This is a genomic window from Lysinibacillus canaveralius, assembly GCF_047301505.1.
Lineage (GTDB): Bacteria > Bacillota > Bacilli > Bacillales_A > Planococcaceae > Lysinibacillus_B.
The window spans coordinates 3,782,501-3,840,171 of record NZ_CP154840.1 but is presented as its reverse complement, the minus strand read 5'-3'; the positions used below and the strand labels follow the sequence as shown (position 1 = coordinate 3,840,171).

The 57,671-nt window shown below is 41.0% G+C and carries 54 protein-coding genes and 1 riboswitch (2 of these 55 running past the window's edge); of the genes, 34 read left to right on the top strand and 20 right to left on the bottom strand.

The features are described 5' to 3' along the window. Window positions 1–81: riboswitch (TPP riboswitch) on the top strand (it extends 29 nt beyond the left edge of the window). Between the two features lie 81 nt (window positions 82–162). Next, window positions 163–717 carry an energy-coupled thiamine transporter ThiT gene (gene thiT, locus AA0Y26_RS19465; protein ID WP_413363666.1) on the top strand — a complete coding sequence of 185 codons (555 nt, stop codon included), beginning with the start codon at window positions 163–165 and terminating at the stop codon, window positions 715–717. 107 nt (window positions 718–824) lie between these two features. Beyond that, a complete protein-coding gene (gene map / locus AA0Y26_RS19460) occupies window positions 825–1,577 on the top strand; it encodes a type I methionyl aminopeptidase (RefSeq protein ID WP_413363665.1) in 753 nt (250 codons plus the stop codon). 346 nt (window positions 1,578–1,923) lie between these two features. On the opposite strand, the gene AA0Y26_RS19455 is transcribed toward map, so the two are convergent. Next, complete coding sequence (locus AA0Y26_RS19455; protein WP_413363664.1) at window positions 1,924–2,652, bottom strand: hypothetical protein; 729 nt, start codon at window positions 2,650–2,652, stop codon at window positions 1,924–1,926. Window positions 2,653–2,765: 113 nt separating this feature from the next. Between AA0Y26_RS19455 and AA0Y26_RS19450 the strand changes: the two genes are divergently transcribed. The 3 genes from AA0Y26_RS19450 to AA0Y26_RS19440 all read left to right on the top strand — a co-directional run bounded on the left by AA0Y26_RS19450 (window position 2,766) and on the right by AA0Y26_RS19440 (window position 6,133). Then, on the top strand, window positions 2,766–3,650 hold the full coding sequence (locus AA0Y26_RS19450; protein WP_413363663.1) for a polyphosphate kinase 2 family protein: 885 nt from the start codon (window positions 2,766–2,768) through the stop codon (window positions 3,648–3,650). Window positions 3,651–3,765: 115 nt separating this feature from the next. After that, window positions 3,766–5,556, top strand: coding sequence for a M3 family oligoendopeptidase (locus AA0Y26_RS19445; RefSeq protein WP_413363662.1), 1,791 nt, complete (start codon window positions 3,766–3,768; stop codon window positions 5,554–5,556). Further along, window positions 5,516–6,133 (top strand): GNAT family N-acetyltransferase, encoded by a 618-nt coding sequence (locus tag AA0Y26_RS19440; protein ID WP_413363661.1) that lies wholly within the window; start codon window positions 5,516–5,518, stop codon window positions 6,131–6,133. The genes AA0Y26_RS19445 and AA0Y26_RS19440 overlap by 41 nt, the downstream gene beginning before the upstream one ends. A 112-nt stretch (window positions 6,134–6,245) precedes the next feature. Here the strand turns inward: AA0Y26_RS19440 and AA0Y26_RS19435 are convergent, their stop codons facing one another. The 3 genes from AA0Y26_RS19435 to AA0Y26_RS19425 all read right to left on the bottom strand — a co-directional run bounded on the left by AA0Y26_RS19435 (window position 6,246) and on the right by AA0Y26_RS19425 (window position 8,646). After that, on the bottom strand, window positions 6,246–6,812 hold the full coding sequence (locus AA0Y26_RS19435) for a beta-class carbonic anhydrase (protein ID WP_413363660.1): 567 nt from the start codon (window positions 6,810–6,812) through the stop codon (window positions 6,246–6,248). 227 nt (window positions 6,813–7,039) lie between these two features. Beyond that, the gene (locus AA0Y26_RS19430) at window positions 7,040–7,195 is read right to left on the bottom strand and encodes a hypothetical protein (RefSeq protein WP_413363659.1); all 156 of its coding nucleotides are present in this window, start codon (window positions 7,193–7,195) and stop codon (window positions 7,040–7,042) included. Between the two features lie 215 nt (window positions 7,196–7,410). Next, a complete protein-coding gene (locus AA0Y26_RS19425) occupies window positions 7,411–8,646 on the bottom strand; it encodes an aminopeptidase (RefSeq protein WP_413363658.1) in 1,236 nt (411 codons plus the stop codon). 193 nt (window positions 8,647–8,839) lie between these two features. Between AA0Y26_RS19425 and motA the strand changes: the two genes are divergently transcribed. The 4 genes from motA (at window position 8,840) to AA0Y26_RS19405 (ending at window position 12,645) form a co-directional block, all read left to right on the top strand. Further along, the gene (gene motA / locus AA0Y26_RS19420; RefSeq protein ID WP_413363657.1) at window positions 8,840–9,640 is read left to right on the top strand and encodes a flagellar motor stator protein MotA; all 801 of its coding nucleotides are present in this window, start codon (window positions 8,840–8,842) and stop codon (window positions 9,638–9,640) included. Continuing rightward, on the top strand, window positions 9,624–10,436 hold the full coding sequence (gene motB, locus AA0Y26_RS19415) for a flagellar motor protein MotB (RefSeq protein WP_413363656.1): 813 nt from the start codon (window positions 9,624–9,626) through the stop codon (window positions 10,434–10,436). Before motA ends, motB begins: the two co-directional genes overlap by 17 nt. Before the next feature lie 212 nt (window positions 10,437–10,648). Next, window positions 10,649–11,737, top strand: a complete 1,089-nt coding sequence (locus tag AA0Y26_RS19410; protein ID WP_413363655.1) for a carbohydrate kinase — start codon at window positions 10,649–10,651, stop codon at window positions 11,735–11,737. Beyond that, the gene (locus AA0Y26_RS19405) at window positions 11,737–12,645 is read left to right on the top strand and encodes a pseudouridine-5'-phosphate glycosidase (protein ID WP_413363654.1); all 909 of its coding nucleotides are present in this window, start codon (window positions 11,737–11,739) and stop codon (window positions 12,643–12,645) included. Before AA0Y26_RS19410 ends, AA0Y26_RS19405 begins: the two co-directional genes overlap by 1 nt. 94 nt (window positions 12,646–12,739) lie before the next feature. Here the strand turns inward: AA0Y26_RS19405 and AA0Y26_RS19400 are convergent, their stop codons facing one another. Next, window positions 12,740–12,961, bottom strand: coding sequence for a DUF1128 domain-containing protein (locus AA0Y26_RS19400; RefSeq protein ID WP_413363653.1), 222 nt, complete (start codon window positions 12,959–12,961; stop codon window positions 12,740–12,742). A 122-nt stretch (window positions 12,962–13,083) separates the two neighbouring features. On the opposite strand from AA0Y26_RS19400, the gene AA0Y26_RS19395 reads away from it, so the two are divergent. The 3 genes from AA0Y26_RS19395 (at window position 13,084) to AA0Y26_RS19385 (ending at window position 15,196) form a co-directional block, all read left to right on the top strand. Further along, the gene (locus tag AA0Y26_RS19395) at window positions 13,084–13,785 is read left to right on the top strand and encodes an SDR family NAD(P)-dependent oxidoreductase (RefSeq protein WP_413363652.1); all 702 of its coding nucleotides are present in this window, start codon (window positions 13,084–13,086) and stop codon (window positions 13,783–13,785) included. A gap of 110 nt (window positions 13,786–13,895) precedes the next feature. Beyond that, window positions 13,896–14,225, top strand: coding sequence for a YtxH domain-containing protein (locus tag AA0Y26_RS19390; protein ID WP_413363651.1), 330 nt, complete (start codon window positions 13,896–13,898; stop codon window positions 14,223–14,225). A 32-nt stretch (window positions 14,226–14,257) separates the two neighbouring features. Then, the gene (locus AA0Y26_RS19385) at window positions 14,258–15,196 is read left to right on the top strand and encodes a YihY/virulence factor BrkB family protein (RefSeq protein WP_413363650.1); all 939 of its coding nucleotides are present in this window, start codon (window positions 14,258–14,260) and stop codon (window positions 15,194–15,196) included. A gap of 540 nt (window positions 15,197–15,736) precedes the next feature. Here AA0Y26_RS19385 and AA0Y26_RS19380 read toward each other — a convergent pair. After that, window positions 15,737–17,638 carry a heavy metal translocating P-type ATPase gene (locus tag AA0Y26_RS19380; protein WP_413363649.1) on the bottom strand — a complete coding sequence of 634 codons (1,902 nt, stop codon included), beginning with the start codon at window positions 17,636–17,638 and terminating at the stop codon, window positions 15,737–15,739. A gap of 194 nt (window positions 17,639–17,832) precedes the next feature. Then, on the bottom strand, window positions 17,833–19,380 hold the full coding sequence (locus AA0Y26_RS19375; RefSeq protein ID WP_413363648.1) for a fumarate hydratase: 1,548 nt from the start codon (window positions 19,378–19,380) through the stop codon (window positions 17,833–17,835). Between the two features lie 231 nt (window positions 19,381–19,611). Here AA0Y26_RS19375 and AA0Y26_RS19370 point away from each other — a divergent pair, with 231 nt between their 5' ends. Further along, window positions 19,612–20,385, top strand: coding sequence for a YwqG family protein (locus AA0Y26_RS19370; RefSeq protein WP_413363647.1), 774 nt, complete (start codon window positions 19,612–19,614; stop codon window positions 20,383–20,385). 186 nt (window positions 20,386–20,571) lie between these two features. Here AA0Y26_RS19370 and AA0Y26_RS19365 read toward each other — a convergent pair whose 3' ends face one another. Further along, complete coding sequence (locus AA0Y26_RS19365; RefSeq protein ID WP_413363646.1) at window positions 20,572–20,766, bottom strand: SE1561 family protein; 195 nt, start codon at window positions 20,764–20,766, stop codon at window positions 20,572–20,574. A 426-nt stretch (window positions 20,767–21,192) separates the two neighbouring features. Between AA0Y26_RS19365 and AA0Y26_RS19360 the strand changes: the two genes are divergently transcribed. Beyond that, window positions 21,193–22,371: an MFS transporter gene (locus AA0Y26_RS19360; RefSeq protein ID WP_413363645.1), complete on the top strand. Its 1,179-nt coding sequence runs from the start codon at window positions 21,193–21,195 to the stop codon at window positions 22,369–22,371. Between the two features lie 160 nt (window positions 22,372–22,531). On the opposite strand, the gene AA0Y26_RS19355 is transcribed toward AA0Y26_RS19360, so the two are convergent. Together AA0Y26_RS19355 and AA0Y26_RS19350 are read right to left on the bottom strand one after the other, a co-directional pair. Beyond that, window positions 22,532–23,371, bottom strand: coding sequence for a DegV family protein (locus AA0Y26_RS19355; protein ID WP_413363644.1), 840 nt, complete (start codon window positions 23,369–23,371; stop codon window positions 22,532–22,534). A 342-nt stretch (window positions 23,372–23,713) separates the two neighbouring features. Further along, window positions 23,714–24,559, bottom strand: coding sequence for a DegV family protein (locus tag AA0Y26_RS19350; protein WP_413363643.1), 846 nt, complete (start codon window positions 24,557–24,559; stop codon window positions 23,714–23,716). Between the two features lie 215 nt (window positions 24,560–24,774). Between AA0Y26_RS19350 and AA0Y26_RS19345 the strand changes: the two genes are divergently transcribed. Then, window positions 24,775–25,770, top strand: a complete 996-nt coding sequence (locus AA0Y26_RS19345) for a M23 family metallopeptidase (protein ID WP_413363642.1) — start codon at window positions 24,775–24,777, stop codon at window positions 25,768–25,770. A gap of 102 nt (window positions 25,771–25,872) precedes the next feature. Here AA0Y26_RS19345 and AA0Y26_RS19340 read toward each other — a convergent pair whose 3' ends face one another. From AA0Y26_RS19340 to AA0Y26_RS19330, 3 genes are all read right to left on the bottom strand, one after another. Next, window positions 25,873–27,264: a hypothetical protein gene (locus AA0Y26_RS19340; protein WP_413363641.1), complete on the bottom strand. Its 1,392-nt coding sequence runs from the start codon at window positions 27,262–27,264 to the stop codon at window positions 25,873–25,875. A 1,716-nt stretch (window positions 27,265–28,980) separates the two neighbouring features. After that, the gene (locus tag AA0Y26_RS19335) at window positions 28,981–30,189 is read right to left on the bottom strand and encodes a PP2C family protein-serine/threonine phosphatase (RefSeq protein WP_413363640.1); all 1,209 of its coding nucleotides are present in this window, start codon (window positions 30,187–30,189) and stop codon (window positions 28,981–28,983) included. Further along, complete coding sequence (locus tag AA0Y26_RS19330) at window positions 30,190–31,032, bottom strand: alpha/beta fold hydrolase (RefSeq protein WP_413363639.1); 843 nt, start codon at window positions 31,030–31,032, stop codon at window positions 30,190–30,192. A 1,196-nt stretch (window positions 31,033–32,228) separates the two neighbouring features. Here AA0Y26_RS19330 and hpaB point away from each other — a divergent pair. Together hpaB and AA0Y26_RS19320 are read left to right on the top strand one after the other, a co-directional pair. Then, entirely contained in the window at window positions 32,229–33,683 is a 1,455-nt protein-coding gene (hpaB, locus tag AA0Y26_RS19325) for a 4-hydroxyphenylacetate 3-monooxygenase, oxygenase component (RefSeq protein ID WP_413363638.1), read from the top strand. A gap of 184 nt (window positions 33,684–33,867) precedes the next feature. After that, window positions 33,868–34,113, top strand: coding sequence for a hypothetical protein (locus AA0Y26_RS19320; protein ID WP_413363637.1), 246 nt, complete (start codon window positions 33,868–33,870; stop codon window positions 34,111–34,113). A gap of 78 nt (window positions 34,114–34,191) precedes the next feature. On the opposite strand, the gene rlmD is transcribed toward AA0Y26_RS19320, so the two are convergent. From rlmD to AA0Y26_RS19305, 3 genes are all read right to left on the bottom strand, one after another. After that, on the bottom strand, window positions 34,192–35,571 hold the full coding sequence (gene rlmD / locus AA0Y26_RS19315; protein ID WP_413363636.1) for a 23S rRNA (uracil(1939)-C(5))-methyltransferase RlmD: 1,380 nt from the start codon (window positions 35,569–35,571) through the stop codon (window positions 34,192–34,194). A gap of 102 nt (window positions 35,572–35,673) precedes the next feature. Further along, entirely contained in the window at window positions 35,674–36,435 is a 762-nt protein-coding gene (locus AA0Y26_RS19310; protein WP_413368319.1) for a polysaccharide deacetylase family protein, read from the bottom strand. A 213-nt stretch (window positions 36,436–36,648) separates the two neighbouring features. Further along, window positions 36,649–37,545, bottom strand: coding sequence for a TIGR01777 family oxidoreductase (locus AA0Y26_RS19305; RefSeq protein WP_413363635.1), 897 nt, complete (start codon window positions 37,543–37,545; stop codon window positions 36,649–36,651). Window positions 37,546–37,640: 95 nt separating this feature from the next. Here AA0Y26_RS19305 and recX point away from each other — a divergent pair, with 95 nt between their 5' ends. From recX to AA0Y26_RS19290, 3 genes are read left to right on the top strand one after another with little or no spacing between them, the layout of a single operon-like run. Continuing rightward, window positions 37,641–38,447 carry a recombination regulator RecX gene (recX, locus tag AA0Y26_RS19300; RefSeq protein WP_413363634.1) on the top strand — a complete coding sequence of 269 codons (807 nt, stop codon included), beginning with the start codon at window positions 37,641–37,643 and terminating at the stop codon, window positions 38,445–38,447. Further along, window positions 38,444–38,773 carry a YfhH family protein gene (locus tag AA0Y26_RS19295; RefSeq protein WP_413363633.1) on the top strand — a complete coding sequence of 110 codons (330 nt, stop codon included), beginning with the start codon at window positions 38,444–38,446 and terminating at the stop codon, window positions 38,771–38,773. Before recX ends, AA0Y26_RS19295 begins: the two co-directional genes overlap by 4 nt. A 1-nt stretch (window position 38,774) precedes the next feature. Further along, a complete protein-coding gene (locus tag AA0Y26_RS19290; RefSeq protein ID WP_413363632.1) occupies window positions 38,775–39,044 on the top strand; it encodes a YfhJ family protein in 270 nt (89 codons plus the stop codon). 271 nt (window positions 39,045–39,315) lie between these two features. On the opposite strand, the gene AA0Y26_RS19285 is transcribed toward AA0Y26_RS19290, so the two are convergent. Beyond that, the gene (locus tag AA0Y26_RS19285; RefSeq protein ID WP_413363631.1) at window positions 39,316–40,302 is read right to left on the bottom strand and encodes a metal-dependent hydrolase; all 987 of its coding nucleotides are present in this window, start codon (window positions 40,300–40,302) and stop codon (window positions 39,316–39,318) included. A gap of 126 nt (window positions 40,303–40,428) precedes the next feature. On the opposite strand from AA0Y26_RS19285, the gene mutY reads away from it, so the two are divergent. From mutY to AA0Y26_RS19235, 10 genes are all read left to right on the top strand, one after another. Further along, window positions 40,429–41,469 (top strand): A/G-specific adenine glycosylase, encoded by a 1,041-nt coding sequence (gene mutY / locus AA0Y26_RS19280; protein WP_413363630.1) that lies wholly within the window; start codon window positions 40,429–40,431, stop codon window positions 41,467–41,469. A gap of 50 nt (window positions 41,470–41,519) precedes the next feature. After that, window positions 41,520–41,750, top strand: a complete 231-nt coding sequence (locus tag AA0Y26_RS19275) for a hypothetical protein (RefSeq protein WP_413363629.1) — start codon at window positions 41,520–41,522, stop codon at window positions 41,748–41,750. Window positions 41,751–42,039: 289 nt separating this feature from the next. Further along, complete coding sequence (locus AA0Y26_RS19270; RefSeq protein ID WP_413363628.1) at window positions 42,040–42,588, top strand: DUF402 domain-containing protein; 549 nt, start codon at window positions 42,040–42,042, stop codon at window positions 42,586–42,588. A gap of 326 nt (window positions 42,589–42,914) precedes the next feature. Further along, window positions 42,915–44,639, top strand: coding sequence for an ABC transporter ATP-binding protein (locus tag AA0Y26_RS19265; RefSeq protein WP_413363627.1), 1,725 nt, complete (start codon window positions 42,915–42,917; stop codon window positions 44,637–44,639). A gap of 188 nt (window positions 44,640–44,827) precedes the next feature. Then, entirely contained in the window at window positions 44,828–45,844 is a 1,017-nt protein-coding gene (locus tag AA0Y26_RS19260; protein ID WP_413363626.1) for an ABC transporter ATP-binding protein, read from the top strand. Then, window positions 45,819–46,799: an ABC transporter ATP-binding protein gene (locus AA0Y26_RS19255; protein ID WP_413363625.1), complete on the top strand. Its 981-nt coding sequence runs from the start codon at window positions 45,819–45,821 to the stop codon at window positions 46,797–46,799. Before AA0Y26_RS19260 ends, AA0Y26_RS19255 begins: the two co-directional genes overlap by 26 nt. A 33-nt stretch (window positions 46,800–46,832) precedes the next feature. Continuing rightward, window positions 46,833–48,443, top strand: a complete 1,611-nt coding sequence (locus AA0Y26_RS19250; RefSeq protein ID WP_413363624.1) for an ABC transporter substrate-binding protein — start codon at window positions 46,833–46,835, stop codon at window positions 48,441–48,443. A gap of 135 nt (window positions 48,444–48,578) precedes the next feature. Then, window positions 48,579–49,583: an ABC transporter permease gene (locus AA0Y26_RS19245; RefSeq protein ID WP_413363623.1), complete on the top strand. Its 1,005-nt coding sequence runs from the start codon at window positions 48,579–48,581 to the stop codon at window positions 49,581–49,583. Between the two features lie 12 nt (window positions 49,584–49,595). Continuing rightward, on the top strand, window positions 49,596–50,486 hold the full coding sequence (locus AA0Y26_RS19240; protein WP_413363622.1) for an ABC transporter permease: 891 nt from the start codon (window positions 49,596–49,598) through the stop codon (window positions 50,484–50,486). Window positions 50,487–50,686: 200 nt separating this feature from the next. After that, window positions 50,687–51,412, top strand: a complete 726-nt coding sequence (locus AA0Y26_RS19235) for a 3-ketoacyl-ACP reductase (RefSeq protein ID WP_413363621.1) — start codon at window positions 50,687–50,689, stop codon at window positions 51,410–51,412. Between the two features lie 157 nt (window positions 51,413–51,569). On the opposite strand, the gene AA0Y26_RS19230 is transcribed toward AA0Y26_RS19235, so the two are convergent. Both AA0Y26_RS19230 and AA0Y26_RS19225 read right to left on the bottom strand, forming a co-directional pair. Continuing rightward, window positions 51,570–52,661, bottom strand: coding sequence for an FUSC family protein (locus tag AA0Y26_RS19230; protein WP_413363620.1), 1,092 nt, complete (start codon window positions 52,659–52,661; stop codon window positions 51,570–51,572). Between the two features lie 60 nt (window positions 52,662–52,721). Continuing rightward, window positions 52,722–54,008 (bottom strand): glutamate-1-semialdehyde 2,1-aminomutase, encoded by a 1,287-nt coding sequence (locus tag AA0Y26_RS19225; protein WP_413363619.1) that lies wholly within the window; start codon window positions 54,006–54,008, stop codon window positions 52,722–52,724. A 118-nt stretch (window positions 54,009–54,126) separates the two neighbouring features. On the opposite strand from AA0Y26_RS19225, the gene bcp reads away from it, so the two are divergent. From bcp to perR, 3 genes are all read left to right on the top strand, one after another. After that, window positions 54,127–54,588 (top strand): thioredoxin-dependent thiol peroxidase, encoded by a 462-nt coding sequence (gene bcp, locus AA0Y26_RS19220; protein WP_413363618.1) that lies wholly within the window; start codon window positions 54,127–54,129, stop codon window positions 54,586–54,588. Between the two features lie 2 nt (window positions 54,589–54,590). Then, entirely contained in the window at window positions 54,591–55,535 is a 945-nt protein-coding gene (locus AA0Y26_RS19215; RefSeq protein WP_413363617.1) for a D-2-hydroxyacid dehydrogenase, read from the top strand. 182 nt (window positions 55,536–55,717) lie between these two features. Continuing rightward, window positions 55,718–56,173, top strand: a complete 456-nt coding sequence (perR, locus tag AA0Y26_RS19210; RefSeq protein WP_413363616.1) for a peroxide-responsive transcriptional repressor PerR — start codon at window positions 55,718–55,720, stop codon at window positions 56,171–56,173. Window positions 56,174–56,338: 165 nt separating this feature from the next. Here perR and AA0Y26_RS19205 read toward each other — a convergent pair whose 3' ends face one another. Next, window positions 56,339–56,686, bottom strand: a complete 348-nt coding sequence (locus AA0Y26_RS19205) for a YgzB family protein (RefSeq protein ID WP_413363615.1) — start codon at window positions 56,684–56,686, stop codon at window positions 56,339–56,341. Between the two features lie 137 nt (window positions 56,687–56,823). On the opposite strand from AA0Y26_RS19205, the gene AA0Y26_RS19200 reads away from it, so the two are divergent. After that, a protein-coding gene (locus AA0Y26_RS19200) for a nucleotidyltransferase-like protein (protein ID WP_413363614.1) crosses the window boundary here: on the top strand, window positions 56,824–57,671 show its 5' portion. 46 nt of this gene lie beyond the right edge of the window; 848 of the gene's 894 nt are visible here — the first part of the coding sequence; its start codon is at window positions 56,824–56,826; its stop codon lies off the right edge, out of view.

Here is a 57,671-nt window from a genome sequence, read left to right as displayed (position 1 = left end):
GCTGAGATTGTGCACGGAATCTGCACTGACTCTTAGAACCTGTAAGTTAAAGCTTGCGTAGGGATGTGGATGGAAACCGACTTCAAACGACGTCAGGCTCTGTCCTGAGGTCGTTTTTTCTATTCCACCTTCTTGTGTTCTACATCTAAGGGGGACATTAGAATGGATAAAAAGAGATTATTAATGCTTGTGGAGATTGCTGTCTTCGCAGGAGTAGGCGTTATTTTGGATACCCTTACTATCAGTATGCCGCAGGGAGGATCGGTCAGCTTCGTTATGGTGCCGATTGTATTAATGGCCATTCGCTGGGGACTGGGAGCTGGTCTGACAACGGGATTACTTATTGGTATATTGCAAATGATGTTTGCTCCAAAAATCTACCATTGGGTACAGGGACTTCTCGATTATGGTCTTGCTTTCACGGTTGTTGGACTAGCCGCAGTTGTAAGAAAACCGTTGCTTGAAGCAGCACGCAATTCAGTGAAGTCAAGAATTATTCTCTATATTACGCTTGGTACAGTTATTGGAGGGCTTCTTCGTTATGCTGCACATACAGTTGCAGGGGCAGTCTTTTTTGCTGAATATGCAGGAGACCAAAATGAATGGATTTACTCTATTATTTATAACGGCACATACATGATTCCAGCTATTATCCTAACAGCAATAGTTGCGAGCCTATTATTTACCGCTGCACCGAAATTGTTGAAGCAAGGCTAGGCAGTTACAGCTTTCTATACAATTGGTCGAGAAACTCTGCTGTGTCACGCTCAAGTTCATATGATATAGTAAGAAGGGACATTTTTAATCAAGAGAGGAATTTGAGCATGATTGTTAAAACACAGGAAGAGCTAGATGCATTTAAAAAAATCGGCCGGATCGTTGCTGAAATTCGTGAAGCAATGAAAGCTGCGACAAAGCCGGGTGTTACAACACGCGAGCTTGACGAAATTGCAGGCCGCATGTTTGAGGAGGCAGAAGCTGTATCAGGTCCTAAGGGCGAATATGACTTCCCAGGCTATACATGTATTTCAGTAAACCATGAAGTGGCGCACGGGATTCCAGGTGATAAAGTGATCCAAGAGGGCGATCTCGTAAACATCGATGTATCCGGATCATGGAATGGCTATTTTGCAGATACGGGTATTTCCTTTGTTGTAGGTGAAGGCTTTGAGGATAAAGAAAAGCTTTGTGCGGTAGCGAAGTCTTCATTTGAACGTGCAATGACAAAAGTCAAAGCAGGCTCCAAGCTGAATCAAATCGGGAAAGCGGTTGAGCGCGAGGCACGTGATCATGGTCTAACAGTTATTATGAACCTGACAGGACACGGCTTAGGACGTTCTCTGCATGAATCGCCAGATCACATTTTAAACTATTATGATGCATGGGATACAACAATTATGAAAGAGGGCATGGTGCTGGCAGTCGAGCCATTCATTTCAGCAAAGGCAGAACATATTGTAGAAGCCGGCGATGGCTGGACATTTATTACGCCAGATAAATCATTGGTTGCTCAGATCGAACATTCTATTATCGTGACAAAAGATAAACCAATTATCCTTACTTCTTTAGAGGATTAACGGGGAGCTGTGGACAATAAGTCCACAGCTTCAGCCTGTTGAAAAACGCTTTCATCCATCGTTGCTTGCCTCGCTCGTCCGCTCATGAACTTAGGTTCTATTCGCGTCTTCGCTCATCAGCGCGCCTTGCCTGGCAAGCGTTTTCAAGACAAGCTGAATAAAATGTTACTTTATGTATAACTAGCTGAAGAAACGTGAAAACAAAGTCCAAAAATGACTTTGTTTTCACTTTGGAGCTGTGGACAATAAGTCCACAGCTTTTAATTTTTTCAGCGAGCTAGTAGAAAAGAAAGGCCGCATCTTGTTGCCAGAGTTATTCTGACAGCAGGATACGACCAAAACTTATCTACTCTTTTTTCCTTTTCTTCTCCATAAAAACAATACCTACGACCATAACGCCACATAAAAATAGGGCAGCGGCTGAGACAAAAAGCTCCTCAAAGCCATTTGCCACCATGATTCCTATATAGCCAAATATAAAAATAGCCGGTGTAACCCGATCGAAATGGTGGTAACGTAAATGAAGGGCGAAAGCTGCTCCTCCAGTGAGCAAAATCACAGCCCATAATGCGTTACTTAGCCCAAAGCCATGCCACTCATAATATAATTGAATATAGCTAAAAATGATAAAAATAAAGAATAAGTTCCAGCCAAGCCACGTTGCAATGGGAATGCGTAACAAAATATGTTCCTTATGAAACGGATATGTTAGGTACAAACCGAATAAAGAAAGGAGCTGTAGTGCCAGCAGAATAATGGAAGCCATATAGTGTTCATAATGCCACATATGGAAAAAGGCGATTTGGAGACCGCAGGCAATAACGAATAAAATGACTTGCAACCTAGTTATAGCCAAAATGGTTTGGCGATTTTGATAGGCCTGCCAAACGTATACAAGAAGGCCGGCATATAAAATAATGGAAAATAAATAGACAAAGCCAGCCGGTGAGAAGATAAGCGGTAGCCGTTCTATTGCATTGATAGCTGTAACGCCATTAATGCCGATCCACAACGCAGTCATGGAGTAGGCGATCAACGCGAGTGATGTCATAGCGAGGGTGATGATACGCCCCATAACTTCCTCTCCTTTCGTTAAAATTATATACAATTCAAGGGGATGCAACAAGAAATACCATTACTATCCATTATGGTTTACAATAAAAATATCAATGTTCAAGGAGTGATTCTGTGAAAAAACTAAAAAATTTAGATCTATCTGTAGAATTGGATAAAAAATTATATAAGAAAAAATTGAACGTCCTACAATATGAAATGTTAAACGCCCAGCAGTTTTTATTCAACAATAAAATAGGATTAATATTAGTTTTCGAAGGAATGGATGCCGCGGGAAAAGGGGGAGCCATCAAGCGCCTGACAGAACGCATTGATCCACGCGGATATGTCGTCCATCCCATTTCAGCACCACAGCCTCATGAACAGCGCTATCACTATATGCACCGCTTCTGGCGTAAGCTCCCTCAGCATGGGCAGATGTCTATCTTCGACCGCTCCTGGTATGGCAGAGTCTTGGTAGAGCGGCTGGAAGGGTTTGCGACAGAAGAGGAGTGGAAGCGAGCATACGATGAAATTAACGATTTTGAAAGTCTTCTAACTGCAGGTCATTATATTGTCTTAAAGTTCTGGATTCATATTGATAAGGATGAACAGCTGAAACGTTTTAATGAACGGGCAAACGATCCTTATAAGGCATGGAAATTGACGAACGAAGACTGGCGCAACCGTGAAAAATTCGATGAGTATGTGACGGCTGCTGATGAAATGTTTGCGAAGACGGATTCAGATGTGGCTCCGTGGATTCTGGTTGCAGGAAACAATAAATATCATGCACGTATACAAGTGCTGGAGGAGACACTCGCACAGATTAAAAGAGAAGCAAAGCGCAGAGGGCTTGAGATTCAAAATGTATTTGAGCAAGAGGAAAAGAAGGCGATTGGGGAACTTGAACAGGCAGAAAAAGAAGTCGCAGCAGATCTTGAAATGAAGGATAAAACAACTTCAAACCGAAAATCAAAAGCACAGCGAAAAAATAAATCGAAAAAGAAGCGGAAATAGCCTATAATAGAAAATATATTTCGGGAATCGGACTAAATAGCAAACTACGCTCATTAGTCTGAATTTTCCTTTATTTAAGAAAACAATGATTATGAGAGATTGAGGAGGAGTAAAGATGAGAACAATGTATCCAGAGGTATGGGATCTAGATGTATTTTTTGAGGGAGGCAGTGAATCTCCTGCGTTCCAGCAATTTATTGATGCTTTACCACCGCAGGTAGAGGCGCTAATCGCTCAAACAAAAGCATTGACGACAGAGGTGTCGGCGAGTGAACTTCGTCATACAATCGACCAGCTAAAAGAAGTTATGGAGCAGATTATGCATGCAGGCGGTATGCTTTCTTGTTTAACAGCGCAAAATACAAAAGACGTGAAGGCATTGCAATTGCAGGGACAATTAAGCGCCATTTCGGCGAGCTATTCTCCAGCAGTCCTTCGATTACAGCAATTGCTTGCGGAGATGGAAGAAGCGCGCTTTGAAGAACTGCTTACTTTACCGGAACTAAGCGAATTCGCATTTATCCTTTCGGAATGGCGGGAACAAGCGAAACAAAAGCTGTCTGAGGAAGAAGAGGCGCTCATTTCTGCTTTAAGCGTAGATGGTTATTCTTCATGGGGTCAGCTCTACAATATGTTCATTGGGGATATTAAGGTAGAGGTCGATGTTGAGGGTGAAAAGAAACTGCTATCTGTGGGACAGGCAAATAATTTAAGCTCTCACCCGAATGAAACGGTACGAAAGAATGCGTTCGAAGCGTTGGAAAAAATCTTCACAGAAAAGGAAGAGTTTTTCGCAAAGACGTTAAATCACCTTGCAGGATTCCGCCTGACAACATACAAGAAGCGCGGCTGGGATGAAGTGTTGCAGGAACCGCTTCAAATCAACAGAATGAAGCAAGAAACGCTTGATGCAATGTGGAAAGCTATTTCAGATAACAAGGCTCCGTTTGTAAAGTTTTTGGAAGCAAAGGCGAATATGCTTGGGAAAGAAAAGATGGACTGGTTTAACTTTGATGCACCTGTCACTGCCTCGACAGCAAAAGTTTCGTACCAGGAGGGAGCAGAATTCATTCTAAAGCATTTTGGTAAATTTGGACCTGAGCTGGAAAGCTTTGCGCGTAAAGCCTTTGAAGAGGGCTGGATTGAAGCAGAAGATCGTGATGATAAACGTCCGGGAGGTTTCTGCACAGGTCTGCCGCTTGCACAGCAATCACGTATTTTCATGACATACTCAGGTACAATGTCAAATGTTTCGACACTAGCACATGAGCTTGGACATGCATTCCATACATATGCATTACGTCCAATGAATGCATTAAACCGCCGCTATGCAATGAATGTAGCGGAAACAGCTTCTACTTTTGCAGAGATGATCGTAGCGGATGCAGCAGTAAATGAAGCTTCATCCAAGGAAGAAAAAATTGCGCTGCTGGAAGATAAAATCCAACGGTCTGTTGCGTTCTTTATGAATATTCATGCCCGCTTCCTATTCGAAACTCGTTTTTACGAAGAGCGAAAGCAAGGGATTGTATCCACAAAGCGCTTAAATGAACTGATGGAAGAAGCACAGCGTGAAGCATTTGCGGGGGCGCTAGGTGAGACGCATCCACACTTCTGGGCATCTAAAATGCACTTCTATATTACGGGGGTACCTTTCTATAACTTCCCGTATACATTTGGCTATCTATTTTCACTAAGCATTTATGCAAAGGCCAAAGAAGAAGGCACTGCATTTGAAGAAAAGTATATGGCACTGCTTCGTGATACAGCGATTATGACAGTAGAAGACCTAGCAATGAAGCATCTGGGAGAAGATATTACAAAATGTGATTTTTGGGAGAAGGGCATTGCGCTCTGTGTGAAAGATGTTGAAGAGTTTGTTCAGCTTATTTCGAAAGAAGGGTGATCGGGTAGTGAGGCTTGACGGAGAAAAATGCTACTTGCAGACGTTCTCGGAATCGGATGCGAAGAATCTCGCAACGCTTCTATTGAACAACAAACACTTTTGGTCGACGTATGAGCCTATACACCGGGATGATTTCTATACTGAAGAAGCGCAATATAAAAAGATTCTGGAAGGAATACAACTGCTTGCATTGAACCGGGAGTTTTCCTTTGGAATATATGAAAAAAATTCAGATCAATTAGTTGGTCACATTTCTCTTTATGCTATTAAGCGCATGCCGTATTCGAGTGCTTTTGTAGGGTATTCGATGGATGAAAACTTTGTAGGCAGGGGTATGGCTACAGAGGCAGTAAAGCTCGTTGTAGATTTTGCGTTTACATCGATCAAACTGCATCGGGTAGAAGCCTATATAGCACCTGCAAACATTCCTTCCATCCGTGTAGTTGAAAAAGCAGCTTTTGTGAGAGAAGGCTTGATGAGGAAGCTTTTATATATTAATGGGGAATGGGTAGACCATTATATGTACGCAATTTTGCAGGAAGATTATATAAACAAAAAAAATAACGGCGCCGGATAAAACCGGTGCCGTTTTTTATAATCAAATTAGCAAGAAATAATGCCTTATTTTAAAGGTGGTATTTCAATAAAATCTACTCGCATTCTTACGTATAGGTAAGGCTTGCAGCTTTTTACTGATCTTGATTGCCATCCGTGATGAGATCAAGTCGTCCAGTACCTGGATCAATGATAAGGCCATGAACCGGGACTCCTTTTGGCATAAGAGGATGCGTACGCACAAGGTCTACGCTTTTCAGGACGCTTGTTTTTACATCCCCAAAGCCGCGCAGCCATTCACGTAAATCAACAGCAGAATAAGTGATTGTATCAATTGTCTCTTGTTTGATGCCGCGCTCAATCATATGACCAAGCATAACATCCGGGTCGACAGCGCTCATTCCGCAATCATAATGCCCAATGATATATACTTCATCTGCTTGCAGCTCATAAACAGCTACTAGTAAACTCCTCATAATGCCGCCAAATGGATGGTTTACAATTGCACCCGCACTTTTGACAATTTTCATATCACCGTTGCGCAAATTCATCGCTTTCGGCAGTAGTTCTACCAGTCTTGTGTCCATGCAAGATAGGACAACAACGCGCTTATCCGGAAACTTTGTTGTAATGAATGGTTCGTATTTTTTCTCTTCTACGAACGAATGATTGAAATCGAGAATATCGTGTAATAAAGACATAGATGAATCTCCTTTCTTTTACTACTATTATTGTAGTGTAAAAGTAAGAGAATTCAAACAACAATGTCACAAAACGGTTGAAATATTGTAAAAATAGCGCCACAGTTTAATGAGAAAGGAAATCTCCGCAGCAGGACAGAAACCTCGTCCGAGTGTTTATACTAACTGAACATTGTCTATGGAGAAAATAAAAAACAGCTACGGCGTCCGTAGCTGTTTTAGAAAACTTATTTGTGAGCGTTGGATTTCGAATCAATACGCACTGAATCGTGTGAATGTAATCCCACACGTAAATAGTGGATAAAGAACATTAAGCAAATAAGAATTACGACAGAGAATCCTAATACTGTTGTATAGTACTCTGGAAGATTTGGATAATGCATTGTCGAATAACCCCTTCCTGAAAATAAGATAATCCTTACAACCAATTATACCTTAAATAAATGGGCAATTGATAGGTTTATTTAAGGAAAATACATAATTGTGACGAGATAATGAAGGGGATAATAAGGAAGACATCCTAATTCATCCACCATTATCATTGTAAATTCGCTGCTCTTGACATCTAGTTTGTAAGAAAAAATAGTTTTACTTCAGATTAAAAGGCCCAATTTCCTTTTCGGAAGACAGGTTCACGCTGTCCGTCTTCTGTAATGCCATCAATATTCATCTCAGCAGAACCCACCATAAAGTCTACATGTGTAATACTTTGATTTAGCCCGTTTTCCATTAATTCCTCAGGTGACATCGTTTTTCCACCTTCTAAGCAAAATGCATAAGCGCTGCCGATTGCTAAGTGGTTCGATGCATTTTCATCAAATAATGTATTAAAGAACAGAAGGCCTGAGTTAGAAATTGGTGAGTCGTGCGGAACAAGTGCTACTTCTCCTAAATAGTGAGAGCCTTCATCTGTCGCTACAAGGTTTTTCAATACTTCTACACCCTGTTTTGCTTCTACCTTTACAATACGTCCTTTTTCAAATGTAATTTTGAAGTCATCAATAATGTTTCCGCCATAGCTTAACGGCTTTGTACTAGAAACATAGCCATTGACGCCGTCTTTATGAGGGACTGTAAAGACCTCTTCTGTAGGCAGGTTCGCCATAAATTCATCACCGCGTTCATTAATGCTGCCTGCACCGCACCATAAATGACCTTTTGGCAGGTCAATTGTTAAATCCGTACCTGGTGCTGTGTAGTGGAGTTTTGCATATTTCTTTTTGTTTAGATAGTCCACTTTCTCGTGAAGAGCATCATTGTGCTCGGTCCAAGCTTGCACCGGATTTTCCAGGTCTGCACGTGTCGCTTTAAAAATAGCATCCCATAAGGCGCCCATTTGTTCTTCTTCAGGCAGTTCCGGGAATACTTTTGAAGCCCAGCCCTTTGAAGGAGCAGCGATGACAGTCCAGGAAATTTTATCAGATTGCACGTACTGGCGATATTTGTTTAATGCCGTTCCAGCTGCTTTCTGGAAAGCAGCAATACGTTTTGGGTCGATGCCTTTTAAAAGATCAGGGTCCTGAGAAACGATGCTCATGAACGCAGCCCCTTGTTCTGCCAGCCACTCGCGCTCCTGTACCTTCCAAGGAGGGAAGAAATCAAATGAATCTTCGGGTGCCAATTGATAGCGGGAACGTCCCACTTGATCATCAGAAAAATCAACGAAGACTTGTTTAGCGCCTTCTTCATAGGCAATCTTTGTTACGAGACGAACAAAATCTACTGCATCTGTAGACGCAGCAATGTAAAGGTATTGATCTTTTTGAATATTTACCCCTACTTTTACAGCTAATTCAGCATATTTTGATAAATTATTAGAAAAGATTGAGTCCATTTTTATCACTCCTCCATATGGATTATAGCGTTAATTATACAGATGATTCAATATAATCAAAAATTATAATGTTATGAATATAAAAATCTTTGTGACGAAAAATGAGTAACATTTATATTAAATTGAATCCAATTGTTAATAAAAAACAGATAAAGTCGAAATAAAAGTAGAACGAGTCATTGGAGGTACTATCATGGATATTTCATCATTATTAGGAATTATACTGGCGGGCGTATCACTGCTTGTAGGGATGTTTCTCAAAGGGGTTGGACCTGCGACCCTTATCAATCCCGCCGCAATTTTCATCATTATTTTCGGTACAATTTCAGCGGTTGTCATCGCGTTCCCGATGAAGGAACTGAAGCGTGTACCAAAACTGTTTGGCAAGCTTTTTAAGGAAACAAAGCTCGCGGATGATATTGAAATTATTAAAATGTTTTCACAGTGGGCCGATTTGGCACGACGTGAAGGGTTACTTGCACTTGAGAGCAAAGCAGCCGAAATTCAAGATCCATTTTTGAAAAATGGCTTAACTCTTGCGATTGATGGACAAAACGCAGATTATATTCGCGATGTGCTTACAGAGGAAGTACATGCTATGGAAGATCGTCATGCGAGCGGTGCACAAATCTTTTCACAGGCAGGTACATATGCGCCTACGCTTGGGGTACTTGGTGCCGTAGTAGGCTTAATTGCAGCGTTAAAGGATATGTCGGATATCGACAAACTTGGTCACGCAATTTCTGCTGCCTTCGTTGCAACGCTGCTCGGTATCTTTACGGGATATGTGCTGTGGCATCCTTTCGCCAACAAACTAAAGCGAAAGTCATCGGTAGAGGTAAAGCAAAAAATGATGATGATCGAAGGAATTCTTTCTGTATTGGAAGGAGAGGCACCACGAGTAATCGAGCAAAAATTAGCCTCTTACTTAACGATGGAAGAACGTAAGAAAATCACAGAAGGCGGGGCGGATGGCCTTGGCAAAGAAGAGTAGACATAAAAAACACGAAGAGCACATAGATGAATCATGGCTAGTACCGTATGCCGACGTATTGACGCTTTTATTAGCACTGTTTATCGTGTTGTTTGCTTCAAGTACGGTGGATCAGGAAAAGCTTGATAGAATGTCACAAGTTTTTAATCAAGTGTTCGATGGAGGCACGGGCGTAATGGAACATACTTCGCCTGTTGCAAATCCAGATGGCTCTGTCGATCAATTAGAAAAGTCAGCCTCCCGCTATGAGGAGGATCAAGCCCAGCTTCAGGAAACAAAAGAGAAGGTTGAGGAATTGATTGCAGTCAACGAGCTGGAGGATCAATTCCAGACAACGATGACGGATGAAGGGCTGCTGATTACAATTCGGGACAGCGTGCTATTTGATCCAGGAAGCGCGGATATTAAACCTCAATATGCAGAAATCGGGGATGAATTAGCGGAAATTTTAGCATTTGACCCAGCACGGAATGTTATTATTACCGGTCACACAGATAATGTCCCAATGAATACAGCAAAGTTTGGATCAAACTGGGAGCTGTCGGTCATGCGTGCTGTGAATTTCTTGAAAATCATTGTGGATTCTAATCCAACTCTGGACTCTAAATACTTTAGTGTTAAAGGCTTTGGAGAGTATAGCCCGATTGCTTCAAATGATACACCGGAGGGGCGCTCACAAAACCGCCGTGTTGAAGTGCTTATTCAGCCGCGTATAGCAGAGGATGGAACAGATTTACCAGTGGGAACGGATCATCCAATTACGACTGAAGTAGATAATGGAACGAATAATAATTAATAAACAGCCGAACTGCCGAGAAAGTGAAAACTTCTCGGCAGTTCTTTTTTTCTTAAACAGGGGTTACTACGAGTAGTCCTTCTTTGGACACCTTATCAACCTGCCAATAATTTTGGCAAAAAGAAGCTCTTTTAAAAATTTTTAGAAGACTCTTTACATTTACGTAAACAAAGGTTTATAATTTAAACAAATGTTTGGAAGAGGTGAATGCCTTGAACGAAAAGGAGCAGCTTGTATTGGGGCTGATTAGGGAAAACCCCTACCTATCCCAACAGGAAATGGCAGAGAAAGTAGGATTATCACGTCCAGCCCTTGCCAATATCATTTCCTCGCTCACAAGAAGAGGAGAGGTTATAGGCCGTGCCTATATACTTCCGGAGAAGAAGGCTATCGTAGCCATTGGAGGAGCGAATGTCGACCGAAAGTTTCATATCGAAGGGACAGTCCGGCTAGAGACTTCCAATCCTGCAAATGTTACAACAAGTGTTGGAGGGGTAGCCCGCAATATTGCTGAAAATTTAGGGAGACTCGGGAACGAAGTCAAGCTCCTCACGATGATGGGAGCAGATCATGATGGAGAGAAGATTAAAAAACATTCCGAGAAATTTATCTCGTTTGAAATGACAGAGATTTTGCCGGATAAATCGACCGGTTCTTACTCTGCGGTGCTTACACATGATGGTGAACTTGTTATTGCGATGGCCGATATGGAGATTTATAAAGAGCTGGTACCATCCATGCTTACAAAGTATGAAGCAAGAATCGTAGATGCACGATGCATCATTATTGATTTAAACGCACCACGGGAAACAGTGGAGTATATAGTGAATCTTGCACGCACAAGAGACATACCGCTTGCGGTTATCCCTGTATCTTCCCCGAAAATGAATCATATGCCGGATAGTTTACAGGGATTGACGTATTTTATTAGCAATAAAGATGAAGTAGAGACCTATTTACAGCGCAGCCTGAAAACTGAAGAGGATTACGAAAATGCTGTATCTGAATTCCTTGAAAAGGGCGTTGATCATGTTGTCATAACCCTGGGGGGCGCAGGGGTAATAACAGGCCATAAAGGGAAAATAAAGCGTTTGAAGGCCTTACCTATCGATTGCATAGTGGATGTTACAGGAGCCGGTGATGCTTTTGTGAGTGCCTTTCTGCACGCCATGCTGCAAGATGAGCCATTCCTTGAAGCTGTAAAGTTTGGTCTTTACAATGCATCGCAGACATTGCAGTGCGAGACAACAGTAAGAGAAGATTTATCAATAAACGAACTAGTTATATGGAGGGAATCATAATGGAAGCATATTTATCCTATTCACAAGAAGTAATGGAAGCGAAAGAGAAAGGTTTACCGATTGTTGCACTTGAATCAACAATTATTTCACACGGTATGCCGTATCCGCAAAACGTACAAACTGCAAGAGAAGTAGAGCAAATCATCCGTGAAAATGGAGCTGTTCCAGCGACTATTGCTATTATTGATGGAAAAATCAAAATTGGATTGTCAGACGAAGAATTAGAGATGTTCGGCAATGCACAAGGTGTAGCAAAAGCTTCAAGACGAGACTTAGGGTATTTACTTGCTGCGAAAAAGTTAGGTGCTACAACAGTTGCAGCAACAATGATCTGCGCAGAACTTGCGGAAATTGAGCTGTTTGTAACTGGAGGAATCGGTGGCGTACATAGAGGTGCAGAAACGACAATGGACATCTCTGCTGATTTAGAAGAATTAGCGATGACAAATGTAGCTGTTGTATGTGCAGGAGCAAAGTCAATTTTAGATATCGGTTTAACTCTTGAATATTTGGAAACAAAAGGTGTACCAGTAATCGGCTACGACACAGATATGCTGCCTGCATTCTATACACGTGACTCAGAATTTAAGGTGAACTTCCGTGCAAATTCCCCGGAGGAAGTTGCTGGAATGATGCGTGCAAAATGGGATTTAGGGCTGCGCGGCGGAGCGGTCATCGCTAATCCAATTCCACAAGAGGACGCATTGGAGTCGGACTTCATCAATGGTATCATTGAAAAAGCGCTAGCTGAGGCTGAAGAAAAAGGGATTGCCGGAAAAGAAGTAACACCATTTATGTTAGGGAAAGTAAAAGAACTAACGGCCGGAAAATCATTGGAGGCAAATATTGCCCTTGTGAAAAATAATGCTCGAGTTGGAGCTGCAATTGCAGCAGCGTTAAACAAATAAGCAGGATTCGAAAAAACTATACAGGAAATGACATGAATTTCCCAGGAAATAAGACAAAAAATGGAGCGTCTAGACAAAGTTAGACGCTCCATTTTTATTTGCGGAATGTACCTAATTCAGCAACAATTGCCTGCATTTCACTAGGACTGAATGAATCTCGTTTCATCACCATTTCATACAAATCCAGCAAATCCTCATAATTATCTTCACTAAAGTGTTCGGACTTCATTGCATCTACGTTTACCATGCGAAGCTTGTCTTTCATCTGTTCAATCATATACACTACATTTTCCTGTGAGGGTTTTGTTAAATCCATTTTTTAACCTACCTTTCTACATATACGAAAATATCATTTCATTTTGCTGTACTAAAGTCAATAATAATCGATTTGAAAAAATGAGAAACAAATGATACGTTTTCAAGTAAGGAGGCGATTATATGTTTCAAGGTAAGGTAGTTATCGTAACAGGAGCATCACAGGGGATCGGTAAAGCCATTGCTTCAGCTTATAGCCAGAAAGGAGCGACGGTGATTGCGGCTGATATTACAGAAGTGACGGAGCCTGCTATTCATTTCATCCAGACCGATGTACGAAAAGAAGCCGATATTCGGTCATTGATGACTCAGGCGGCAGAACAGCACGGGAAAATTGATATTCTCATTAATAATGCTGGGAAATTTATTGTCAAACCACCTACTGAATTGGAGCTGGAAATCTGGGAGGACATAATAAATACGAATTTACGCAGTGTATTTCTATGCTCCCGGGAGGCAGCGAAATATATGCAAGGGGGAGCTATCGTATCGCTTGCTTCCACACGTGCTTTTCAATCTGAACCATATACAGAGGCCTATGCAGCGAGTAAGGGAGGGATTGTTGCACTAACTCATGCACTGGCCAGATCATTTTCGGAAAAAAATATTACGGTTAATTGCATCTCACCTGGATGGATTGAAACCGGTGATTATGAAGCGTTGCGTGATATTGATCATATTCAGCATCTCTCCAATCGTGTTGGAAAACCTGAAGATATTGCTAGAGCATGTTTATATCTTACACATCCTGAAAATAATTTCATAACAGGGACCAATTTGACGATTGATGGTGGAATGTCGAAAAAAATGATTTATGAGGAATGATTTACTACCCATTGCTTTCAAAAAGTTGGAAACCTGTTTAAAATATATGTAGCATGATTGTTTTATACACAAGTTATTTGGGGTAAAAAGCAGATACAGGAGGAATAGATATGGCAAAAAGTAAGTTAATACCTGCAGTTTTATTAGGTGCTCTGACAGGGGCGGTTATCAGTATGCTGGATAAGAATACACGTCAGCATACAATTGAAACATCAAAGAAAATTAAAGAGACAGTAACGTATTATGCACAAAACAGCGACGAGCTGGTGCAATTAATTGAAACAAAAGTCGAGCAAGCTCAAAATTTATATTCTTCAGCCCAGAAGAATATCGACTCAATCATGTCACAGGTAGAAGATGCAAAGGCTTTGCCGGATACAGTTATGAGTATGGTAACTGAGACAAAAGAAGCTTTTACGAAGCCTAATACGGAAGCATAAATGTAAAAGATATGAGGAAGGGGTGAACGTTTATGAAAGAAGAAAATTCTGCTCCAAAAGAAGCGATTGCCTTCGTTAAATCATTTGTCGCACCACGTGAATCAGAGATCGACAGAACGACTGCAAAAGGTTTTTTTCAAGATTTGATATCAAGTGTGCAGCGTGTTGATATGTCGGGTATGGGTGCACAACTCGCTTACTTCTTCCTATTATCATTTTTTCCTTTACTCATTTTTTTGGTGACATTACTGCCATACCTGAACCTTGAGCAGGAGCAGGTGTTTGAATTTATGGATGATGTCATACCTGCTGAAGTCTTTTCCCTTATCGAAGGGACTTTAACAGAAGTGCTGACAAACCAAAATGGCGGGCTTCTTTCTATCGGGATTATCGGGACAATCTGGTCTGCCTCAAAGGGTATTGATGCTCTTATGAAGGCTTTAAATAGAGCGTATGATGTAGATGGGAGAGCTGGTTTTATTAATCGTTCTTTATCATTGCTTTTTACAGTAGCCTTTGTTTTGATCATCTTACTGGCTTTAGTATTCCCAATTTTCGGACAGCAGCTTGGCAATCTCCTTTTTTCCTATATAGGAGTGGAAAGCTCATTAGGCTCCATATGGGCTTTTATTAGATGGCTTATGCCGCCTTTGCTTATTTTTGGCGTGATGGTTCTTATGTATTGGATTGTTCCAAATACTGATCCACGGTTGAAATTTATCAGCGTCATGCCGGGTGCAGTTTTTGCAACAGCAGGCTGGCTTATACTGACATATGGGTTTTCATATTATGTTAATAATTTTGGAAACTATAGTACCACATACGGCAGTATTGGCGGAGTAATTATCTTAATGCTGTGGCTGTACTTCACAGGGATGATCCTGATTTTTGGAGGCTTAATTAACGCCTCCATGCAAAAGCGCCAGCTCGCCCTTAAAAGTAAGGAAACGAGTAAATCACCAGTGTTTTAAAATAGAAAATTGCTGGGATAAAACCTAACCTTAAATAAAAAGATGAACTCATTGAATTGGGTTCATCTTTTTTATGGCACCGGCAGTCTACATTCCGGTGGACGCTTACCCGGGGTACGGCTGCAGTTTTCACCCTCGCTTCGCCCAGTCGGAGTGGTATCATCGTCTGCATACGAACCTATCCGATTTTCATTTGAAAGCTGTATTAAAAAATACTATCGGTTAAATATAGTTGCCTGACTCTAAAAAATTAATTTGAAAAGGTGTTCTTCTGTCTAAAGGTATAACATGAAATAATTCATGATACCGCTAAATCTAAAAATGAAATTAAATAACGTTATTGTATAATTCATCCGCCATTTAGTAGAACATTCACTAAAAACGTAAAAGCGAAGCTGCTCGTGAGTCTAGCAGCTTCGCTTTTTTTAGATGAGGTTAGATATGTCTCATCTTTATCTTTGGAAGGAAAGGTATAACTGTGAATCATCAATTATCTAAGTATACATTAGCTGCCGCTTCAAGCAGCTAGTGTATATAGCGTTATATGTTGCGCAGCATTCGCAAACCATTCAAAATGACGAGAATCGTGCTTCCCTCGTGGCCAATGACACCAAGCGGTAAGTTAATTGCCTGGAAAAAATTCGAGATGACGAGCAGGAGGATAACTCCAATAGAAAACACGATATTTTGTTTTACAATGCGCTGCATCTGACGGGACATACGAATGGCATATTCAATTTTCGTCAAATTGTTTTTCATTAAGACAATGTCAGCTGTTTCTAGTGCAACATCCGTCCCATCGCCCATTGCGATTCCTACCGTTGCAGTAGCAAGAGCGGGGGCATCATTAATCCCGTCACCTACCATACCGATTCCTTCATATTCTTTGTTGAATTTCTGAATATATTCCACTTTTGTTTCGGGTAAGCATTCTGCCGCATAGTCGTTTACACCAGATTCTTTCGCGATGACACCAGCTGTCTGTTTGTTATCGCCTGTAAGCATCACAACATGAATACCTAAGTCCTGAAGGGAAGAAATCGCCGTTTTCGCTTCATCACGAACGATATCCTTTAAAGCGATAAGGCCTAAAATTCCTTGTTCATCACGAATGAAAGTAACCGTTTTTCCCTCTGATGCCAGTTTAGCCAATGCACCATCAGCAAAATGATGAGCTTCCTCTCTCCCTACGAAATCAGGTTTGCCAACTTTATAATCAAGCTGATCGATCGTTGCTTGAATACCATGACCAGGAACATCCTCAATAGCAGCCTGCTTGCTTACCTTGATTCCTTTTTCAGCAGCATAGCGGGAAATTGCTTGGGCAAGAGGGTGTGTTGATTGACCTTCGATTGTTGCCAATATGGCAAGTGCTTCCTGACTATCGATATCTTCTCGTACCAAGAAATCTGTCACGACTGGCGTTCCTTCTGTCAGTGTACCAGTTTTATCGACTGCTAATGCCTTAATTCCGCCCATATTTTCAAGATGTATACCGCCTTTAAATAAAATGCCGTTACGGGCCCCGTTGGAAATAGAGGCTAATGTAGCGGGCATGACGGAAGCAACAAGGGCACAAGGGGAAGCAACAACAAGCAAAACCATCGCTCGGTAGAAAGTTGTCGACCAGTCCCATTCGAATAAATAATGTGGAACGAAAAGCATAAGTCCTACAATCACTAATACGACTTTTACATAAGTGCCTTCAAAACGTTCAATGAATTGCTGAGAAGGGGACTTCTCACTTTGTGCCGATTCAACAAGCTTAATGATTTTCTGAAACATTGTTTCATTACTGTGCTTCGTCATTTTGATAGTAAGCGGGCTGTTTAAATTAACGGTCCCTGCATACGCTTGAGCACCTGCTTCTTTTGTTACAGGCATTGATTCTCCGGTAATCGCTGCTTCATCTACTGTAGAGTGTCCTTTAAAAATGACACCATCAATCGGAATACGTTCTCCCGGTTTAACGAGGACATGATCGCCAAGCTTTAATTCGCTGACAGCCAGTCGAATTGGTTCAAAACCCCCGCGTACAAGCCAGGCTTCTTCAGGCTGCAGCTCCATCAGTGCCGAAATTTCCCGGTGACTTTTATTCATAGCATAGGTTTCGAGAGCCCCGCTCATTGCAAAGATAAAGATAAGGATGGCTCCTTCTGTCCAGTAGCCGATGATTGCGGAGCCGACTGCCGCTAAAATCATAAGAATTTCCACATTTAGCTTTCGCTGTCTGATTGTTTCTATTATCCCTTCTTTCGCTTTCGCGTAGCCTCCCGTGATATAAGCAGAGATATAAGCAATAACAGCAGCTGTTTCCAGTCCTACCGAATCCATTCTCCATGCAAAAAAGATAATAATACCTGATAAGACTGCTGCAATAAGCTCCTTATGCTCTTTTATTTTCTCATTTAGAGGTATTGATTCTCGATTAGAATAATCCATATAATCACTCCTTGATAATGAAAATCAGTATCGAAACTTATAAAAATACTAATTGATAGAGGTTTTCATTTAAAATATAAATTTATTAATTTAGAATTATTATAAACTAGGATACCTCTTATAGGAAGGGATTGCAAATAAAAAAAATCGCAACGGATAGACCGTTGCGATTTGCAGAGATCAGCAGTTTGCGATTAGAATACGCGCTCTGCATGCAATGCTAATTTATCTAATGAGGATTTTTCTACATCAGCGTGTAATGAGTTGCCGTGTGAATCCATTGTTACAACTGCTGTAAAGTCTTGAACATTTAGGTGCCACATTGCTTCTGGAATACCGAATTCCATTAGATCAACGCCGTCAACACCCTTAATGCAGTCAGCATAGTACTGGGCTGCTCCACCGATAGCGTTTAAGTAAACCCCGCCGTGCTCTTTAAGAGCTGCGAGTGTTTTTGGTCCCATACCGCCTTTACCGATGACTGCACGGATACCAAATTTTTTCATGATATCGCCTTGGTACGGCTCCTCACGAATTGATGTTGTCGGTCCAGCAGCTTTAACTGTCCAGTTGCCGGCTTCATCTTTGGCCATAACAGGTCCGCAGTGGTAGATGATTTGACCATTTAAGTCAACTGGTGCATCATGACTCATCAAATGGTGGTGGATTGCGTCACGGCCAGTGTACATACGGCCAGTAATTTTTACCACGTCGCCTACTTTTAATTCACGAATTTGTTCTTCCGTAATTGGTGCAGTTAATTCTACAACTTTACTGTCTGAAGAAGCTGTTTGTTCTTCATCACGGAATGTGATTTTTTCACCGTCTTGATAGTGCCAGTTGATGATCTCGCCAGTTTCCGGGTTGATATCAATTGCCATACGACGGTAAGCCCAGCAGTTGTAGGCTACAGATACATAGAAGGAAGCAGGGATACGGTGCATAACACCTATCTTACATCCTAATAATGTTGCCTCACCACCGAAGCCCATTGTACCAACGCCGAATGTATTTGATGTTTTGACGATATAATCTTCCAATTTCGCTAAATCTTCGTTTGAATTCACATCATCTACTGCGCGGAATAATTGCTCTTTTGCAAGGTCATAACCGCTTGAACGATCGCCGCCGATACCAACACCGATAAAGCCGGCTGAACAGCCTTGTCCTTGCGCTTGCCATACAGAGTGAAGAATACATTTACGGATTCCATCTAAATCACGACCAGCACGGCCTAATCCTTCTAGCTCACAAGGAAGGGAATATTGGATGTTTTTATTTTCACAGCCGCCGCCTTTTAGGATGAGCTTGATTGTAATGTAGTCGTTTTCCCATTGTTCGAATTTAATTACCGGTAGGCCATCACCTAAGTTATCGCCAGAGTTTTTACCAGTTAATGAATCCACTGCGTTTGGACGTAACTTTGCATCAGCAGTTGTTGCAACAATTGCTTTTTTGATTGCTGCTTTAATTTCCAGCTGATTGACACCTACAGGAGTATATACTTTAAATGTTGGTAAACCAGTATCTTGACAGATTGGAGAAACATTATCTTCAGCCATAACAATGTTGTTTGTAATTGTGTCTAAAGACATTGCTGCACGAGTGCCTGCGTTTTCTGCTTCTTTTGCCGCTTTAATCGCACGACGAACGTCTTTTGGTAAATTAGTAGACGTTTCAGTCACTAAATCATATAGGCTTTTTTCCAAAGTTTCTAAGTAAGTCTTAGTCTCTACTGCCATAATATTTTTCCCCCCAGAAAAATAAGAATTATTTTAAACCAATAATCATTATAACTGTTTAAAACGATAAAAAAAAGAGCGCTTACCCGATAGAAATCGGAATAAATGAAATAATTCTGCTATTTTTGCTAAAAGAGAATAGTATATTTTGAATGCTTTTCACCTGAAATGAATAATGATAGGGTATAAGAAGTCGTAAAGAATTTCCAATTTTGAAATGGAGGGAAAAAAATGAATGTACCGAAAATGCTGGAGATTTACCGTGAAACTATTACAAAAACAATGGAGCCATTTGTAAAAATAACATTGAGCAAGGAGAAAACTGATATTACATCCAGTAAGGTAGGGGGGAATCCGTATTTCTTGAAAAATGACCAATATCCTTTCAACGAAGAGGGAAAACCCCTTCACTTGCTCGCACAGATTAATTTCAGTGAAGTTGTGAAGTTCAGCGATGACTTTCCTAATTCAGGGATTCTGCAGTTCTTTATTGATGGTTATGATGATGTACTGGGGATGAATTTCGATGATCAAACGAAACAAAATGGATTCCGTGTCATTTACCATGAGGAGATCGAAGAGGAAGAAAGCAAAAGAATGCAGGATTTCTCTTTCCTAGAGGATGATGAAGAAGAAATTTATTTGCCGTTCCTTTCAAATAAAGAATATAAAATGTGTTTCGAAAAGGATGAAGCCCCGGTTTCCATTAGTGACTTCCGAATTGAACAGGAAAATATAGAGTTTGACGAGGCGCTGTATGAAGCTTATGAAGAAACATATCCAAGCCAAGGCCATAAAATGGGAGGGTATCCATTCTTTACTCAAAATGACCCCCGGGAATCTGAGACGTTACGGGATAAACTGCTCCTGCTGCTCCAGCTTGATTCAGACGAAAACAATGATATCATGTGGGGCGACATGGGAGTAGGAAACTTCTTCATCAGCAGGGAAGATTTGAAAAATAGAAACTTCGCTAATGTTCTGTATAACTGGGACTGTTATTAAAAAACACTTTTGTAACTGCTTTGTTGAAGCTTTGAATAGCATGCTCATATACGTCTGAAAAGCATTTTCGAGACAAGCAGAGTAAACCGTTATTTTATAAAATGACTTAAAAAACGTGAAGACAAAGTCAAAAAAGACTTTGTCTTCACTCTGGACTGCCCCATTTGTAAACGGGGCAGTCCGTTTTTATTCACTTATTTCAGGGCGAGTATGGAATTGATCCATCTTCTCCTCTAAATCATCCACCATCTTGATTAAGCGATCGATATCTTCTACTTCTGTCGTTTCCGGATCGATTGCATCGAGCACCTCCAGGAAAATTTCAAGACGCTCTTTTAAGTAGGTTACCTGCTGTTCTTTATTTGTAATTGGATTTGACATATAGGTGCCACCTTTCACATAGTACCGTTATCGTATCGAATTTCAATACAAATTTCAACGCTTGTGCATAAGAATGGAATATCTTTAGTACTTATTAATTAATTTAATATTTTGTGAATTTAGAATATTTACAATATAGAAGTATTATGCTATATTTAACACAATCAAAAACAGAAGGGGATGGTCGAAAACAAGAAGTCATTACTCATTCCAATAGAAGAGAAGGAGGGAGTTTTAACACGTTTTTCGGCTAGTCTTGCCGATGAAGCAGTTGAATGATTATGGTCCATAATGATATATAAAGCCCTAGTAAACTTTAACTTTAAAGGTTTACTAGGGCTTTTGCTGCTTTAGAATGGCTACCGCTTGCTAGACTCCGTATGGTAAGATAATACGGATATCGAAGTAAGTGGAGGAATAAGGAAGATGATGTTAAATTATGAGCAGCGAAAGTTTTGGATTTTAGTCGTTATTGTTTCAATTTCCGGCTTTTCACAAGGAATGCTGATGCCGCTTATTTCAGTTATTTTCGAAATGGATGGTGTCTCTTCTACCTTGAATGGTCTGAATGCGACGGGTATATACATAGGTACGTTGTTAATCTCTCCTTTTATTGAGCAGCCGCTCCGTAAATATGGCTACAAACCAGTTATTATTGCAGGAGGGGCACTTGTATTTGTCTCTCTCTTTTTATTCCCATTTTGGAAAAGTGTGATGTTTTGGTTTGTCTTACGCATGCTGATCGGAATTGGAGATCATGCTCTCCATTTTTCCACACAAACATGGATTACGTCAGACGCTGAAAAAGGGAAGCTAGGAAAGAGCATGTCCATTTATGGGCTTTCATTCGGTGTGGGCTTTGCAGTAGGGCCTCTTTTTGTTCAGCTCATTAAATTTTCAGAAGTGCTGCCATTCGTCATCTCAAGTGCTCTTTGTCTTATAGCATGGTCACTCGTATTTCTAGTGAAAAACGAAAAGCCTAAAGCTTTGACAGGTGATGCAAATAATAGCGGCTGGAGCCGTTACCGTTTAGCTTTCAAATATGGGTGGATTGCCTTTTTGCCGCCATTTACATATGGATTTCTCGAATCTTCACTCAATGCACTGTTTCCTGTATATGCATTGCGAATGGATTTGGGGGTTACATCCGTTTCCTTTGCATTAGCTGCATTTTCAATTGGAGCGATTGTCACTCAAATACCATTAGGAATTCTTGGAGATAAGCTAGGGAGGAGCAAGGTGATTATCGGCGGGCTTTCCTTAGGAACAATTTTGTTCTTTATTTGCAGCCTGCTAGAGCATTCTGCAATGGCGGTAACCGTGTTTTTTGCCTTGGCTGGTATGAGTGTCGGCTCTTTATTTTCGATGGGAATCACCTATATGGCAGATTTAACACCAAAAGAGCTGCTGCCGACTGGAAATCTACTTTGTGGAATTTTCTTTAGTCTAGGCAGTTTAAGCGGTCCGGTTTTTGGCGGGTTGTATTTGCAGGTAGCCGAAGGAGTCAGCTTCTTGCTGCTGATTGCTGCCGTGTTGTTCCTCGTTTTATGTGCAAACTTGTTTTATCGACAGACCTCTGCAAAAAAGGTAGCGGCAAACCAGTAAGAATTGAAGTGAAAAGTCCGTCTCCTATATTGAGTGGGAGGCGGACTTTTATTATTTGGACAGAGCTATTACTATCTTTCCCAAACTAAATAAGAATTATATGGGAAAAGCTGATGTCTTTTATAGGAAAGCTTGAGAAAAACTTATAACGATAAATAAGCTATTTTGTTTTATATAAAATACCTAATGTATTGGGACCGCAATGGGCAGAAATCGTACAGCCAGCGGAAGTTTCAATTACTTCCTCAAATTCCGTATATTGTGCAATCCAGCCGCGTACTTTCTGAACGGTTTCTGGCGAGCACATAGAATGAGTAATAAAGATTCGGCTTTTATCGATCTGGTCGTCTTGCTGTAAGCGATCTTTTATGTATTTTTCCAGACAGTTCTCAAAGTTTCCCCGATATTTTTTTCCTACCGCCATTTTTCCATGTGTTACTTCAATCGATGGCTTAATTTTTAAAAGAGTTGCTCCAAATGCTTCCATACTTGAACAGCGTCCGCCCTTTTTTAAATAATCCATCCGGTCAATAACAAAACTGGCATTGACCTTAGGGATGAGCGCCTGTATTGCGTATACGATGTCCTGTGCAGCATGCCCCTCTTGTGCAAGTAATGCCGCCTCATATACAAGGTGGCCGCTTCCTGTTGAAAGATTTTGCGAATCAATGACATATACATTATCAAAGCTTTGTGCTGCAAGCTTTGCATTTTGATGGCAGGAAGAAAAGTCAGAGCCAAGGTTAATGTGAATGACTGCCTCATATTGATTCGTAAACTGGGAAAAGAACTCCTCGTACTCGTAGGTATTGATGGCTGATGTTGTACATGTCCGATTATGTTCTCCGACATGCTTGAAAATATCCAGAGGCATAATATTAATGCCGTCCCTGAAATCCTCGTCATCAATTAGAACATGCAGTGGAGTTAAAGTAATATCCAATCTATTTAGAAGCTCAGGTGAAAGATCGCAAGTGCTATCTGCCGTAATTTTAATCATCTTATTTTACCTCCATTGTTATAGGTATATCCATATTATAACATGATATTAAAATAATTTTGGCGAAAAAGAGATAGGGAACGATTATGTATAAATAGAAATATAGTGATCGTTTGAACGGTAATTTTCTCGAATATGTCAATTGAATAGTAAAAAAAAAATAACCTCTGTTTTTGGAAAAAAAGAAGTAATGAGCGAAAGACCAAATGCAATAATAAATACATATAATTAAGACGGAAGGAAAAGCAACATTCCTTTCTTTTCAATAAAAATGCAATCTGCGGATGACCTGAGTGCAAATCACTTATACTCAATGAGGGAAATAGTGTACGCTTGCTAGCTTTATTTGCGTTTATAAAAAAGTCCCAATGCATGAGGACCGGAATGGACAGACAGCGTAGTTCCGGCATGCGTTTCAATGACCTCATCAAAAGATGTATATTCGGCGACCCAGAATTTTACCTTCTCAACAATTTCGGGAGGGCACATGGCGTGTGTGATAAATAATCTACTATAGTCAATGAAATCATTATTTTCGAGGCGCTCTCTTACATATTTCTCTATACAGTGTAAAAAAGGACCACGATATTTTCTGCCGATTGTCATTTTGCCATCCTTTACTTCAATTGATGGCTTAATCTTCAATAAAGCAGCAGTAAGTACTTCTATATTTGAGCAGCGTCCGCCTTTTTTTAAATAATCGAGCCGGTCCAAAACGAAACTTGTATCGAGTTTTGGAACAAACGCCTTCAGCTGCTGGAAGATGTCTTCGGCACCATGTCCCTCTTTTGCCATCAGGGCCGCATCGTATGCGAGGTGGCCGCTGCCTGCCGAAAAATTTTTAGAGTCAATGATATATACATTGCTGAACTTTTCGGAGGCAAGTATGGCATTTTGGCAACAGGAAGAGAAGTCAGAACCGACTGTAATATGAATGACTGCTTCATAATCTGTGGTGAAGGTAGAGAAGAATTCTTCATATTCAAACACATTTATTGCTGCTGTTGTACACCTCCGATTTTCTTCACCGACATATTTGAAAATATCCTGCTGTGTAATGTCAAAACCGTCTCGAAAACTTTTTTCATCTATCAAGATATGTAAAGGAATTACCGCAATATTGAGATCTTCTAGGATGGCTGCTGGCAAATCACAAGTGCTGTCTGCTGTAATTTTAATCACCATCATGAAGCCTCCTATAACGATTTTAAATATCTGAGTGGAAATAATAACAGCCGTACAATAGAAAGGCAGCTGAATGAAATGAACAAGAGTGCTTTAATGCCTATACATTATATGCAGATTAAAGATAAAAAGACACTCTGGCCTGTACATGGGCTGACCTCAACTCATGGAAAACCGAAATCCGGTTATTCTAAGGAAAGAAGAAAGGAGGTTTATTTTTGGGACGATATCTTATTCCCTTTTTGACAGCAGCGGCCATATACATTAACTTCAGTTCGATTGATGCATCGGCGAATGAAGAGCCATCCAGGGAAGATATTATACAGCAGCGTATGGCTTATTATGTTCACTTTGGAGATCTTCTTGTTCCTTGGCATTATTTAGCGGCAATCGACCAATATGAGCGGAACATTCAATCCGTTCGTTCAGATATTCCGAAGAGAGAAAGTGTCATTTCCATCCAATTCTCCGAAGAAGATTGGACAGGTCCGTTGAATCCAACAGAAAAAGATAGGTCCCCCTTTCATATTAACTATTTTGGGGGAATGGGTATGGATGGAAACGGTGACGGCATTGCTAGTCCTGATGATGATGAAGACATCTTATTTACAATGGCAAGCCATCTGAGCCAGTACGATTTAGATGAAGAAGGCTTCAAGCTAGCGCTATGGGATTATTATAAAAATGAAAAAGTCGTTAATCAGATTATTACCATTGCCGCTCTTTACAAGCATTTCAATTCGATTGATCTTGATACCCATGTATTCCCCGTTCCTGTACAGTACAATTATAGTTATAGAGGAACATGGGGAGCTAATAGAGGCTGGGGCGGCAGAAGGAGTCATGAAGGAACAGATCTTTTTGCCGGTTATGGTACACCGGTCCTCTCCACTTCCTACGGGGTTGTGGAAGTGATGGGATGGAATGATTTCGGCGGCTGGCGTATTGGAATCCGGGACAATCATAACTCTTATCATTATTATGCCCATCTTGGGTCTTATAATAAAGAATTAAAAGTAGGGGATGTTGTAGAGCCGGGTATGACAATCGGAGTTGTAGGCAGCTCAGGCTACGGTAAAGAGGGTACATCCGGAAAATTCCCGCCGCATCTACATTATGGTATTTATAAATTTGATGGCCGTAACGAGTGGGCATTTGATCCATATCCTTCATTACAGCAATGGGAGAGGCAGACAAAAAATAGTAAAGAATGATAGAAGTGGAAACCCATAGAGGTTTAAGGCTGAACAGACGGCAAATGCCGTCTGTTTTATTTAATATACGCGGCTAACCTCGTAAATAAAAATTTGTTTTCTTTATATTAAAAACACCGCAACAATCGTTGTGACGAGGAGACCGATAAGAACAGGGACAAGGTTTCTGCGGGCAAGCTCAAATGGACTGACATTACAGATAGCAGCAGCTGGTATGAGCGCCCAAGGGATAAGCGTGCCTCCGCCGACCCAAATAGCGGCAATCTGTCCGAGCGCTGTTAAGGTAGCTGTTCCTTCTCCAATGGCTGTTCCAAAGAGATTTCCGATGGAGCCGACGAGTGAGATACCAGAAAAACCAGAGCCATCTAACCCTGTAATAGCTCCTACACCGGCCAGTGTTATGACGGCAATTTCCTTTGTTAATGGTACGACAGAGGCTAATGCAACGCCTAAATCATTTACAATGCCGTGAGATGTTTTTGGCAGGTGGTCACCAATAATTGCCGTGAAGCCAGAATCACCCAAATAAAAGAAGGCAGCGATTGGAATAACAGGACCAAATACTTTAAATCCAAATTGAAAACCTTGTATCAAATAATTGGTTGATTTCTCGAGCCCTTTCTTTTTATGAGCCGTCATACATAGCAGCAGCAGAATAAATACAGCGGTTCCTCCTACTAAAGCTGTCGCATCCCCGCCTTGCAAATCGAAAATGGACATTGCCACAACATCCAGTAGAAATGCGGCAGGAATAAGGAGTGCAAAAAATTTCTTTTGTGCTGACGAAAGCAAATGTTCCACTGTGTCTTGCTCGTTTTGACTTTGATGAGTGCCGACTAGCTCTATATTTCCTTTTTTCATGTCACGCCGCAGCATAACAAAAGCGACGACAGTAGTTACAACACCCATTGTAATAACAAGCGGTATGCTGGCAGTCACTACATCACCTACTGAAATCCCTGCTGCATCAGCTGTTAGTTTAGGAGCCCCTTGGATAACGAAGTCACTCGATAATGCAATGCCATGACCGAACAGATTCATCGCCATTGCTACTCCAAGTGCAGGAAGCCCTGCTCTTATGGCAACTGGCAAGAGGACAGCTCCTAAAAGAGCGACAGCCGGTGAAGGCCAGAAAAACCATGAAATAATCATCATTAATATCCCGATGGTCCAATAAGCAAGCGTTGGATTTTTAATGATTTTTGTAAATGGTGCAACCATTGCTTCATTAATCCCTGTTTTCGTCAAGACCCGGCTCATTGCTACAATGATTGAAATGATTAAAATGGTAGGCAAAAGTTCAGTAATAGCGAAAATAAAGCTGTTGAAAATACCACTGATAGAGGACGTTATACTTTGTGTTGCCATCATGGCGATGACGAAAATCCCTAAAATCGAAACAAGTGTTGTATCAAGCCGTTTTACCATAAATCCAATAATCAACATAATAAACACCATATATATCAAATGCAGAGCCGACAAATCAACATTCATTAGGATACTGCCCCCTAGTTGTTTAATCGTAGAATATGAGGAAAGGAAACAATGGGTGTATACAACCTTCTTAATCTTGGTTTTAACTAAATAAAATAACGATATATGGTAAGAAACGGTCCGTGGGGAGCGAAAAAGCTTTTATAGTCATGGATCTTTATATTTACTGTGTTTAATGAAAATTACAGGATCCTTCTCTAATCTTAGGGTTTTTTATTCATCAAGAAGTTAAAAAGAGAGATGAAAATCGAATTGTAGATAAATCCCAGGGGATGAGATTTTCTATTGGCAATATCCTGTTAGTACATAATATCTACACCTCCTTATTTAAATTTTGTTTGAAAATACATCTGTACATTCAAGACTAATCGTGCTTTTATTATCGATTTTAGTATTGATAAAGGGAATACTTCCAACTCCATCATTAAAACATAATTAAATTTATAGAAACTTTGAAGATAAGTACTATATTAAAAGACGGAACTTCTGAGCAATACGGTCTTTAAAAGGAAATGGGATGCAAGGTTGTTCAAAGATATTTATTTCCAAAGATTCTCCTAGTTACTGAATTTTAGGGATTCTTAAATGTAGGGATAATTGATATGCGAATGCCTCTAAACCCGATAACAATCTAGGAAACAGAAATTTTTTAGAATTCCCCCATTGCTCTCTTGGTATTGGTATATCTTTTATACGAATCGATAGCCATAAGATGGGAGTAGGAAATTTAGTGATATTGATTGACTGGATATTGGAATAAGAAGTTTATGCTTTTTAAAAAACTTATAGTTTACGGTAAATCCTCATATCACTCTTGAATTAGAGAATTATTTATTTGGAGAGAGGATTAAATTACTTAGCCTGCTGTTCTGATGACTGGTATAAAATCAATACTTATCAATATGGTTTAGAAAATGGCTTCGTAAGGCCGCGTTAGTCTCTGGTTGCATTTATATAACTGAAAATTGTAATACTTTTTTAAGGAATTATACAATTAAAGTTCGAAAGAGGTGATCTGGCCATACCAGACTTTTGGAGGGTGTTATTTCTGAACATCACTGATTGTTTGATTGTATTTGGGCAGCTTGGGTGACTCAATTTACTTATTGAACTATGGGGCAGGGGTTTATAAAAAGGATGGCAAATAAATCCTAGTTAATTGGTGGCCTATTATAGAAGGTAGAGACCTGAATCTAGAAGGTTTTATCTATCCTACAGTCTAATTGATTCAGACGCTAATGTGTACTTATTAAAGCCTAAAGGGATTTCAAAATAGTATATGGAAAAATTGCATAATATACAGCCTTCTAGGGACATCACGTTGTACAGGCAGAAAGGGATGAAATCCGAGGACTTTATAACCTGAGGATTTCTCTAATAGTTTAAAGGTCTCATTCATCCCTTATACAATTACTGTTTAGCAATAAATAGCGAAAGGAGGTTAGTAACAGCTATAAAACTCCAGCAATCTACCTACAGGTAAAAGAAAAGCAGCTCGTGGGGTTAGCGCAAATTCTTCTTTCTTTAAATATACGTCGCTAGCTGACTGTACTAATTGTATATTTTCATATTCAATGTTGCTTTTTCATTCTACTGTTTAATATATGGATCTCATTTCTGATAGATTTTATCTTTCCTCTCTACATCTCTTAATTATGTACTAAAGAATTAAGGGCATATTTTATTACACCCTCTTCTTTTAATGAATCAACTTTATTACAGCTCTATCAAAATGAAGCATTGATCATCGCTGTTATATTTTTTAGATTTACTTCCCATATTTTCGAGTGTTTTTTGAATAATATCTTTTGTCTCCGCTAAGGAAGTCCGTAATGAGTCATATAATAAGTGATTTAAGGTATTTAGCATAAGGGCTTCAGATACACCATCTGTATATAGAAGAATTCGTGCCCCGGGAGTATAGTTCACCTTTTTTGGTTTGAAAGAAATATTTTCAAATGTTCCCAATGGAGGGCTAGTTGCAAACAACTCATGCTGCGTACCATTTTCCTCTTGGAAAACGGCAGGGGGATGCCCTGCATTAATATATTCAATAGTCTGTGTACTTGTATCAATATTTAGATAAATAGCTGTGCAATAATGCCAGGCATCTTGATTATTCTGGAATAATTCGTGTAAGTATTGGTCTAACTCCCGCACAACTATTTCTGGTGCTACCCCTTGTGAAATTAACTTTTGGAACAAAGATTGAAGAGACATGGTAACTAAAGCCGATGAAATTCCATGACCCATTACATCTAATAAAATTACTCCATATTTATGTGGAGTAATTTGATAAAACCCATAAATATCCCCAGATAATGATTTTGAAGCGTGATAATAAGATAGGATTTGAATATTGTCATTTATTATATCTTTCGTTAGAGCTGTTTGCTGGATTTTTTTTGCAAGCTGCAATTCGCGTTCAGTGTCTAACTTAAACTTAGCATTTAGTTGATTAGTCTCCATAAGTTCCTGTTGTTTCTTGTTTAATGATTTGAGAGCTACCTCTAATTCTAAAAGGACTTTTTCTTTTTCATGATAAGCATTTTCAGCCATTTTTCTTGCGTTAATAAGTTCATCTTCTAATGCACTTCGATTGAGCATAGGAACAATTACACAAATGATTTCATTGTTTTTTTGCAGGGAAGCATTTAATAATATGGGGATTTCTTCCCCATTTGCAGTGGTTAGTGAGAGATACATTTCCTCCACATAGTGCTTTGCTATGATAAGCGGTAAAAAATAAAATTGAATAAAAATCCGAGCCGAATTTGAGAGTGCAACATTAAAATGTTTACCTATTAGTAGCTCAGACGATGGATATTGTAGTAATTTAACTAATTTCTTATTGATAGTTAGAATTCTACCATCTTTTGTTAAAGTCATGAATCCACATGGTGCATTTTCTATCAAATTCTCCATTTAAACTCCACCTACACCCTCCCCAACCAGTGTTTCAGTTTGATTAGTTAGGTAATTTTTTATTGATTGAATAGTTTCTTCTGGGTCACTCATGTGCGGGCAATGACCGATGGCATTCATATATGTTATCCTGCTATTTGGCATATTCATTTTTAAGTACTCCCCAACTACTTTAGGTGCAATAATATCGTCAGTACATTGTAAAATGAGAGAAGGCACCTTCACCTTTACAATATCCCGGCGATTGTCCGTAAAAAAACAAGCCTTTGCGAAGGTAGTTGCGATTAAAGGGTCAGTGGAACAAAAACGGTTTTCTAAATTTTTCGCTACCTCTGCTCGTTCTGTATTATTTAAGAGGGTAATTGAAAAAGAATTAGCCCAACCAATGTAATTTTTCTCCATCATATCAATTAAATTTACTAAATCTTCTTTTTCAAAACCCCCATAATACCCGGGAGGATCATTCAAATAATAAGGTGATGGGCCTATCATGATGAGGTGTGAAAAATAATTAGGTTTTGAATTGGATGCCAATAAACCAATCATACTACTGACAGAATGTCCTACAAATATTGCTTCTTTTAAATCTAATGCTGCACAAACATCCAAGACATCCTGTACGTAACCGGATAGTTTACTATATTTAACAGGGTCAAAAGCGGATAAATCTGAACTCCCTATACCAACATAATCAAAGAGAATAACTTGATATTCCTCTTCAAATGCTGGTGAAACATCTTTCCATACTGTTTGGTCACATCCAAATCCAGGAGCGAAAATTATTGCCTTCTTACCTTTGCCACTAATATTTATATTATTACGCTTAATAGTATTTTGGTTCATAGAATAGTCTCCTTTCTATTAGTCATTTTTATTTTAATCATATCATTTTTGTTTAGTTTAATATGTTCAAACCTCTTTGGTTATAATGCTATCCCCCTTCTATCCCACGATTTTGTATAACGCTGGTAATTAAGCTGCATTTTAAAACAGCAATTTTAAAGGCCTATTCTTCAGGGATTTCAATACTTTTCCGTTTTCTAATTACCTCATTCAGTCCTAATGGGTGGGTATCAAAACTACAGCTTTGATGAAAGGGGGAGTATTTTGTGTATCAGTGGGGTAGAGAAGCCCTGGGTCCAGTGAGTATCAAATATGAAAAAGCAAATACTTCATTTTTATAAATCCCTTTTTAATAAGGTGCGCATTTTGATAAGTTTCTACTTTAATTGTTATGCTTGAAGCAGCAGAGGCATTGGTTTAGAAAAGATTAATACTACTTATTGCGAAAATCATATGATGCTGACCGGTCAGGTTTGTTGAAGAGAAAAAAGAGAATCATTATTAAAAAGACTACCTTCTTATTCCTAAGAAATGAAAATCTTTTATGCCTGAAATTGCTGTGCCAATTGCGCCATTTCCTAACTAGTTAGCATCAACTGTACCTCTAAAAATTGCTTCTGTCGAATAAAAGAGAAATGTAATCTGCTCCAAACCCACTGATTGGAAAAACTTATAATCACTAATTCCGTTTTAATGCGATTTATTGACGATAGTAAAATCAAAACTGAAAGTACGATACGCTCTAAAAAATTACCAAAGGACAGAATTCCAGAAAAACAGTTCCACCTATATCTCACCCTGCAAATACTGCATATACAGTGCCAACAGGAGGTGTTTTTCTTCCTTTTATTCTTACATAAAAGCTAATAATAGTTACAATCATAATTCTAATCCATCTCCGATCAAGCGTTGTATCAAGCCGTTTTACCATAAACCCAATGATGAGGGCAATAAATAGAACGTATATCCAATGGAAAGCAATTAGTTCACCCCCATACTCACCCTCTTTTCTTTTTTATTGAGAATATGGGGAGAGAAGATAGATGGTGAGTGCCTAAGAAGTGCGGAAAAATCTTTTGTTCTCATAGGGAAATAGCCTAGTTTCTCCATAAGTATAAGTATTCCTTTTAGATACATCTCTTTTTTTCTTGCATATATTTTTAAGTAAGTATCAATTTTCTTTAGGGAGTGGGAAAATGGGCGCGATACATGGAAAGGAATTTATTGCCCGGTTAGACCGTTTAAATAGTGAGATCTGGTTTGATGGAGAAAAGATTGAAGGGAAAATTTCTGAGCATCCTGCCTTCAAAGAAATTATTCAGGCGAAGGCGTCTTTATACGATTTGCAGCATCACCCTGACATAAAGGAGATAATGACGTTTCGTTCACCTGCTTCGGGAGAACGTGTGGGAATGTCTTATTTGCAGCCAAAAACAAAGGAAGATTTACTGAAAAGACGGAGAATGATGGAGCATTGGGCAAGGCATACAGGCGGTATTATGGGAAGAAGCCCGGACTATCTAAATTCGGTACTGATGAGTTTTGCCTCTTCTGCTCCGTTGCTTAATGGAAAAGAGCATTGCTTTCCCGAAAATCTTCAGGCATTTTATGAGTTAGCGAGGGAACAGGATCTTTCGATTACACATACCTTTATTACCCCTCAAGTGAACAGATCCCAGTTTTACGTAGAAAAAGAGGGTGAACCCGTTGCTGCTAAAATTGTCGGAGAAAATGAAGAAGGAATTATTATTAAGGGAGCCAGACTTCTAGCGACACAAGGTGGTTTGACTGACGAGGTACTAGTGTTCAGTGCAGGAAGATTTCCGTTTGAGGAAGAGGAAACCTTTGCTTTTTCTATTCCTTCAAATACAAAGGGGCTTCGTTTTATTTGCAGGGATACATTCATCGGCGGGGAATCTTCATTTGATCATCCATTAAGCTCGAGGTATGAAGAAATGGATTCGATCGTCGTCTTCGATAATGTGATGATACCATGGGAACGTGTATTTTATTATAAAAATGCGGAGGCTGCTGGAAACTTTTCGTCACAAAGCGCCTTTCATCATTTTGCAAAGCATCAAGCACTGACACGCCAAATAGTCAAAGGAGAGTTCATTTTAGGAGTTGCTGAACTGCTGGTTCAAACAATTAATGTCAAAGAGTATCTGCATATACAAGAAAAAATGTCGGAAATTATTATCGGGTTGGAAACAGTGAAGGCACTTGTGGAAAAGTCGGAAAACGATGCCGTGTTGGATGCGTGCGGAACTATGAGACCGGATATTGTCTCGTTGAAAGTAGCGGGTCTAGTCTTTTCGAAGCTCTATCCGCGCTTTACAGAAATTGTTCAAATAATTGGTGCGAGCGGGATGATTACCTTGCCTACAGAAAAAGCATTTCAATCTTCAATTCGTCCGGATTTAGACCAGTATCTTCAAGGGGCGAGCAAGCCGGCAGAGGAAAGGGTCAAAATCTTCCGCCTTGCCTGGGATTTGACGATGAGTGCGTTCGGAACGAGACAGACGCAGTATGAAAGGTATTTTTTTGGTGATCCAATTCAGCTGGCAGGGGACCTTTATCAAACATATCCAAAAAGCGATTATGCAGAGACAGTCAATAAATTCCTTGAATTGGAAATAGAGAAAAAGTAAATTTTATTAACGGTGTTTTAGAGGAAGCAAAAGAAAATTGTTTCAGGGCAGGGCATGTTTTATTTACAGGGAATAAGGGAGAAAATAAAGGGGACTCCTGCAGACAGCCATTTTCCGATGAGAAATTATCAAGGTTCCAGAGGGCAAGGCAGGGGAGCTAAAGCAAGGGCAAGGAGTGATCCCTATGGCAATGTGTCCATTATGTAATGCATTGAAAGAAGTAAATAAAAATTGCCCCAACTGCAATAAGCCGCTGGAAGATTCGGGCAAGGTTTCTGATTATCTAGATCCCTATGGTCACTACAATGATGAAGAAACTGTCAAAATGGGGGACGGCTATTCGAATACAGCAAGAGACCAAATCTGCCCTCATTTGCTTGTTTGTAAGGAATGCGGATTTGATCAGGTAATATTTATCCAAGAGGAGTAGGGAGAAGCGGTTATTTTTAAGAGAGTTACATCTAAAAAACACATCCCAGCCGATTTTGGCTGGGATGTGTTTTTGGATTTATTTTTGGTTTTTCAAAGTCAACTTTGCTACTGCCTCAACATGTGCCGTTTGCGGGAACATGTCTACCGGCTGGATATATTCGACGTTGTACAGCTTCGTCAGTTCCTTCAAGTCCTTCGCCAATGTAGAAGGGTTGCAGGATGTGTAGACGATGCGTTTTGGTTTGATTTTCAGTACAGTATTGATAAAGCTAGGGGCAAGGCCGGTACGCGGCGGGTCCACTGTTACCACATCCGGTGTGAAGCCTTCGCGGCGCCAGCGTGCAAGCCAGTCTTCTGCTGTTCCCGTATAATAACGGGCATGCTTGAATCCGTGGTTGCGGGCGTTCGCTTTCGCATCCTGGATACTTTCAGGAACAATGTCCATACCGCGTACTTCTTTTGCATCACCTGCAAGCCAAAGCCCAATCGTTCCGACGCCGCAATAAGCATCGACAACGGTTTCCTTACCAGTTAAGGCGGCCGCCTTTTTAATTTCATTATATAAATGAACAGTCTGTTCAGGATTTAATTGGAAGAAAGCGCGGGATGATAAATCGAATGCGAATTCACCAAGCTTTTCGTGAATCGTTTCTTTCCCGTCTAGAACGATTGTTTCATCCCCGAAAATGAGGGATGTTTTTTCACGATTGATGTTTTGTGTAATCGAAACAATAGCTGGGTGCAGTTTTTTCATGCGTGCGATGAATTCATCCTTATGAGGGAATTCCTTGCGAGTCGTCACGATACAAAGCTGCGTTTCCCCTGTGCGGACTCCTGTTCGTACAACAATTGTACGCACCAGCCCGTTTAAAGACTTTCCGTCGTAGATGGAGAGTCCTAGCTTTTGCAGGGCTTTTCGTGCATCCACTGTCACACGGGAAGTAATTGTCTTTTGTACAAGGCAGTCATTAATGTTGAGTAACTTATTCGAGCCTTCTGCATAAAGGCCGGCATATACACGTTTGCCTTCTTTTCGTACTTGGAACTGGCTTTTGTTACGGTAATGCCAAGGGTCGTCCATACCAAGTGTCGGACGGATCTCGGTTTTTTCTGTGATATCACGCGCGTATTTTTCCATCGCCTGTACAACGATATCACGTTTGTTCATAAGCTGTGCTTCATATGTCATGTGCTGCAGCTGGCATCCGCCACATTGCTCATAGATTGGGCATTTTGGCTCTTGTCGAGATTCGCTGCGTTTACGGATCGTCAAAATTTCTGCTTCGGCAAAATTACGGTGCAGTTTTGTCACCTTAACGGTTACTTCTTCACCAGGTATGGCTCCTTTTACAAAGACGACGTTACGCTTATAGAAGCCGACACCTTCTCCATTGATGCCGAGCCGTTTGATTGTTAACGGAAATTTTTGACCAATTTCCATTGTTGCTTGATTCATTGCTTTTTTCACGTCCTTTATGTTCATCCCATCATTATAACGGAGACATGCCGCAATGAAAAGAAACGTGTTTAGAACGGTGAACCATGCTTTGGAACAGGCCTATTTTAAATCATCCAATGAACCGAATGTATAGCCCTGAGCTTTTGCATCTTTGATGAATTTCGGCAGCGCTTCTGCATTATCTTCAGCAACTGTATGCATTAAAATAATGGCACCTGGATGCAGCTGCTTCATGAGTTCATTGTACGCATAATCTCCACCGCGACGTACATCCTTTTCCCAGTCTTTAAACGCAATGGACCAGAAAATATGGCGGTATTCGTGCTTGATCCCGACTGCCAGCAGTTCTTCATTGTATACGCCTTCCGGGGGACGCGTATAATAAGTGCGTTCAATGCCGGTTACTTCTTTCAGCTTTTTATCGAAGTTTTGCCACTCTGTCACCATTTCTGTTTCAGAAAGGCGGGCCATGTTCGGGTGCTTATCCGAGTGGTTACCGATAATATGCCCATCATCGACCATTCGCTTCACTAAATCAGAAGCGCTCGTTACATAGTGTCCTGTCAGGAAAAATGTAGCAGGAGCCTTTTCTGCCTTGAGCGTATCCAGAATGCTTTCAGTAAATCCATTTTCATATCCATTATCAAATGTTAAGTAAATGGTTTTAGCTTGTGGATCACCACGATAGACAGCGTTATGCTTCTTTAGCATGTTTTCAAGCTCACTGCTCATCTCGATTTGTTCACCGCCTGTTGCTTTCTTAAATCCCCAATGCAGTTCATCTGCAAAAGCAAACGAAACAACGGAAAATAAAATAATCGACATACTGACGATAAATCCGACGATTTTCTTCATGAAAATTGCAACCTCCTTTTCGCTTTTATTACGTAGGTTGCTTCATGGACAGTTTGCTATACGAGTTTTTTTAAAAGGAAGTTCCGTTAAAAACTGTCGATTGAAAAAGTGAATAGATGTAGATATTTTTTATAAAGAATAAGGAAATGCACGTATATACTCTTTTTAGTGGTTAATCAAAATAAGCAAAAGGAGAACGCTACTCCTTCTGCTCCCGAGTCAATTATATAAATCAATAATGGCATCTTCCAACGAAGCAAATTGAAAGCGATAGCCGGATGCGAGGAGTTTTTCTGGAACGACATATTGCCCCTCGAGCACAAGCTGGCTTTTCTCACCTAAAGCAAGCTTGAGAGCAGTGCGGGGAACAGGAAGCCAGTGCGGTCTGTTCAATGTACGCCCGACTGTTTTGCCGAATTGCTTCATTCGCTTGGCATTAGGAGAAGTAACATTGACTGGTCCTTCGAGTTCTGGTGTTTCCATCGCATGAATAATAGCTCCGCAGACATCATCTACATGAACCCAGGAAAGCCATTGTTCTCCCGATCCCACTGTTCCGCCGACAAAGAGCTGATAAGGCAGCGCAATGAGAGGAAGCGCTCCGCTGCCTCGTCCTAAAACGACGCCGAACCGTGTCATGCATACCCGCACCCCAAAATCATTTGCCTCCAGCGCTTTAGTTTCCCAATCGGTGACAGTAGTTCCTAAAAAGTCTGTTGATTGTTCTTTTGACTGCTCTGTATAGACCGATGTGGTAGAAGCAGGATAAATACCAATAGCACTCGCATTTACTAATACGTCTGGTTTTACCTTTAAATGTTGGATGATGCGCAGGACTTCATCAGTTGAATCCATACGGCTTTTATAAATGGCCTCTTTCCGTTCGGTCGTCCAACGTCCTTCATTTAATGAGACACCAGCCAGGTTGATGAACGCCTCAATTCCCTCAAGCGAGGATTCAGGTTTTTCGCCATTCAGCCATTTTATATGAGGGATACCGTTTTTCATTTTAGACTCACCGCGGGTAAGAACGATGATTTCATCCCCACGCTTTTTCAGTATTTCACAAAGCCTGCTTCCGACCATCCCCGTGCCGCCTGTAATTGCTACTTTCATTTACACACCTCCGTCTTTCTTCCATTTCCCCTATTATAGCCAATCGTGAAACGTTTCGTAAAAAGTTGTATACTAGGAAAAGGGAAGGTGAGCGCATGAAAACCATTACAAAAATTACACGTCAAAAAAATAATCAAGAGCGCTATAATATTTATTTAGATGACGAGTATGCGTTTGCGGTGGATGAAGGCATCCTAATCAAATTTGGGCTGATGAAAGGAAAGACGCTTGAGCAATTCGACGTAGATGAAATCAACTATGAGGATGAAATCGCTAAGGCATTCAGTAAGGCCCTTCATTTTTTAAGCTTCCAAATGCGCAGCGAATATGAAGTAAAGAAAAAACTGCTGGACGCGGGTCATGGAGAGGCAGTAGTTCTAGAAGCAGTACGAAAGCTGGAGTCCCTTGGCTTTTTGAACGATCAAACCTATTCGAAGGCGCTTCTGGAAACGAAGAAGCGCACATTGAAAAAAGGACCGCGTGCTATTCGGCAGGATTTAAAGAAAAAGGGGATCGACAAATCCTTACAAGATGAGGTACTGGAAACCTTCACACAAGAGGAGCAGTTGGAGATTGCGATGCAGCTTGCGGAAAAAGAAGTACGTGCAGGCAGCCGAAAAACCCCGACACAGCTTAAGCAGAAAATCCAAGATGTACTGATGAGAAAAGGTTATTCCTTCAGCATTGTCACTGATGTACTGGAACGGATTGAATTAGAGCGCGGAGACGATGAATGGGAAGAGTTGATCGTTTCACAAGGAGAAAAAATCTGGCGGAAGTTCGCAAACAAGCTTTCTGGAACGGAACGTAATTTAAAAGTAAAACAAGCCCTTTATCAGAAGGGCTTCCCAATAGAAATCATCAATCGTTTTATCGAGGAAAAGGAGCAAGAAGAAACATGATGGAAAAAAACTATGCAGCGATGACAGAGCATGAACTAAGAGAAGAAATCGCACAATTAAAGGAAAAGGCACGAAAAGCAGAGCAGCTTGGGATCGTCAATGAGTATGCCGTTTATGAGCGAAAAGCATTGATGGCGGCTGCATATTTGGTAGACCTTGAGACAATTGTACCCGGCGAGATGTATAAAATTGACGGATCACCTGGTGAATATTTTAAAGTGGAATATTTAAAGGGCCGGTTTGCATGGGGATACCGTTTGGGCGGCGACCGCTATGAAGAAGCGCTGCCTGTTTCAATTTTAGCACCAGTAAAGGCAGGGAAATAAAATGGAACAACATATCATGGAACTGACTGAAGAGCTGTTAGCAAAAAATCCACATATGCCGGCAGGACGAGCTCGCGTGTGGGTGGAGCTTTTGTGGAGTGATTACGAAGCAACATCAGCAAAGGCAGGATATGCTTTCCGAGGAGCAGATTATACAGCAAACCTTGTACGTCAGCTGATCAATAGCTATGGAGATAAGCTGCATCTTTTTGCGGCAAAAAATCCAAAATACGCGCATCTGCTTGATATATCAGATGATACATTACAATAACTAAGGCTCACGCATTTGCGTGAGCCTGAAAGTGAAGGCAAAGTCTTTTCCTGACTTTGTCTTCACGGTTTTCAGTAATTCTTGAAAGTACTGTTTCACTCAGCCTGTCTTGAAAACGCTTGCCAGACAAGGCGCCCCGATGAGCGAAGACGCGAATAGAACTTAAGTGCATGAGCGGACGAGCGAGGCAAGCAACGAAGGATGCAAGCGTTTTTCAACAGGCGGGGGCTCACGCATTTACGTGAGCCTCCTTACTTTATAGGTGGCGGTCTTAATCGCTCGTCCCAATCTGCAATTTACGTTGAAGTTTGTCTTCACTGAAAATCCACCCCGTATAGGAATTCACCACTTCCAAGTCATCATTTACATGAGCTATGGCTACGAAAGGGTACCGATTGTTACTGCGGTAGCGCAGGTCGATCAGGCGTACCTCTGTCAATCCGCCCGGCAATTCAGAAATTTCCCAGCGATATAAAGGGGAAAAGGAGACGAAGGATTGCAAATTTATATCCCGCATAGCAGCATTAACATGGGGTGTGCGAGGTAATGGCACAATCTCGAATTTATCATAAATATTAACCGAGCGACGGTAGGCACGCCCTACATAGTAATGTGTTTTAGAAGCCGCAGCAACACGCCAGTAGAAGAACCGCATTGTAGGTGCGACGATGACATATTCTTCATCCTGAATCGCATTATGAACAGCCTTCTTTACCGCACGCTGAACCAGAAAACGCAAAATATAGTAGCCGACAATTACCATATACATGATACCGAATGTCCAAACCGGGTCACTGCCTAATATCCAGAATAGGATAGCGGCGCAGTGGAATCCGAAAATATATGGATCGAATGTATTGATGACACCAAGGGCCACCCATTTTTTTGATAAAGGCCGAAATGCCTGTGTGCCGTATGCATTGAATATATCAACAAAGACGTGGAGAAACACAGCTAATTGGGTCCACATCCATACGTGAAATATGTTGGCGTCGGGCACAATTAGCGATAAAATAGCCGTAATTGCAATTGGCCATAGCAACACAGCCGGGATCGAGTGTGTAATTCCTCGATGATGACGGATATAAATTGCATTATTGCGGAGTTTTAAAACTGTATCGACATCAGGTGCCTGCTGTCCTAAAATGGTACCTGCCATGACAGCCCCGAACATTGCCGTGCTTTCCGAGACGACAGGATCGACAAGTGCTATTCCTCCGATTGCAATACCCATGACTAAGTGTGTACCTGTATCCAAAACAATCAACTCCTTGTATATTGCAGCCAACACACGAACGTATATGGGAAAAAATTAACATTTCCCTTTGTATTTAATAATATACCCTTTCTAATGAAAATAAAATCGAAATAATAGGAGAATAATGTGAACTACGAATATAAAGAAGAATTTCGCAAAGAATTAGTCGATTGGTTTAATAGAGAAAAAAGAGATCTTCCATGGAGGCAAACGACAGATCCTTATAAGATTTGGGTTTCTGAAGTAATGCTCCAACAGACGCGTGTGGACACAGTTATTCCGTACTACAAACGCTTTCTGGAAAAGTTTCCGGCCCCCGAAGTGTTCGCTTATGCACCGCAAGAAGACATCTTAAAAACATGGGAAGGACTTGGCTACTATTCCCGTGTAAGAAATCTGCAGGCGGGTGTACGGGAAGTAGTAGAAACTTACGGCGGAGTCGTTCCAGACAATCGCGTGGATATTTCAAAGCTAAAGGGCGTAGGTCCATATACAGCGGGTGCTGTTCTTAGTATTGCATATGGCAAACCCGAACATGCAGTGGATGGAAATGTCATGCGAGTGTTAAGCCGTGTCCTTCATATTTATGATGATATTGCTTTACCGAAAACAAAAAAAATATTTGAACAAGCCGTGATGGAATTGATCGATCCGAATCAGGCATCTTCCTTTAACCAGGGATTGATGGAGCTCGGGGCGCTTATTTGCACACCGACATCTCCTAAATGTTTATTATGTCCTGTTAGAGAATACTGCCGGGCTTTTGAAGCAGGAGATGCAGCACAGCTTCCAGTGAAATCAAAAAAAATAAAGATGAAAAACCTTTTATATAAAGTATATATTGCCCGTGATAAAGAAGGCCGCTTCTTATTGGAAAAGCGGGGGGATAATGGTCTCTTGGCAAACATGTGGCAGTTCCCGATGATTGAGATTAAAAATGAAGAGAATCCACTGGAGCAATTGGCAGAACGATACGATGTAGAGATGAAATCCGAAGCAACTGCTGTTATTTCTTTCAAGCATGTCTTCTCGCATTTAACGTGGCACATTGAAGCGGAAGCTGTGGAAGTGGATGCAAAAAATGCAGAAAAATTTTTTTCACCCGCACAAATCGAGGATTTACCTATGCCTGTGCCGATGTTGAAAATTTGGCGCGAAATCAAATGAATAAAAAAAACACCTTTGTACACAATAGATAGCACGGAGGTGAATTCATAATGAGTCGAAATCAAAACAACAACAACAACGAGTTCCGCAACAACAACGAGCGTCGTAATAATCGTAACAACGAGAATAACGAACGCAATCGTGAAGAGTTCGGTAACGAGCAAGATTTCAACCAGTTGCAGCGCGAAAACAATCGTGTTGATCGCCAAAACAATCAACAAGATCAAAAAAACCGCCGCAACAATAACAATAATAACAACAACGAAAACAACAATTTCTAAGTTGAATTATTGTTAACAGTATGAATTCCCTGCATAAGTCGGTGTGCCTTTTTAAAGGCATGCCGGCTTTCTTACTAAGTGATGGAAATATGGTCTTCAATTGTATCACGCTGTTTATGATCCTTTGAAAGATTAACAATATTTTGTAAATTGAAGCGCGAAACGACTTACTTTTACGTCGTATTACGAAATTTATGTTTTTCTAACTACACCTTTCATCCATCCATTGCTATAATGAGTAGGAGACTGCTAGATTATAGATAGCGTAGACGAAAAGGTGGGCTTCAAAATGGGATTACCAGTAGAAGGCGAAACGATACAAATACATAGCTATAAGCATAATGGTCGTATCCACCGGGTCTGGCAAGAAACCATGATTTTGAAAGGGACAAAAAATATTGTCATCGGCGCGAATGAAAAAACGCTCGTCACTGAGTCGGATGGCCGTACTTGGCTTACAAGGGAGCCATCTATCTGCTATTTTCATGCTGAACACTGGTTCAATATTATTTGTATGCTGCGCGAGGATGGCGTGTATTATTACTGCAATATGAGTTCACCATTTGTGTACGATAATCACGCACTGAAATATATCGATTATGACTTGGACGTAAAGGTATTCCCGGACATGTCCTATTCGCTGCTGGATGAAGATGAATATGAGCAGCACCGCAAAGAAATGGCATATCCGGAAGTAATCGATAAAATTTTAAAGCGCAACTTGGCAAAATTAATCAGCTGGATTCAACAACGGCGAGGACCGTTTGCACAAGATTTCATCGAAGTCTGGACAAATCGCTATGAATTGTATCGCGATATCCAAGCAGAACAGGAATAATAAATATATGTAGTAAAGCGCAGGCTGCCTTGCCTGTGTTTTTTGTTTTTAGGAAATACTAAAATGCCGCTTTACCGGTTACAGAAAAAGAGGGGCTGGCGAATGTACATCCGATATAGCTTACTCTGCACTAACTATTACTCATAATAAGTATTGATCCTTACCTTTCGTCATAGCAAAGTGAAGGCGGAGTAGACTTATTTTTAGAAAAAAGCAGCTTCAGACACAGCTAGGCATTTGTCCATGCAAATTGTGGTATAGTATGTAACGTTGTAAATAAGAGATAGGAGGAAGTGAAAAAGCCGTTGGATAGTATAAAAAGATATATGCGTTTTGTGAAGCCCTATCGCTGGCTGCTAGTACTCACGATTATCATTGGTATTGTAAAGTTTGCCATACCATTGTTTTTACCATGGCTTGTGCAAATTATTTTAGATGACATTTTATTAGGAGAAGGTCTATCAGCAGAAGAAAAAACAAGACAGCTGTTTACATGGATTGGTATTGCCCTTGTTCTATTTTTCATCATACGTCCACCTATTGAATACTACCGCCAATATTTTGCGCAGAATTTAAGTAACAACATTTTGTTTGATATCCGGAAAGAACTGTATGGACATCTGCAAAAACTCAGCTTGAAGTATTATGCAAATACACGGGCGGGCGAGGTTATATCACGTGTCATTAATGATGTGGAGCAGACAAAAAGCTTTGTGATGACCGGTTTAATGAACTTATGGCTCGATTTAGCGACGATTGTCATCGTAGTAGCGATTATGTTTTCAATGGATGTCAAGCTCACGATTGTTTCGTTACTTGCACTTCCTTTTTATGCGATTAGCGTAAAGTATTTCTTCGGCCGTCTCCGCGGGTTAACACGTGCGCGTTCGCAGGCACTGGCAGGAGTGCAAAGCTATTTGCATGAACGTGTTACAGGGATGAGCATTATTAAAAGCTTTACCCTCGAGCGTCATGAACAAGCAATTTTTGATGAGACAAATGGAGAGTTTTTGGATAAGGCGCTTGACCACTCCCGCTGGAACGCCAAATCATTTGCTGTCGTGAATACGATCACTGATATTGCTCCGCTTCTTGTTATCGCCTATGCAGGCTATCAAGTCATTCATGAAGGTTTAACAATCGGGATCATGGTTGCTTTTTATGCATATATTGAACGTCTTTATGGACCGTTGCGCCGTTTGGTTAGTTCATCGACCACATTAACGCAATCCATTGCCTCTATGGACCGGATGTTCGAGCTGATGGATGAAAAATATGATGTAGAAGATAAACCGAAAGCAATTGAGCTAGCGGATGCTAAAGGGAAACTGTCATTTGAAAATGTGTCGTTCCAATATGAAGAGGACGGCAAGACAGTATTAGAGAAGGTTGATTTTACAATTGAACCGGGCCAAACCGCAGCCTTCGTAGGGATGAGCGGCGGAGGAAAGTCGACAATCGTCAGTCTGATTCCGCGTTTCTACGATGCGAGTGAAGGGGCAGTAAAAATCGATAACTATAATGTGAAAGACGTGACATTAAGGTCACTTCGTTCGCAAATTGGCATTGTGCTGCAGGACAATATATTATTTAGTGATTCAGTAAAACAGAATATTTTAATGGGTAAACCGGATGCAACAGAAGAAGAAATGATTGCTGCAGCTAAAGCTGCCAATGCACATGATTTTATCATGGGCTTGCCGGAAGGATATAACACGAAGGTAGGGGAGCGTGGTGTGAAACTATCCGGCGGTCAGAAGCAGCGGGTAGCCATTGCACGTGTATTTTTGAAAAACCCGCCGATTCTTGTCCTGGATGAGGCAACATCAGCCCTTGATTTAGAAAGTGAAGCATTAATTCAAGAATCATTGGACCGCTTGGCACATGACCGGACGACTATTATCATTGCCCACCGTTTATCGACCATTACCCACGCAGATAAAATTTTTGTCATTGAGCATGGAGAGGTAGTAGAGGAAGGTTCGCACGCACAATTAATGAAGAAGCAGGGTGCGTATTATCAGCTTTTCCAAATTCAAAAATTAGATTAGGAATGAGACCGAGTGTCTCATTCCTTTTTTTTATTTCTAAAAAAAATTTAATAGAAAGAATGATAATATCTCAGACCCTTCGAGAATATCATAACTATATAGTGCTGATTTTATGCCTAAAAGAGCAAATGATAGTTTTGCCGCAGGTAGAGACTAGATGATGCTAGTTTTAAAAAGGAGGAATGAAGATGAGCCGGAAAAGTGTGCTGGAAGTAAGGGATCTAGAGACCACATTCTTTACGGATGACGGCAAAGTGAAAGCGGTAGAACATATCAATTTTTCTGTGCGAGAAGGTGAAATTGTAGCAATTGTAGGCGAGTCGGGATGCGGTAAAAGTGTGACGTCCCTTTCTATTATGGGCCTTATACCAAATCCCCCTGGAAAAGTCACATCAGGTGAGATTCTTTTAGAAGGAAGAGATCTGAGAGGATTATCTGAGAGGGAAATGCGAAAAATCCGGGGGAAGGATGTAGCGATGATTTTCCAGGAGCCGATGACATCGCTTAATCCACTCTTTACAATTGGCAATCAATTAGTCGAAACGATCCAGCTGCACGAGAAAAAATGGTTTAAGAAAAATGCGAAGAAAAAGGCAGTGGAAATCATGCAGCTAGTCGGTCTGCCACGTCCGGAAGAATTGATGAAAGAATATCCTCATCAGTTGTCGGGAGGGATGCGCCAACGCGTAATGATTGCAATGGCCATTGCTTGTAATCCGAAGGTATTGATTGCCGATGAGCCGACAACGGCGCTCGATGTGACGATTCAAGCACAGATTCTGAGGTTGATGAAGGATTTAAATGCACGCTTGAATACAGCGGTGCTATTGATCACACATGATTTAGGGATTGTAGCAGAGACGTGCGAACGCGTCATCGTCATGTATGCAGGACAAATCGTAGAAGAGGCGCCTGTCGAGGAAATTTTTAAAAATCCTCAGCACCCTTACACAAAAGGGCTCATTCAATCAATCCCAGATATGCGTTTTAAAAAAGAGACCTTGCATTCTATTCCAGGTAATGTACCGAAGCCAGGTTCGATTAAGGCGGGGTGTCGATTTGCCCCGCGGTGCGAGTTTGTACACGAACGCTGTACTATGAAAAATCCACCGCTCTATGAGGCAGCACAGGGACATGAAGCGAGATGCTTTTTACTAGAAAAGAGTGGAGGTGAAGTTCATGTCGAACCTGTTGCTGAAAGTTGAGAATTTGAAAAAGTATTTTCCTATTCATAAGGGGACATTCGGTACGAAATCGGGAGATGTAAAGGCAGTTGATGATGTTTCGTTTGATGTGTATGAAGGAGAGACGCTAGGCATTGTAGGTGAATCAGGCTGCGGAAAGTCAACAACAGGCCGTGCCATTCTCAGACTGCATGAACCAACAAGCGGGAGAGTGATCTTTAACGGCATGGATTTGACCTCGCTCTCAAATGGACAAATGCGAAAGGCAAGAAGGGATATCCAAATGGTCTTCCAAGACCCTTATGCCTCTTTAAATCCCCGGCATACAATTGAGAAGATATTAGAAGAGCCGCTTATTGTCCACGGCATTGGCAAGGCAAAGGAGCGTAAACAACTCGTACATGAATATTTGGAAATTGTCGGGTTGAGCCCTTATCATGCCAAACGATACCCCCATCAATTCAGCGGTGGACAACGACAGCGCATTGGCATAGCGCGGGCATTAATGACAAACCCAAAGCTCATCATTGCAGATGAACCAGTTTCAGCGCTGGATGTTTCCATTCAGGCTCAGGTATTAAATCTGATGCAGAGGCTGCAAAAAGATTTAAACCTTACCTATATATTTATCGCCCATGATTTAGGCGTAGTAAGGCATATCAGTGATCGGGTAGGCGTAATGTATCTCGGGCGCATGGTGGAACTGGCAGATAGCGAATCATTGTATGAAACGCCCCTGCACCCATATACACAGGCATTATTGTCAGCGGTGCCTATTCCGGATCCCACCTATGAAAGGGAACAGATCTTGCTGACAGGGGATATTCCTAGCCCCTCCAATCCACCGCAAGGCTGTACATTTCATACAAGATGTCCATTTGCAATGGATGTCTGTAAAGTAACCGCACCGCCATTCAAGGAAGTAAAGAAGGGTCATTCTGTTGCATGTCATTTGCACAATGAAATGCAGCAATAATGATAGATAGTTACACACATAGGGGGAGTTCATATGAGCAAAAAACTTTGGTCGCTAGGATTGCTATTACTGTTTGCATTGATCCTTGTCGCCTGCAGTGAAGACGGTGCAGATGAAACATCGACTGATACGGAAACGGAAGGTGAAACAACGGAAACTTCTGCATCTCCGCAAGTATTAGTGTTTGGCCGTGGTGGAGACTCTACTTCGTTGGATCCGGCTATTACAACAGAAGGTGAATCGTTTAAAGTAACCAAAAATATTTACGAAACGTTACTGAACTTCGGTGAGCAGGATACTACCATCCATCCAGGTTTAGCAGAGGAGTGGGAGGTTAGTGAAGACGGTCTTGAATATACGTTTAAGCTGCAGCAAGGAGTAAAATTCCATGATGGAACAGACTTCAATGCAGATGCCGTCATTAAAAACATTGACCGTTGGAAAGCTGGCACGGCAGAAAAGTTTTACTACTTTAACTCGATGTTTAAATCAGAGGGTGAGGATATTATCAAGGAAGTGATCGCTGAAGATGACTATACAGTTGTATTCAAGTTATCCCGTCCTCAAGCGCCATTCTTGAAAAACTTGGCCATGAGTCCATTTGGTATTGCATCGCCGACTGCCTTTGAAAAACATGGAGACCAGTTTGAAAGTAATCCGGTTGGAACAGGACCATTCAAATTTGTGTCATGGGAGCGTAATACTTCAATCACGATTGAAAAGTTTGAGGACTATTGGCAAGAAGGATTGCCGAAGCTTGACCGTGTTATTTTCCAGGTCATTCCTGATAATACAACGCGTCTTCAGAACTTGATTAAAGGCGAAATTGATTTGGCAGATGGTATTAACCCTTCTGACCGCGCAAGCATCGAAGCGGATGCAGCACTACAGTTAATCGAACGTCCATCAATGAATATCGGTTATCTAGGACTGACGAATACACGTCCTCCATTTGATAACCAATTAGTACGTCAGGCAGTGAACCATGCAATTGATAAGCAGGCAATCATCGATGCTTTCTTCGATGGAGGAGCAGAAGCTGCTGTCAACCCAATGCCGTCTTCTATTACCGGCTATAACGATGAAATCACAGGTTATGACTATAATCCGGAAAAAGCAAAAGAGCTATTAGCCGAAGCGGGTTACGATGGTGCTGAGATTGAACTATGGGCAATGCCTGTAGCACGTCCATATATGCCGGATGGCGCAAAGGTTGCGGAAGTTATCCAAAAAAATCTTGCCGATATAGGGATGCCTGCAAAAATCGTATCTTTTGAATGGGCAACTTACCTCGAAAAAGCAAAAAATGGGGAAGCGGATGCCTTCATGCTTGGCTGGACAGGTGATAACGGTGATGCGGATAACTTCCTGTATACGCTGTTAGATAAGGACACAATTGGAAGTAATAACTATGCATACTACTCAAATGACGAGGTTCATGAGCTGTTAGTAGCAGCACAATCGGAAACGAATGAAGATGTGCGGATTGACCTTTATAAGCAAGCGCAGCAAATCATCTTTGAAGACGCGCCATGGGTTCCATTAGCCCATTCGACACCGCTGTTGGCTGCTAACGCAAAGGTGAAAGGATTCCTTGCTCACCCGACAGGTTCAGATCTTTTATCAAATGTATCAATGGAATAACTAAAAGAAAAGGGGGGGACGCCCCCCTTTTTTTCTAAAAAAATAAGAAAACATATCGTACTCTTCACTACATTTGGTGGCAGTAAAATGGGTGCAGCTATGCTTTTCTAACAGTTCTAGAGAGGAGTGAAGATCATGCTTCACTACATAGGGAAAAGACTGCTTCATTTAATCCCTGTACTATTCGGTATGACGATTATCGTTTTTTTAATTATCCGTGCTATTCCAGGAGATCCTGCACAAGTGATTTTAGGGCAGCAGGCAACGGCAGAGGCAATCGCAGCTCTGCGTGATTCTCTCGGGTTGAATAATCCATGGTATATCCAATATTTTGATTACCTGAAGAATATTGTGACAGGTGATTTGGGGGAGTCTTTACGGACAAGCAGGCCTATCGCTGCTGAAGTATGGCCCTATCTTGCAGCGACATTTGAGCTTGCTCTTTTTGCGATGCTGATTGCAGTAATCGTCGGAATGAATGCTGGTATTATTTCAGCATGGTTTCAAAATTCATGGTTCGATTATACTGCGATGATAGTAGCGCTCATTGGGGTATCCATGCCGATTTTTTGGCTTGGATTAATGGAACAATGGATTTTCAGTATTAATCTTGAATGGCTTCCGACATCAGGGCGCCAGGATGTACGCGACCCTGTAACCGCAATTACTCATTTTTATTTAATTGATACCCTTATACAGGGGCGCTTTGATCAATTTATCGTTGTCGTGAAGCATTTAATCTTGCCGGGGGTGGCCCTTGCTACTATTCCGACAGCGATTATTGCACGAATGACAAGGGCCTCTATGTTGGAGGTGATCCGTTCAGATTACATTCGTACTGCAAGAGCAAAGGGGCAGCGGATGTTTGTAGTAATTTATAAGCATGCCCTGAAAAATGCACTGATTCCAGTTTTAACGGTTATTGGATTACAAACAGGGCTGCTGTTAGGCGGGGCGATTCTAACGGAAACAATTTTCAGCTGGCCAGGCATTGGGCGCTATCTATATGAAGCAATTGGCTACCGGGATTACCCTGTAATCCAATCCGGTATTTTAATTATTGCCTTCCTGTTTGTTATGATTAACCTCATTGTAGATGTTCTTTATACGGCCATCGATTCGCGGATCAAATATAACTAGGAGGGATAAAAAATGGCTGAACTCATACGAGATTTACCACAAACCGTAGAGCAGGAAAAAGTTGCAGGCCCATGGAAAGAGGCGTGGAGGAGTTTTAAAAAGAGCAAGTCTGCTGTCGCGGGGGCAGGAATTGTTATCTTTTTTATCCTAGTTGCAATCTTTGGCCCTATGCTTGCACCTCAGGGTATTAATGAACAAAACTTAGCTATTCGCCTTCTGCCTCCATCCAGTGATTATTGGTTTGGTACAGATGATTTAGGAAGAGACGTTCTTTCCCGCATTCTGCATGGTGCACGGCTTTCTTTAACGGTCGGTATTTCTGCAGTCGTCCTTTCGGCTTTTTTTGGCAGTTTATTAGGAATCATTGCAGGCTATTATGGACGATGGATTGATACGATTATCTCCCGTATTTTCGATATCATGCTGGCATTTCCGAGTATTCTATTGGCAATTGCCGTTGTTTCCATTTTGGGACCATCACTGCGTAATGCACTCATTGCGATTGCGATTATCAATGTTCCGAATTTTGGACGATTAATTCGTTCCCGTGTCCTGGCGATTAAAGAAGAGGAATATATTCATGCAGCAAAAGCAATTGGGATGAAAAATTCACGTATTTTATGGCGTCATATCTTACCGAATTCCATGACTCCTATCATCGTACAAGGAACACTAGCAATAGCTACTGCTATTATTGAAGCGGCGGCATTGGGTTTCCTGGGACTAGGAGCGGAGGCGCCACAGCCGGAGTGGGGGAAAATGCTCGCAGATGCACGTATGTTTCTGCTGAATGCACCATGGGCGATGGTTTTCCCGGGGGTGGCGATTATGCTTACGGTAATCGGCTTCAATCTAATGGGCGATGGACTGCGTGATGCATTAGATCCGAAAATGAAGAATTAAGGGTGGAGGGGCTATGCTTTTATAGATAGCTCCTTTGCTATGGACTAAAGGGGGGATTACTCTTTTTGAGGGAAAATAATACTGATTTTTTAATATAACTTGCAGCTAAAAGCTGGAGGGAGAGCGAATCGTTTAAAAAAAGACGATTGCTATGATATAGTGACGATGGAATTTTAATTTTGATAAAAGGAGTGTAGCGCATGGCACAATCATTAACAGGTAAGGTAGCGTTCGTCACAGGTGCGGGCCGCGGTATCGGTAAGGCAATCGCATTACAATTAGCAAAAGAGGGCGTACATATTGGGTTAATCGCCCGTACAGAAGAGGCACTGCAGGAAACAGCGAAAGAAATTGAAGGCTTAGGTGTCAAAGTCGGGTACGCAGCAGCGGATGTTTCTTCACTTGAGCAGGTAGAAAAAGCGGTTGGCGTTATTACAGAACAGGTCGGCCCAGCAGATATTTTAATTAATAACGCCGGCATTGGTACTTTCGGAAAATTAGTTGAAATGGACCCAGCCGAATGGAAGCAAATGATTGATGTGAACTTAATGGGTACTTATTATGTTACACGTGCTGTACTGCCGCAATTAATTGAGAAAAATGCAGGAGATATTATTAATATTTCTTCTACAAACGGCTTGAGCGGTGCAGCAACATCAAGTGCTTACAGTGCTTCGAAGTTTGGTGTGATCGGTTTGACAGAATCATTAGCTCAAGAAGTACGACGCAATAATATCCGCGTTACGGCCCTGGCGCCAAGTACAGTTGCAACAGATCTGGTAGCAGACAAGTCTTTCTTCGATCCAGAAAAGGCAGATCAATATATGCACCCGGAAGATATGGCTGAATATGTTGTAGCTCAATTGAAATTAAACCAACGCATGTATGTGAAAGTGGCAAGCATGCTAAATACAAATCCATTTTAATTTCTTTCAGCACAAGTTTCCGGCCTTGCTAGACGGTATATATGTGTAGTTGATTGAAAAGGGGCTGTCTAATAAGCTTAGCTTATCGGACAGCCCCTTCTTTTTGCCGTATATTCTGCTGTTCCAACGAAGGTGGGATTAAAAAACCCGAATCCTTCTAATAAAATTCCGACTCTAGATCTACATTCTTTTCTTTGCCATGATAATTGCGATAAGACACAATCAGTGTATCCAAGTGTTCTAAGTTTTCCTCATAGTCTAATATACGCGATAAAATATAGAGCAAATGGTAGCTGGAGAAAGTTTCTTCCTCCTCCAGCTCCTGAGATAAAGCAATTTGTTTGATGAAAATCTCCATTACTTCATTTCTCTGCAGATATTCTTCGTGCTGTGACCATTGAGAAAGCTCAGGTTTTAGCTTGCCTGTATATTTAAGAAGCAATTGCTCATGGTATGTCAGCAAGAAATCAAGGCGTTCCTGAATCATTAGACGGAACTGCTCGGGCAGATTCGCAAGCTCATTTTCATGCTGATGAAGACGCTGCAGAAGTTCGAGACTTCGTTTGGAAGTCATGATCATCTGGCGATAAATCACGAGTTTTCGAGCCTTTACGTATTTTCGATTGTGGAAATAACTTCGCTCTTCTTCATAGAAGCCATATAGACTTTCAACTTCATGCATACGGCTTTTCAGTTTTTTTAGTGCCATCTTTGTCGATGTATGCTCGCTCGCTTGTCTTACGGCAAGCCGCGTCCAGCGGATAATATCATCCTGAAGGGAGTTAATATTCTTGAATAACTTCACCTCATAACGCGGAGGGATGAAAACGAGATTAACAAGAAATGCCGCAAAGACCCCGATCATGACGGTAGAGAAGCGAATCAGTCCAAACATTAAGAAGTCATCGCCTTGGACCTCCATGATAGCCACAACTGTCACAAGGGCTAATGAAAGTGACTTTTCCAGTTTGAATTTTATCATCAACGCAATAACGATAATAGCAGCTATCCCTACTGCTACAATATGATGACCGAATAGCAGGGCGAAGGTGACAGCAATCGTCGCCCCGATCAAATTCCCTTGAATCTGTTCTAAAATCGTCAAGTAAGATCGATAGATTGATGGCTGGATGGCGAAAATCGCCGCAATTCCAGCAAATACCGGCGAAGGCAGATTGAGTAGGTCAGCTAAAAATAGGGCAAATACAATAGCGACACCAGTTTTTAAAACACGGGCACCTAACTTCATAAAAAATGAAGCCCTCTCTTTCTTTACATATTCTATGAAGACGCTTCGCCGGTAAGCAGCCTACAGCTGTGAGAATGCGTAATCAACCGCAGCGATCGTCTCCATAATATCTTCTTCTGTATGTTCTGTTGTCAGGAACCATGCCTCATATTTAGAAGGGGCCAAGTTGACTCCTTTTGAGAGCATCAGTTTAAAGAAGCGGCCAAAAATTTCCCCATTCGAGTTCTCGGCTTGTTCATAGTTTTCTACTTTCTCATCTGTGAAGTAAATTGTCAATGCACCTTTTAATCGGTTTACTGTAATGGTTACATTATACTTCTCTGCGGCTTCTAAAATACCCTTTTCTAAGATGGCCCCTAGGCGGTCCATTTCATCATAAACGCCAGGTTGTGCCAGCACTTCTAAGCAAGCAATACCTGCAAGCATGGACGCTGGGTTCCCAGCCATGGTTCCCGCTTGATAGGCAGGTCCGAGCGGCGCAACTGTTTCCATTACTTCCTTTCGGCCGCCATAAGCACCAATCGGCAAGCCCCCGCCGATTACTTTTCCCATTGCCACTAAATCTGGTGTAAGTCCCAGCATTGTATGAGCTGCACCGTAATGGAAACGGAACGCCGTGATGACTTCATCATGGATCGTCAATGCACCATATTCTTTGGCAAGAGCATGTACATGTTCTAAGAAGCCAGGATGCGGCTCAACAATCCCGAAGTTTCCAACGATCGGTTCAATTAAAATTCCAGCTACTTGGCTGCCCCAGTGTTCCATCGCTAGTGTGAATTCTTCTTTATTATTAAAAGGAACTGTGATTACTTCAGTTGCTACTGATTCAGGCACACCAGCTGAATCGGGAGAGCCAAGTGTAGCCGGTCCTGAGCCAGCCGCTACTAGTACTTGATCGAAGTGGCCGTGATAGCAGCCGGCGAATTTGATAATTTTATTACGTCCTGTATAAGCACGAGCGATACGCACTGTTGTCATCACAGCTTCTGTACCGGAGTTGTTAAAGCGGACCTTATCTAAAGTAGGAATCGCCTCTTTCAGCATTTTTGCAAATTTTACTTCATGCTCTGTCGGTGTTCCGTATAGTACGCCTGTTTCAGCAGCATGAGCAATTGCTTTAGCAATATGGGGGTGGCCATGACCTGTCACAATCGGGCCGTACGCTGCTAGATAGTCAATATAACGATTACCGTCTACATCCCAAAAGTACGCACCTTTTCCACGAGCCATGACTACCGGTGCTCCGCCACCTACGGCTTTATAGGAACGAGATGGACTATTCACACCTCCGACAATATGTTCACATGCTTCTTTGTAGAGTTGTTCTGATTTTGTATGATTCATTTTTCTGCCTCCAAATCCTATATGTATGCTCTATTGTAGTCCGAATTTCATCCGAACGCCAAAGAAATTGAAAGAAGGGCAAGGATTCGGTACGATAGAGAAAAAATGGAGGGATTTTATGACGTTACTGAATGAAAAGGCGCCGAATTTCACATTGGAAAACGAAAAAGGGGAGCAGGTAAGCCTAACTGACTTTAAAGGAAAAAACGTAGTGCTGTATTTTTATCCGAAAGATATGACACCCGGCTGTACGACAGAAGCATGTGACTTCCGTGATGCGTATGAAGATTTTTCTTCTCTAAATGCAGTAATCCTTGGAGTAAGTATGGATGATGCGGATAAGCATACAAAGTTTATTGAGAAGCATGGGCTTCCTTTCTCATTACTTGTCGATGCAGACCATGAAGCAGCTGAGGAATATGGTGTTTGGGTACTGAAGAAGATGTACGGGCGTGAATATATGGGAATTGAACGATCTACTTTTTTAATTAATGAAGAAGGAATCGTTGTAGAAGAGTGGCGTAAAGTTAAGGTGAAAAATCATATTGAACAAGTGTTATCACATTTAAAAGGAGAATGACGATGAAAATTTACTTTACGTTTGAGCCAAGGGAAGATTTACGTAAGCCGCTGATAGAAGAGTTTCCGCAGGCGGAATTTATCTTTGAGCAAGGAATTACAGAGGAAGTGCTGCGGGAAGCACAAATTCTCGTAACATACGGCGAAGATCTAGATGAAGGGAAAATCGCTATAGCAGAGAAATTGGAGTGGATTTTTGTTGCTTCTGCGGGAATTGAAAAGATGCCTGCACAGGTAATTGCTGACCGTGGAATTTATGTATCCAACGTGCGGGGGATTCATAAAAAGCCAATGGCCGAATCCGTTTTAGCGCATATATTATCATTGAAGCGGGGACTTCCTAGCATTTATGCGCAGCAGGCTCGCGAAGAATGGAATAAGCGTATCCGGCTGACGGAGCTAAATGGCAGCACGGCTTTAATCCTTGGCCCAGGAGCAATCGGGCAGGAAATAGGGCGGATTTTACAGGCGTTCGAGGTACATACAATTGGCGTCAATAGTACAGGTGAAATGGCAAGTTATATGAATGAGACATTTGCTATGCAGAATTTACTGGAGCATCTATCAAAAGCAGATATCGTTATTTCTATGCTGCCAAGTACAGAAAAGACACAATGGCTTCTTACGCGTGAGCATTTCGAGGTAATGAAGGATAGTGCCATCTTTATGAATTTCGGCCGCGGGGATTTAGTGGAAGAAGCAATTCTTTCAGAAGTGCTTGAACAAAAGTTAATCGCCCATGCCGTTTTAGATGTATATATGGAAGAACCTCTTCCTACTCATAGTCCTTTATGGAAGATGGATAATGTAACAATTTCACCTCATTTATCAAGTCACTCCTCACGTTATGTAGAACGCAGCTTGGATATTTTCAGGCCAAGCCTTCAGAAATGGATGGAGGGTGAACGAGAGCTGGAAAATGAAATTGATATTTTAAAAGGATATTAATTCAATAAAGAGGAGGGGAGTTCATTATCAATTAGTCTATCTAATTGATAATAGAATTATTTATTACTCTTTTTTCTTATAATATCGTCCCTTTGGAAATAAGGAATTGTTGACAAGCTGTGGATAAATTCGATACACTATTTGTAACAATTATAAATTAATAATATGAGTGAAAGAGGTGCATGACGATGTCTGATGAAATGCATTTAAAAGACGCGTTAGACACGTTAAAGACTACTGGTGTAAGAATTACTCCACAGCGTCATGCTATTTTGGAATATCTAATTAACTCAATGATTCATCCTACAGCTGATGACATATATAAAGCTCTGGAAGATAAGTTTCCAAATATGAGTGTCGCGACAGTTTATAATAATCTACGTGTATTTCGAGAAGTGGGTTTAGTGAAAGAGTTGACTTACGGCGATGCAGCGAGCCGTTTTGATTTTGTGACAAACGATCATTATCATATGATTTGTGAATGCTGCGGGAAGATCGTTGATTTCCATTACCCAGGTTTGAATGAGGTTGAGCAGTTCGCCTCACATGTTACTGGCTTCCAAGTAAACTCTCACCGTTTAGAAGTTTATGGAACTTGTCCGGAATGCATGGCAGGGGAAAGCAAAAAAGCATTATAGTTTTCAGCCTAGCAGCGTAACCTGCTAGGTTTTTTAGTTAATGTAGGAAGTTTCAAATATCCCCATACTAATGACAGGAAGAAATATGGGAGAGGGTTTTAGGTAACGGGCAAGAATAAGATTTTATTCTCGTAAGGCAAAAAGAAAAAGCCGGCAAGACCAGCTTTATTTCCTTCTGCTATTGTAACTTTCGTCAAACTCTTTTCCTTCAAGCATTGGGTCTAGTGTAAGGGGTTCATTGCAGTACATACACATATCTACTCGACCAAGAACTTTTGTATGCTTTCCACAGTTAGGGCATTCAACTTGCACCGCACGTGTTGAAAGCAAACCGATCCAACCGTATACCACTGTACTTCCAATGATACATAAAAGCCCAAGCGTCATAAAAATAAGGACCAGGATTTGATTTTCACGGAAGAAAATTGCTCCATACATGACAGCGAAGCCAATAAAGATCAGTGATAATGCGAATGAGCGGATTTTATTTATCTTATTAGAATACTTCTTCATTTTATTTGCCTCCTACTCTAAGGTTACTATACCATATAACGGATTTATTTTAGAATTATAATCTTTTAAAAGGATTTGCAAAACAGATGTCGAAACAATTCTTCTAGGCAGTAGTGTAAACTATAGGGGGTACTTTTATGGAACACGTTTTACGTCCTATTTATCAGGAACGCGCCAGCCATCCTGATACATTAGGTGTAATATTGATTAACAAGCGAGACGATGCGGCAAATATGACGGATACATTTGATTCAGTACTGCTTATTATTGTAAAAGAGGGAGAGCAGCCAATCTTTACAAAGCATTATCTATATGGAGAAACAAAGATGGTAATGCATATAGTAACGGAAAAGCGTCTTCGCAAATGGCTGTTTATTGGCTCCAACCGCAAACTAGTTGACTGGATTTTTTATGGTAAAGTGCTATTTGATCGAAATGAATTTCTATATAAATTACGTTCTGAACTACAAGAGTTCCCTTTTCATGGCCGTAAAATCAAGACAGGTATTCAATTTAGTAAGCTGATTCGCCGGTATTTGGAAGGGAAAGAGTTTTTTGAGCGAGGCGAATATTTAGATGCATATAATCATGTAGTCGATTCGCTTCATCATCTAGGAAGACTTTCGGTGATTGATAGCGGTCTTTATCCCGAAGTGACTGTCTGGTCGCAGGTCAAAAAGATTGAACCGGCAGTCTATAAGTTATATGAGGAATTGGTTATGAGTAATGAAACGTTAGAAAAGCGCCTGGAGCTTTTATTCTTGGCGAGTGAGTTCCTCATTAATTCACGGACGCATGATGGAGCGCAGCATATATTAGAAGTGATGCTGACAAAGGCGTCTTGGACAATTCAAGAGCTCCATGATCATGAAGAGCTAAGTTACTACTCTACAGACCTCGAAGTGTTTGTTGAGTATCTAATTGATAAAGGTTATATAATAGTAGAGCCGATTATCGCGAAAAATCAAACGATATTCCATCGTAA

Bases quoted from the DNA above. Each gene is read 5' to 3' on its own strand.
- AA0Y26_RS19275 (WP_413363629.1), top strand. From the start codon at position 41,520: ATGAGTCGAAATCAAAACAACAACAACAACGAGTTCCGCAACAACAAC.
- AA0Y26_RS19235 (WP_413363621.1), top strand. From the start codon at position 50,687: ATGGCACAATCATTAACAGGTAAGGTAGCGTTCGTCACAGGTGCGGGC.
- AA0Y26_RS19260 (WP_413363626.1), top strand. From the start codon at position 44,828: ATGAGCCGGAAAAGTGTGCTGGAAGTAAGGGATCTAGAGACCACATTC.
- AA0Y26_RS19320 (WP_413363637.1), top strand. From the start codon at position 33,868: ATGGCAATGTGTCCATTATGTAATGCATTGAAAGAAGTAAATAAAAAT.
- AA0Y26_RS19255 (WP_413363625.1), top strand. From the start codon at position 45,819: ATGTCGAACCTGTTGCTGAAAGTTGAGAATTTGAAAAAGTATTTTCCT.
- AA0Y26_RS19295 (WP_413363633.1), top strand. From the start codon at position 38,444: ATGATGGAAAAAAACTATGCAGCGATGACAGAGCATGAACTAAGAGAA.
- AA0Y26_RS19240 (WP_413363622.1), top strand. From the start codon at position 49,596: ATGGCTGAACTCATACGAGATTTACCACAAACCGTAGAGCAGGAAAAA.
- map (WP_413363665.1), top strand. From the start codon at position 825: ATGATTGTTAAAACACAGGAAGAGCTAGATGCATTTAAAAAAATCGGC.
- AA0Y26_RS19350 (WP_413363643.1), bottom strand. From the start codon at position 24,559: ATGATGGTGATTAAAATTACAGCAGACAGCACTTGTGATTTGCCAGCA.
- AA0Y26_RS19305 (WP_413363635.1), bottom strand. From the start codon at position 37,545: ATGAAAGTAGCAATTACAGGCGGCACGGGGATGGTCGGAAGCAGGCTT.
- AA0Y26_RS19245 (WP_413363623.1), top strand. From the start codon at position 48,579: ATGCTTCACTACATAGGGAAAAGACTGCTTCATTTAATCCCTGTACTA.
- AA0Y26_RS19430 (WP_413363659.1), bottom strand. From the start codon at position 7,195: ATGCATTATCCAAATCTTCCAGAGTACTATACAACAGTATTAGGATTC.
- AA0Y26_RS19390 (WP_413363651.1), top strand. From the start codon at position 13,896: ATGGCAAAAAGTAAGTTAATACCTGCAGTTTTATTAGGTGCTCTGACA.
- AA0Y26_RS19355 (WP_413363644.1), bottom strand. From the start codon at position 23,371: ATGATTAAAATTACGGCAGATAGCACTTGCGATCTTTCACCTGAGCTT.
- AA0Y26_RS19400 (WP_413363653.1), bottom strand. From the start codon at position 12,961: ATGGATTTAACAAAACCCTCACAGGAAAATGTAGTGTATATGATTGAA.
- AA0Y26_RS19265 (WP_413363627.1), top strand. From the start codon at position 42,915: ATGCGTTTTGTGAAGCCCTATCGCTGGCTGCTAGTACTCACGATTATC.
- AA0Y26_RS19230 (WP_413363620.1), bottom strand. From the start codon at position 52,661: ATGAAGTTAGGTGCCCGTGTTTTAAAAACTGGTGTCGCTATTGTATTT.
- AA0Y26_RS19405 (WP_413363654.1), top strand. From the start codon at position 11,737: ATGGAAGCATATTTATCCTATTCACAAGAAGTAATGGAAGCGAAAGAG.
- AA0Y26_RS19340 (WP_413363641.1), bottom strand. From the start codon at position 27,264: ATGAATGTTGATTTGTCGGCTCTGCATTTGATATATATGGTGTTTATT.
- thiT (WP_413363666.1), top strand. From the start codon at position 163: ATGGATAAAAAGAGATTATTAATGCTTGTGGAGATTGCTGTCTTCGCA.
- AA0Y26_RS19360 (WP_413363645.1), top strand. From the start codon at position 21,193: ATGATGTTAAATTATGAGCAGCGAAAGTTTTGGATTTTAGTCGTTATT.
- AA0Y26_RS19435 (WP_413363660.1), bottom strand. From the start codon at position 6,812: ATGTCTTTATTACACGATATTCTCGATTTCAATCATTCGTTCGTAGAA.
- AA0Y26_RS19205 (WP_413363615.1), bottom strand. From the start codon at position 56,686: ATGAAGAAGTATTCTAATAAGATAAATAAAATCCGCTCATTCGCATTA.
- AA0Y26_RS19380 (WP_413363649.1), bottom strand. From the start codon at position 17,638: ATGGATTATTCTAATCGAGAATCAATACCTCTAAATGAGAAAATAAAA.
- rlmD (WP_413363636.1), bottom strand. From the start codon at position 35,571: ATGAATCAAGCAACAATGGAAATTGGTCAAAAATTTCCGTTAACAATC.
- bcp (WP_413363618.1), top strand. From the start codon at position 54,127: ATGACGTTACTGAATGAAAAGGCGCCGAATTTCACATTGGAAAACGAA.
- AA0Y26_RS19370 (WP_413363647.1), top strand. From the start codon at position 19,612: ATGAATGTACCGAAAATGCTGGAGATTTACCGTGAAACTATTACAAAA.
- AA0Y26_RS19365 (WP_413363646.1), bottom strand. From the start codon at position 20,766: ATGTCAAATCCAATTACAAATAAAGAACAGCAGGTAACCTACTTAAAA.
- AA0Y26_RS19215 (WP_413363617.1), top strand. From the start codon at position 54,591: ATGAAAATTTACTTTACGTTTGAGCCAAGGGAAGATTTACGTAAGCCG.
- AA0Y26_RS19425 (WP_413363658.1), bottom strand. From the start codon at position 8,646: ATGGACTCAATCTTTTCTAATAATTTATCAAAATATGCTGAATTAGCT.
- hpaB (WP_413363638.1), top strand. From the start codon at position 32,229: ATGGGCGCGATACATGGAAAGGAATTTATTGCCCGGTTAGACCGTTTA.
- perR (WP_413363616.1), top strand. From the start codon at position 55,718: ATGACGATGTCTGATGAAATGCATTTAAAAGACGCGTTAGACACGTTA.
- recX (WP_413363634.1), top strand. From the start codon at position 37,641: ATGAAAACCATTACAAAAATTACACGTCAAAAAAATAATCAAGAGCGC.
- AA0Y26_RS19445 (WP_413363662.1), top strand. From the start codon at position 3,766: ATGAGAACAATGTATCCAGAGGTATGGGATCTAGATGTATTTTTTGAG.
- AA0Y26_RS19455 (WP_413363664.1), bottom strand. From the start codon at position 2,652: ATGGGGCGTATCATCACCCTCGCTATGACATCACTCGCGTTGATCGCC.
- AA0Y26_RS19440 (WP_413363661.1), top strand. From the start codon at position 5,516: ATGTTGAAGAGTTTGTTCAGCTTATTTCGAAAGAAGGGTGATCGGGTA.
- AA0Y26_RS19395 (WP_413363652.1), top strand. From the start codon at position 13,084: ATGTTTCAAGGTAAGGTAGTTATCGTAACAGGAGCATCACAGGGGATC.
- AA0Y26_RS19385 (WP_413363650.1), top strand. From the start codon at position 14,258: ATGAAAGAAGAAAATTCTGCTCCAAAAGAAGCGATTGCCTTCGTTAAA.
- AA0Y26_RS19290 (WP_413363632.1), top strand. From the start codon at position 38,775: ATGGAACAACATATCATGGAACTGACTGAAGAGCTGTTAGCAAAAAAT.
- AA0Y26_RS19250 (WP_413363624.1), top strand. From the start codon at position 46,833: ATGAGCAAAAAACTTTGGTCGCTAGGATTGCTATTACTGTTTGCATTG.
- AA0Y26_RS19330 (WP_413363639.1), bottom strand. From the start codon at position 31,032: ATGAACCAAAATACTATTAAGCGTAATAATATAAATATTAGTGGCAAA.
- AA0Y26_RS19335 (WP_413363640.1), bottom strand. From the start codon at position 30,189: ATGGAGAATTTGATAGAAAATGCACCATGTGGATTCATGACTTTAACA.
- AA0Y26_RS19375 (WP_413363648.1), bottom strand. From the start codon at position 19,380: ATGGCAGTAGAGACTAAGACTTACTTAGAAACTTTGGAAAAAAGCCTA.
- motA (WP_413363657.1), top strand. From the start codon at position 8,840: ATGGATATTTCATCATTATTAGGAATTATACTGGCGGGCGTATCACTG.
- AA0Y26_RS19225 (WP_413363619.1), bottom strand. From the start codon at position 54,008: ATGAATCATACAAAATCAGAACAACTCTACAAAGAAGCATGTGAACAT.
- AA0Y26_RS19270 (WP_413363628.1), top strand. From the start codon at position 42,040: ATGGGATTACCAGTAGAAGGCGAAACGATACAAATACATAGCTATAAG.